The following is a 56,500-nucleotide window of genomic DNA, read 5'->3' as shown; positions in this document are numbered from 1 at the left end:
CACGGCAAGCCCATCTCGTACCCGGAGTGGGGACTGTTCCGGCGCGGGGACAACCCCGAGTACGTACGGCGCATGCTCAAGTGGATCGAGCAGCACAAGCCGCTCTACCACACGATCACGGACTACTGCCCGCACGGCGTCTGGCAGTGCAAGGCGAACCCGCAGTCGGCCAAGGCGTTCCGCGCCGCACTGACCCCGCACGAGCCGGACCCGGCCACCCCGACGCCGGTCGTCCCCACGCCACCCGTGGTCCCGACGCCGCCGGCCGTCCCCACGCCACCCGTGGTCCCGACGCCGCCGGCCGTCCCCACGCCACCCGTGGTCCCGACGCCGCCGGTCGTCCCCACGCCACCCGTGGTCCCGACGCCCGACGCGACCACGCCGAAGCCGCCGAGCCCACAGGTGCCCTCGCCGACCCCCACGCCCACACCCACCCCGACGCCCACACCCACACCCAGTCCCGTCGTCCCCGCTCCGGAGGTCACTCCGGTGGTCCCGGCACCCGAGCCGTCGGCGTCCGAGACCCCGGCCCCACTGCCGAGCACACCGGATCCCACCCCGGCGAACCCCTCGGTCCCGCCGGTCGTCCCGTCCGACCCCGTCCCCGTCCCCTCTCCCACGCCCTCGCCCACGCCCTCCGGCGTCGTGCCGAGCCCGGCGGCCCCCGTGGTGCCGGTCGTTCCCGTGGCGCCCAACCCGAATCCGCCCGCCACCAACACCACCCAGTGGTGCGTGCCGATCAACTTCGGCGAGTGGCTCTCCAAACTGGTCGGCAACCAGGCCGTCTGTATCAAGATCGACTGGAGCAAGTACTCGCTCTGGCCGTTCTAGCCGCCCGCCCCGGCCCCGGCCGGGGCGCCGCCGGTACGGGCACGGGGGCGTACCTCCTGTCATCGCACCCGCAGTTCGTTCAGTCGCGCCCGCCAGTCCCTGGCGGCCGGCAGCGCCTCGCGCAACGCGTCCACCGCCCGCTCGCGCCCCGTCACCTGCGACTCGTGCAGCCGCAGCAGGGGCGCGAGCGCGTTGGTGGACAGCAGGAGCCGCTGGTTGACGACCGTCTCGGGCCGCCAGTGGTTCTTGTACGGCTCGTTTCCGCGCAGGAAGCTGACCACCGGACGGCCCTCGGCCAGGGCGCGGCCCGTCTCGTAACGCAACAGCAGGGTGGCGATGTCCACCTTCCGATCACGCAGGTCGGGGTCGGCCCCGTACAGGTAGCCGCCGCTCAGCGCCGCGGACAGCAGCGTGACGTTGGCGGCGACCACCTGCCCGTCCAGCCGGAACTCGGTCAGCCGGCCCTCGCCCGACCGGACCATCCGCCGGGTCGCCCGCGTGAGGTGCTCGGCGAAGCGCGGCTTGAGGTGTTCGGGGGTGACCCCGCGCCCGCGCCACTGCTTCTCGTGCAGCCGCAGCAGCGTCCGTACGGCCCCCGGGACCTCCTGTTCGGTGACCTCGTGCTCCTCGATCCCGGCGGCGTCGGTCTTGCGGAGCTTGGCCCGGACCCGCTGGGCACCGGACGCGGGCATGCGCTTGACGAGCTCGTCGAAGGGCAGCGTCGGCAACTCCATGCAGGTGGAGTCGGTCAGCTTGGCGCGGGCCCCGGTCCACGCCTCGAAGACGGCCTCGGCCGAAGCGCCGGGCCTGACCTCGCGCAGGTCCACCACGGCGCCGCGCGCGGCCCGGTGGAGGCCGTGGGCGAGCGCCGGGACGACCTGATCGGCGTGGTCCGGGTGCACGAGCACGTCGAAGTAGTCGGTGATCCCGCCGCCGAGCGGCACCAGCAGCGGCAGCGGCCGGTGTACGAGGGTCAGCGCGGCCGCCCCGACCAGCTCCTCGCCGCGTCGTACGAGGAGCAGCCGCAGTCGCCCCTCGCGGCCGTACGAGAGCCACCAGGAGTGCAGCCAGGCGTGGCTCTGGAAGGGGGTGGCGGTGGGGCAGGCGCGCAGGAGCCGGTTCCACTGCTCCTCCAGCGCGGCGAACTGCCGGGGATCGCGGCACAGCGTCACCGCCAGGGCCCCGGTGGAGCCCGAGGTCATCGCACGGACTCCTTCTCCTTGACCGGGGCGGGCTCGCCCTGCGCGGGCAGCGAGGCGTACTCCTCGACGACGGTCTCGGTGGTGGTCCCGGCAGCCTCGGCGGTGGTCTCTGCGGCGGCCTGGACGGCGGGCGTCACGCGGCGCCGCCGCGCGGGCTTGGCCAGCAGCCACAGCCCGCCGAGCAGCCCGCCGGCGCACAGACCGACGGCGCCGCTGACGGGCGCGGACGGCGAGGCGGGGTCGGCCGGGGCGACGGCCTGGTTGAACAGGATCAGTTGGACGCCGGTGTTCTTGGCAGCCTGATTGCTGCTCAGGGAGAGGGCGTCGGCGACGGCGTTGGCGATGTCGGCCGCCTCGGCGGGGCTCTTGGAGGTGCCGGTGATGGCGATCATCGGCGAGTCGGGCGAGGTCTCCGCGCGCACCTGCGTGCGCAGCTGCCGGGCGCCGATGCCGGCGCGGGGCTGGGCGTAGGCGAGGGTGGAGCTGCTGGTCGCGATGCGGCCGTACGCCTGCGCGAAGCCGAGTGCGGTGGCGGGCTCGGTGGTCTCGTTGGGCACGGCCACGACGTAACTGGTGGCGGCGTACTCGGGTGCCTTCAGCACCCCGTACGCCCCGCCCGCGGCCAGCCCCAGCAGCGCGCAGGCGGGCAACGGCCACCACGCGGGCGGGCGCGGGACCCGGACCCGGCGGCGGTGGTCGGACTTCTTCTGGTCGGCGGTGTCGGCCATGTGCGTGCTCGCTTCCTGAGTGGTGGGGACTTCCTTCGGCCCCCGGACGGGGACCCTTGCGGGAGGGCTGTTCACCCGACGTGACCGCCGGCCCGGTTGCCCTGGCCGGGCGCGGGACGGGATGCGGGTCCGCTGCCCTGGCCGGTAGCGCGGTCGGGCGCGGCTCCACCGCCCTGACCCGGGCTGGTGCGGCTGCTTACAGGTCCCAGGGCAGGACCACCGGTCCCGCCCGGGCCCGCCACAGCCCCGCTGCCCCGGCCGGGGCCGGTGCGGTTGCCCCGAGCGGGCGCGGAAACCGGGAGCTGTCCCGGCCCGACGCCACTGCCCTGGCCGGGCGGGGGAACCGGCGGCTGCCCCACACCGGGGCCGCCGCCCTGGCCGGGCGCGGGAAGTGGGGGCCGGGTGGGGTCCGCTCCGCTGCCCGGGCCCCCGGCAGCCTGGGGACCGGGCAGCCCCGGCGCACCCACGGTGTCCGTCGCCGCCCGCGGCATCGCCGGCCCGGCCGGCGACTCCGGCGCCGTGGGGGTCCCCGGATGGAGGACCGGGGCGGGGCCGCGGGGGGACAGGGCCGTCGCGTAGACGGCCAGGAGTTGCTCGGCGCTGCGCGCGATGTCGTAGCGCCGCACCACCGGTGGTACCGGCAGGCGGCGCGCCCCCGCCTCCATGTGCCCCCGCAGCGCCGCGACCAGTTCCTCCGTGCCCGTCCCGATCCGCCGCGCCCCCGGCGCCTGCCGGGCCGGGAGGTCGTCGATCGCCGGGCAGGTGACGTGCAGCACCGGCAGCCCCGCCGCCAGCGCCTCGACCACGGCCAGCCCGAACGCCTCCTCCCGCGACGGGGACACGAACACGTCCATCGCCGCCAGCAGCGCCGCGACCCCCGGGGTGCGCCCGTCCGAGCCGTCCCCCAGCGGATCCCGCTCGCCCAGCAGGTGGATCCGGCCCTGCGCCCCTAGTTCCCCGGCCAGCCGCCGCAGCGCGGGCCGCTCCGGGCCGTCCCCGGCCAGTACCAGGTGCGCCCCGGGCAGCGCGGCCACGGCCCGCACCAGTACGTCGAACCGCTTCCCCGGCACCAGCCGCCCGACCCCGCCCACCACGAACGCCCGCTCCGGCAGCCCGGTCCGGGCCCGCGTGGAGCGCCGTACGCCCTCGTCGAAGCGGAACCGGGCGGCCTCGATCCCGTTCGGTACGACGTGCACCCGCGCGGCGGGCACCCCCCAGCTCTCCAGCCGGGCCGCCACCGTCTCCGAGACGGCCACCGTCGCCGCGCCGAGCCGTTCACCGGCCAGGTACAGCGCCCGCACGCCGCCCGACAGCGGCCGGCCCTCGATCTCGGCCGCGCCCAGGGAGTGTTCGGTGGCCACGATCGCCCTGACGCCCGCGAGCCGGGCCGCGAGCCGCCCGTACAGGCAGGCCCGGTACAGGTGCGTGTGCACGAGGTCGTACCGGCCGCGCCGGATGAACCGGACCAGCTTCGGCAGCGCGGCCAGGTCCCGGTTGCCCTTCATGGCGAGGTGCACGACCCGTACCCCGTCGGCCCGCAGCCCCTCGGCCACCGAACCCGGGTTGGTCAGCGTCAGCACGTCGCACCGCATCGGCAGGTGCCGCAGCAGCAGCCGCAGTTGCTGCTCGGCGCCGCCCACGCCCAGTCCCGTGATGATGTGCAGCGCCTTCACCAGCGCACCCCGCGGACCAGTTGCCGGCCCTGGTGGCGCAGTTGCTTCACGCGCAGCCGGGCCCCGCCGTCGGCCTGGCTGACGTGGGTGCGCGGCATGGCGTGCCGGCCCGCGAGCCGGCCGGGGTCGATGGCGCACGCGTACCCGTACCCGGCGGCCTCCGTCGCCTCCACGACCCGGGCGTCGAGGTGCCCGTACGGGTAGCAGAACCCCTCGGGCAGGGTCCCGGTCAGCTCGCGGATCAGCTCCCGGCTGCCGCGCAGTTCCTGCTGGAGCACATCGTCGGACGCGACGGTGAGGTCCTGGTGCAGCAGTCCGTGGGAGCCGATCTCCTGGCCGGACGCGGCGACTTCGCGGATGCCTTCGGCGGTGAGCAGCGGCTTGCGCGGTCCGAGCGGGTCCCACACGTTTTCGACGCCGAGCCGCCCGGGGAGCACGAACAGGGTGGAGGTGCAGTCGTGGCGGCGCAACAGGGGCAGCGCCCGGGTGAGGAAGTCGGTGTACCCGTCGTCGAAGGTGAGCCCGACGAGCCCGGCGTCGCGCCCGGCGGCGCGGGCCCGGAGCAGTTCGCCGACGGACACCCCGCGCAGGCCGCGGGAGCGCAGCCAGCGCAGTTGGGCCTCCAGGGCGCGCGGCGTGACGGTGATCCCGTACGGGTCCTCGGCGGGGTCGGTGAACTCGGCGACGGAGTGGTACATGAGGACCCACGGCGACGCGGTCCGGCGGGTGGGTACCACCGAGGCGAGGGGCGCGGTGTCGGTGTCGGTGTCAGCGGGCATGACGGAACCTCTGGGTGAGCTGGGAGGTGAGCTGGCTGATCTGTTCGGGCAGGGCGGTGATCTCCACGGCTCGCATGGCCATCCCGGTGGCCCCGAACATGGCGGGGACGAGCAGGCAGCCGAGCGCGGCGCTGAGCAGCGGGTCGGGGATCATCGGTCCGGCGATCCACCCGGTGCCGCAGGCCGCGAAGGCGGCGACGGCGAGCCGGCCGATGCTGACGGCGACCCGGCGGACCTGGATGGGGACGATCCGGGAGCCGAGTCCGGTGAGGAGGAGTACGGCGGTGGCGGTGATGCCGGCGGCGTTGGCGGCGGCGATGCCGTAGGTGCCCCACCAGCCGACGGCGAAGGCACCGGCCACGATGTTGACGAGGAGCCCGGCGCCCATCGCGAGGGCGGGGAACCAGGTGGGCCGGTCGGTCGAGAAGAAGGGCCTGCTCAGCGCCCCGACGAGGCAGTGGCCCAGCAACCCGAGGCCGTAGACGCGCATCACGGAGGCGGTGGCCTGGGTGTCGTGGTGGGTGAACGCCCCGCGCTCGAAGAGGACCTGGATGATCTGGGGCGCGTACCCGATGACGAGGGCGGTGCCCATGAGGACGGCGAGCGAGGCGAGCGCCAGGTCCTGTTCCACGCGCCGGCGGGCCTTCTCACGCTCGCCGCCGGCCATGGCCTGGGCGACGACGGGGAAGGTGACGGTACAGATCATCAGGGAGAGCACCATCGGCGTCTGCGCGACCTTCTGCGCGTAGTTGAGGTGCGAGATGGCGCCGGGCGGCAGGGAGGCGGCGAGGAAGCGTTCGACGAGCACCTGGGACTGGCGGAACACGGCGAAGAAGATGACCGGGGCGATCAGCCCGAAGGCGATCAGCGTCGGCCGGTCCCGGTCGCGTTGGTCGCGGGTGGCCGCCTTGGCGCGGGCCGTCGCTCTGACGCGGACGGCCGCTTTGACGCGGTGGGGGCCGAAGCCCACGTTACGGATGAACGCGGGCAGTTGGACCAGGACCATCAGCGCACCGCCGACGGCGACTCCGGCTGCCGCCGCGCGCACCCCCCAGACGGCGTGCAGCACCACCATCGTGCCGATGATGCCGACGTTGTACGAGACGTAGATCGCGGCGGGTGGCAGGAACGAGCGGTGCGCGCGCAGCGCGGCGCTGAAGTACCCGGCGACACCGAAGGTGAGCACCGTGAGGGCGGTCATCCGGGTGCACTGGACGGCGAGTTCGGGGTCCGGCAGACCGGGTGCGAGTACGCCCACGACGAGCGGCGCGGCGAGGACGAGTACGGAGGCCACGGCGGCCAGGAACACGGCGAGGCGGGGCAGGGTGGCTCCGACGAGCAGCCGTACGGGGTCCTGGCTGCGGGCCTCCTTGCGGGTGAGCCCGGCCCGGCTGGCGGCGCGCCGGGCCAGTGCGTGGCTGAACGCGGGCACCATCAGCAGCGCCATGGCGTCCTCGATGAGCAGCGTGGAGGCCATCTCGGGGACGGTCCAGGCGATGAGGAAGGCGTCGCTGTCGTGGCCGGCGCCGAAGAGGTGCGCGATGGTCTGGTCACGTACGAGGCCGAAGACCGCGCCCGCCGCGGTGAGCCCGGCGGTGACGGCGGCCGCCTTGGCGAGGAACCGCCCCAGCGGGGCCGGTCCGTTCCGGCCGCGCCGCGCTTCGCGGTCATCGGCCCCCACGCCCGCCGGTCCCATCGGACCGTTCCGGTCCGCGCCGGCCACCGCCGCGCCGGGCCCCTCCGCACCCGGTGCCGCCCTGTCCGGGCCGGGCCCCGCCGCCGGCCCGGCAGCCGACCCGGCAGCCCGCTCGTCGGGCGCCGTCCGCTCGGAAGCCGTCGGTTCGGGGCTGCCGGAGCGGGGCAGCCGGACGCGCTCCCCGGGCGGCCCGGCGGAGGACGGGGCCGCCGGGGGCGTCGGCTTCGGCGGACGGCCCGCGGCCGCGGCGAGGTCGGTCGCCGCGGCCACGGGCCGCCACGGCGTCGTGTCGGTCACCGGCCGGCCGGCCCCTCGGGGCCGGGCCGGGCCGGGGGCACGGCGGCGACACCTCCGGTCGCGGACGGCAGGGCCCACCACGCGGCGAGCCCGATGATCACTCCGGTCAGCACGGTCGACGGCCCCCCGATGTCGGCGTAGAGGAAGTCGGTCAGCTGCCACACGAGCAGCCCGACCGCGATCAGCCCGCAGTCGCGCAGGTCGCGTTCGCCGCCGGCCGCGTACCGGCGCAGGCCCGCGACCAGCAGCACGGCCCAGCCGCCCGCCAGCGCGGTCAGCCCGATCAGTCCCTGCTCGCTCAACACCAGCAGGTACATGTTGTGCGGGGAGAGCAACGGCTGCTTGACGAACGCCTGGCCGGCGCCCGCCGTGTCACTGCCCGAGGACAGCGCCAGCGAGGAGTGGCCGTCCCGGTTGGCGGGGAAGCCCTTCAGGCCCACCCCGGCGGCCGGCCGTTCCCGCCACATCGACTCGGCGGCGGCCCACATCGTGTACCGGTCGGTGACCGACTGGTCGGGGGCGTCGGAGACCTGGGTGATCGAGGTCAGCCGCTCGGTGACCATCTGGGAGCCGACCCCGAACCCGCCCACCAACACCACGCCGACCGCCGCAAGCGCCACGACGACCTTGAGCGCCCGCCGGATCCCGGCCGCCACCATCACCAGGACCGCCGCGCCGACCGTCGCGATCCAGGCGCCCCGGCTGAACGACAGCACCAGCGGCAGCGTCAGGGCCGCCGCGCAGCCGGCCGCGATCCGCCGGACCCGGACCGGCAGCCCGGGCGCGAGGGCGGCGGCGGTCGCCACGACCAGCCCGTACGCGACGACCGTGGCCATGCCCATGACGTCGCCCGGCCCGAAGGTGCCCACCGCCCGGATGTCCGCGCCCTGGTAGGAGGCGCCGGTGTGGGTGACGAACTGGACGACGCCCAAGGCGCCTTGGACCAGCGCCAGGACCACGAAGCACCCGGCGGCCAGCCGGAACTCCCCCGCGTCCCGCACCAGCAGCACGATCGCCGCCGGCACCAGCACGAAGACCTGGAGGTAGCGCACGAAGCCGGGCAGCGCCGCGTACGGGTCCCCGGCCGTCACCGTCGCCACCGCGAGCCCCACCGCGGGTACCCCGAGGACGAAGGCGCCCAACGGGCTCAGCGGCCGCACCCGGCCCTGGAGGGCCCGCAGCGCGCAGACGGCCACCAGCAACAGCGAGGCGGCGTCGGCCGGCCCGACCTTGCCGGAGGTGCTCGCGTCGCCGGCGGGCAGCGGGGCGAGCAGCAGCAGGACGGTCGCGGCGAGCGGCAGCAGCGGCCAGTGCCGGCGCAACAGCCGGCGGCCGTACGGGTGGCCGGGGTACGGGCGGCCCCGGGGACGGGAGTTCGATAGGGCGAGGGTCATGCTCAGCTGCCTCCCAGCCGGAAACGGAAGAAGGAGGCCGCGGTCCGGGCCAGGATCCACAGGTCCTGCCACAGCGACCAGGTGTCGATGTAGTGGTTGTCGAAGCGGGCCCGGTCCTCGATGGAGGTGTCCCCCCGCAGGCCGTTGATCTGCGCGAGCCCCGTGATCCCGACCGGCATCCGATGGCGGGCCTCGTATCCGGGGTGCAGGGTGCTGAACTTCGCGACGAAGAAGGGCCGCTCGGGACGGGGCCCGACCAGGCTCATGTCGCCCCGGACGACGTTCCACAGTTGTGGCAGCTCGTCCAGCGAGGACTTGCGCAGGAAGGAGCCGATCGGGCTCATCCGGCGGTCCCCGGCGACGGTCCACCGGGTGGCGGACTCGTGTGCGTCGGCGCTCAGGGTGCGGAACTTCAGCAGGGTGAAGGGTCGCCCGTACAGGCCGACGCGTTCCTGGCGGAAGATCACCCCGGGCCCGTCGGAGAGCCGTACGGCCAGCGCGCAGGCGCCCATCACGGGCGCGGCGGCCAGCAGCGCGACCGCGGCGAGGGAAGAGTCGATGACTCGCTTCGCGTACCGCTCCAGCGGCCGGGCGGGGCGCGGGAGCAGCGGCTGTACGGCGTGTCCCCAGAGCTGGTCGGCGGGCTCCGGCACGCGCATGCCGGTGACCTTCGCGGTCCCGGCGGGATCGGCGAGCCAGAGTCGGCAGCCGTGGTCGTGGAAGAGCCGGACCAGCGAGGCGGTGCGCTCGTCGGCCTCGGGCGGCCGGGTGAACACCGCGTGTCGCACGGAGTTCTGGATGACGGCGCGCCGGACGTCCTCGTGCGTGGACAGGATCGGCAGCGGGCCGCTCTCGGCGTCGGGCGCGGATCCGGTGTCGGCGATCCCGACCGGCCGCAGCCCGTATTCGCGCCGCCCGTGCAGGGCGGCGGCGACGGCGCTCGCGCCCTCGCCGCGCCCGACGACCAGCGCGGAGCAGGGTCTGCGGACGGCTGCCCGGCGGCGGAGCTGGTTGACCAGCCCCCGGCCCGCGCAGGCCAGTACGGTCTGCACGCACAGGGCGCTCAGCAGCGCCTCCCAGCCGAGCGCCTGCCCCGGCCGGACGGCGGCCAGGACGGCGGCGGCGCCGCACCACAGCACCGCGGCCCGCCCGGCCAGTGCGGGCAGTTCGCGCAGCGCGGACGGCGCGAGCCGGGGCCGGTAGAGCCCGGCCTGCGCGTGCAGCGCGGTGACCAGGACGGCGAGGGGGACCGCGAGTCCACCGGTGGTTCCCAGACCGGGTACGGACGTCGCGGTGAGTACGGCGGCCAGCGCGTCGGCGGTCAGCAGCGGGAGGTTGCCGTCGCGGCGCCGGGCCCGCTGCGGCCGGACGGCGGGCCGGGCCTGCTCGGCCTTGGGCCGGCGCGGGGGGTGGATGGCGGTCACGGTACGGCGGACGGCGGTGGTGCCGCCGGCGGGCCCCGTGCCGCTCTGCCCGGTGTGCCGGGCGGGTGCGCTGTCCATCGTCATCGGCTGATGCGCTCCATGTTCGAGGGCTTGGGGGTCCCCCCGGTCGAGCCGGGGGGCGAGTCCCCCCGGCGGGGCGAGGGGGCGGGCCTGCCCAGCAGTTCGTGGTAAAGACCGGTGACCGCGTCCGTGGTCCGCCGCACGTCGAACTCGGTCCGGGCGTGTTGCCTGGCCTGCTCCCCCAGTTCGGTGAGCAGCCTCGGTTCGGCGAGCAGCCGTCCCAGGGCCTTGGCCAGCGCCGTCGGGTCCTCCGGAGGCACCAGGCACAGCCGTCCCTGGCCGGGCGGCAGACTTTCCCGGGCACCGCTGACGTCGGAAACCAGGACCGGGCGGCCACAGGCCATGGCTTCGAGCGGGGCGAGCGCCATTCCTTCCCACCGCGACGGCAGTACAACGATGTCGGCGGCCCGAAGCCACGGTCGGATGTCGGCGGCGGCTCCCGCGAGGTGCACGCCGGACGGCGCGGCGCGGCGCAGTGCCTCGCCGTCGGGGCCGTCGCCGACCAGGACCAGCCGGGCGTCCGGGACTGTTCCCAGCACCTCCGGCCAGGCGCGGAGCAGGATGTCCTGTCCCTTCTGCGGGCAGAGCCGTCCGACGCAGACGGCCAGCGGCCCGTCGCCCCGGAAGGCGGCGGGCAGCGGCAGTTCGGCGCGCGCGCCGGCCCGGTCCTCGTCGCGGACGCCGCGGCCGGGGTGGAAGTGGGACAGGTCCACGCCGTTGCGGATCACCGACCAGTGGGCGGTGACGCCCTCCGACTCCCCTGCCCGGCGTTCCGATTCGCTGACGCAGAGCACCCGGTCGGCCCAGCGTGCCCCGAACCGCTCCCAGCGCAGCGCGAGCGCGGCGGTGGCGCCGCCGACGGCGTCGAAGGACCAGGCGTGGGGCTGGAAGACGGTGGGCAGGGAGCCGCGTACGGCGAGCCGACCGGCGAGGCCGGCCTTGGCGCTGTGGGCGTGCAGCAGGTCGGGGCGGACGCCGCGGACGAGCCGTAGGGCGCCGAGGACTTCGGCGGGCAGGGCCGGTCCGGGGGAGCGTCCCGCGTGCCAGGTGTGGACCTCGGCCCCGGCGTCGCGGGCCGCCTCGCCGAGCCGTCCGCCGTCGGGGCAGCCGACGACGACGCGCAGCCCGGCGGCGGACTGGGCCCGGACGAGGTCGGTGACGACCCGGGCTACCCCGCCGTCGACGGGCTGGACCAGGTGGAGGACGGTGAACGGCCCGGTGACCGTCTCGGAGGGTGGGTGCGGGGACTGTGCTGTCGGACGATGTGTCGGCACGTGGAGTGGTCTCCTGCGTTCAGCGGCGCGCGTCTGTCTGAACGAAGAGCACACCGAGGAATTGACCCTGGCTTTCGCCCGTGAACGTGAAGTTCAGACTGCGGGCGCCACCGGACAGGGCGGGGCTCAGATCGAACACGTCCGCGTCGTATCCGAGATTATTCATATATTCGGGCTGCCGCACGAACGATTGCCCGAATTCGGTGATGGTGGAATTCATGACGTCGTTGAAAGGGTTTTCCGAGTCGCTGATGCTGACCCGGCGGCCACTGTCGGCGGTCACCGTGAGCGAGTCCCCGAGGTTGCCCCGGTCGCCGTCGTACGCGACCACCCCGATCCGGCCCGCGGACCCCGCCGGCGCGTTCAGCCCGGCCAGCTCCACCGTCTGCGCGGCCGCCTGGCCCGCCCCGGCCGCCAGCCCCTCGAAGCCGTCCCACAGCGAGACCCGCCGCAGTGGTTCCTGTGGTTGTTCGTACGCGGCGACGAGGGTCCAGCCGCCCCAGGCACCCGCTTCCGAGCGGCCCATGGCGATGTTCAGCTGGGCGACCGTCCACATCCCGGTACCGCCCTTGCGCACCAGCGGGGTGACGTCGGCCGACGCCTGGTAGGCGTCGCTCGCCGCGTCGGTGCGGTGCCCGACCACGGTGTCGGCCAGCACCTCCTTGTAGGCGCCGCCCGGCTCGGCGACCAGCACCCGACCGCTGTCCTCCGGCGGCTTCTGCTCGCCCACGCGCAGGTTCCCGCCCCAGTACAGCCGCGCGTACGAGACCTTCGCCCCCTGCGGGATCTTGAGCTCCGCACGGGTCGAGTTGTAGGTGTCGGGGTCCTTGTCGACCTCCGTGTAGAACATGTCGTAGTCGCCGTTGACCCCGCTCGCGCCGCGCCTCACCTCGGGGCACGGCTCGGCCTGCGGAGCTTCCTCCTTGCGACAGGTGATCGAGGAGTTGGAGGCCCGGACGAGACCGCCGTGCTGCACGGCCTGGTAGCGCTGGACGAACGGGACGCGGGGCAGCTCCCTGAACGCGGACGCCGTCGCCGGGGCGGTCGCGGCGATCGCGCCGGCCGCGGGAACGTACGTCGAAAAGACGAGGCAGGACAGAAGACCGAGTGCGCCGAGGATTCTTCGGGGGGAACCCATGACCCTGCCTCCTATTTTCGACCAAGGGAGCAAAACAGGAGTGAATTTTGTCAGAACCCAGGACTGAAATCACGCGGGACTCGCTCGTACGGCCTTTTGGGCGATAACACGCACCCTCGGTGCCGGCGGGTCGTTATGCGGGTGCACCATTGTTCGAACCCGAAGAGGAAACGGGCGCACACGTGCCGCCCCGGCATCCACCGCGGCGCCGCCCCCGACCCCCTGGTTCGACACCCCCGCGTCAACGTCCGACGTCAACCGTGATGTCCGAAACTTCGGCATCCGGGTGAAGACACGCAACCCGAGCCGGGACCGCGCCGTTGATCCGGGTGCTCCAAGTAACGGGCAATCCTGCAAAAAAGGGACGACAATGATCAAGAAGTTTGCGGCCGGCGCAGCGGTTGCCGCCTCCGTCGTGGGTCTTGGTGCCGCCATGGCGCCGCAGGCGATGGCCATCGGCAACGACAACGGCATCAACACCGTCAACGGCAACGGCGCCTCGCAGATTTACGGCAACCAGGCGACCTACGGCACCATGAGCCCGCAGATGGCGCTGATCCAGGGCTCCTTCAACAAGCCCTGCATCGCCCTGCCGGCCAAGGCCAACGTGCAGTCGATCCTCGCCCTGCTCAACGTGGGCATCCAGGACATCAACGTCCTGTCCAACCCGCAGAACCAGCAGTGCACCGAGAACTCCACCCAGGCCAAGGGCGACGAGGCGCTCTCGCACATCCTGGACAACATCCCGATCCTCTCCGGCAACGCCTCCGCCGGCAGCTGATCGCACCCCGCGTCGGGGACGGGGCCGCCGCACCTTCGGGTCGCGGCGGCCCCGCCGCATATGGGGCCCGATATCGCACGGGCCCGGTCCTGGGCTCCCGACTCATCCGTCCTGATAATTCGGGAGACGGACGGCGGGCACCGGGCGGCGGCGCATCGGGGTGAAATAAACACTCCCTCCGAAAAATCCCCGGTTTCTTTTTACGAAGCCACTCGTTATTGGTATCGCAGTGGATACGCCTCTGCAGGAAGGATCGAAAACAAATGACGTACAAGAAGGCAGTGGTGCTGGCCGCCGGCGTTCTGATGGCCGCCGGTGCCGCCGCTCCCGCCATGGCCGACGCGAGTGCCGAAGGCGCGGCCGTGGGGTCCCCCGGCGTCCTGTCGGGCAACCTGGTCCAGGTCCCCGTGCACATCCCGGTCAACGTCTGCGGCAACACCGTCAACATCATCGCGCTGCTGAACCCCACGTTCGGCAACGTCTGCGTCAACGACTGACGGAGTGCGCGCGCCCGCAAGGGCACACCTCCTCGCCAGTGGCCTCGGAGTGCACGGCGGTGCACTCCGAGGCCGCTTCGATACAGCACCGGCGCGAACGCCGGTAGACAGGGAAGGACCCATGCGACAGGTACTGAGCCGACAAGTACTGGGCAAGGGGATGCTCACGGCGGCGGCCGCTTCCAGCCTGCTGTCGATCGCTACCGGCGCGGCCTACGCGTACCCCGGGGCGATGGCCGAAGCCGCGCACTCGCCGGGTGTGGCGTCCGGCAACAGCGTCTCGGTACCGATCACGTTCAGCCCCAACGTCTGCGGCAACAGCGTGGACGGGGGTGCGGCGCTCAACCCGGCGTTCGGCAACACCTGCGCCACGACCACCGGTTCCGACACCGACTTCGACTACGAGCGCTACCTGAGCCCCGAGCACGCCCGGGCGTTCGAGCACTACCTCGACGAGCGGCAGGGGCGCCACGCGCTGCCCCGCCCGACGCACGAGGAAGAGCGGGAGCAGGACGCCCCCCGCGGCCGGGCGCCCCGCCACGCGGCCCCGCAGCAGGAAGCCCCGCAGCACGCGGCGCCCCGGCAGGAAGCCCCTCGGCACGCGGTGCCCGAGCGGCCGGCCCCCGAACACACGGCGCCCCGGCACGACGTCCCGCCGCAGGCCCGCCCCCGGCACGAGGTCTCGCACGAGGACGGGTACGGCGGGAGCCGCGACCAGGAGGAGTGCGACGAGCACCCCCGGTCCGCGCACCCCGCCCCGCACCCGTCGCCGCCCGCGCCCGCCGAGGAGGCCCCGCACACCCTCCCGGCGCCGGTCGAGGAGGCCCCGCACACGCTTCCCGCACCGGTGGAGGAGGGTTCCGCGCCGCCGCACGGCAGCCAGGTCGTGGAGCGACCGGCCCCGGCGCCCGTACCGGAGGCGGCACGTCCCGCCGACCAGCCGCCGGCCGCCCCCGCCGGTGACGTCCCGGTCCACGTGCCCCCCGCACCCGCACCCGCACCCGCACCGGCTCCGGCACCCGCTCCCGTCGCGGCCCACCCCCAGGTCAACGCTCCGGAGCTGGCGGCCACCGGAGCCGGGCAGCCCGGGGCCGCGGCGGCGCTCGCCGCGGCGTTGGTCCTGGGCGGCGCCATTCTCTACCGGCGGTCCCGCGCCGCCTGACCGGCAATACCGGTAATCAGAAGAAATATCGGCCGGAGAATCCATTGTTCGGATTCTCCGGCCGTCGCCTTGCCCGCTCGCGCGTTTCCGTATCCGCCGGGAATCGTTAACCAGGTCGAAAGCGGCGCGACGGTCGCCGCTGGATAAGGATTTCGAAAAAATGAAGTTCACGAAGGTCGCCGCTGTCGTCGCCGGCTCCGTCGCCGCACTCGCCGCCACCGCCCCCGCGTTCGCGGCCGAGACGCCCGCCGCGCTGCCCCCCATGAGCCTGACGGGCGGGGTGACCGAGACCTTGAACGCGGTCAACCCCGTCTCCGAGGCGCTCCCCCAGACGGCGGGCAACGCCCTCGCCGAGCAGGGCGACTCCGTGGGCAAGGTGGTCGGCACCGTGCAGAGCGTCAACAAGGTCCGCAACGACGCGCCCGGCGAGGTGATGAAGCTCGCGGACGGTGCCACCCAGGCGACCCCGATGCTCGGCGGCGTCCACCTGAACGGCGGGGCCAACTGAGCAGATCGGACCGATCCGGTCCCGACATGACTGTGGGCGCCACCGGCGAAGCCGGGGCGCCCACAGTCTGTTGTGCCGACGTCAGTCGTTGACGCAGACGTTGCCGAACGCCGGGTTCAGCGCACCGATGATGTTGACGGAGTTACCGCAGACGTTGATCGGAACGTGGACCGGGACCTGGGCCAGGTTGCCCGAGAGGACACCGGGCGAACCCACGGCCGCGCCCTCGGCCGTGGCGTCGGCGGAAGCGGCGCCCGCGGCACCGGCCACAGCGAGACCAGCGGAGGCCAGGGCCACGGCGGCCTTCTTGGCAGCAGAGTTCATGGGAAGTGCACCTTCTCTTCGACGTCCTGCCCCGATCCCGGGGCTCACATCGAGCGAAACGGTTCTGGCTCCCCGACGACACGGGGACGGACGAGATCAGACCTGTTCGGCTCAATGGTCGTAACCTCGCGGCCCGTCCCGGCCGCACTCCGCCGCCCGGCGGACGGCCCTTCGTGCCCTCAGGGAAGGTCGGGCACGTCGGGGATCTCGGGGACCAGGTTGGTCGGCGGCTTGAGCGGACTCGCCGCCGGCGGCACCGCCGGGTCGGCGGGGACCGAGACGGACGGCGTCTTCTTGGGCGTCGCGACCGGCAGCGTCGGCAGCCCGGGGATGTCCGGCAGCGTAGGGAGCTTCGGCAGCTCGATCGGCGGCAGTGTCACCCCGGCCGGCAGCAGGCCCGTCAACGACTTGAGCAGGTCCTGCAGCGTCTTCAGGAGGCTCGCGAGGAGGTCGTCGACCGGACCGGCCGCCGCGGCCCGGGCCTCGACTCCCCGGATCTGCTGCTGTACGGCCGCCACTCGACGCGTCAGCGCGGCGGAACTGTCACCGCCCGCGGCGCCCGCAGGGGCTGCCGCGCCGGCGAGTATGACGGCGGCGAGGGCCGACGGGACAAGGACGCGGGTGCGGAACGGCTTCGTGCGCATGGGTCTTCCTCACAGTGGTCGCACAGAAATGGACCCCAACGATCCACTTCCTTACCCACCGTGCGAACACCTTGCACGGAGCGCAACCGGAGGGCCACGGACGGCCCCCTCCGTCCGCGTCGCGTACGGACTTCGCGCACACGTCCGGAGCGCCCTCACCCGGGCCGGGTAAACACGCTCGCCCGAACGGGCCGTTTGAGTGAAGCAGCGGAACCAACCCCTCCGGGAGGCCGTTGATCAGGGCGCTCCACTAGCGGGCACTCGTGCGACAAAAGGACCAATGATGCTCAAGAAGATCATGACTGCTGCCGCGGTCACCGCCGCCGCCATCGGCGCGGGCGCTGCTGTCGCGGCCCCGGCCATGGCCATCGGCAACGACAACGGGATCAACACCGTCAACGGCAACGGGGCCACCCAGATCTACGGCAACCAGAAGACCGAGGGCCCCATGAGCCCGCAGCTCGGCCTGGTCCAGGGCACGCTGAACAAGCCCTGCATCGCCCTGCCCGCCAAGGTCAACGTCCAGTCGCTGGTCGCCCTGGTCAACGTCGGCGTCCAGGACATCAACGTCCTGTCCAACCCGCAGAACCAGCAGTGCACCGAGAACTCCACCCAGGCCAAGGGCGACGAGCCGCTCTCGCACATCCTGGACAACATCCCGGTCCTGTCCGGCAACCTGTCCAACGGCAGCTGACCGTCGTTCCCCCGGCGGCCTGACCGGCCGTCCGGTCCGGCCCCGGCGCCCGTGGAGCGACGTGGTGAAGCGGTCGAAGCGATGCGGTGTGATGTGACGAGGGCCCCGGCAGCCTCCAGCTGCCGGGGCCCTCGCGCGTGGCCGGGCGGCCCTCAACTCGTCCAGAACTCCCACCACCGGGTGAGGATGAGCATCCCGATGATCCCCAGGTGCAGGGCGGGCGGGGCCCAGCCGAACTCGGTGAAGAACTGTCGCAGCGGGCCGGGGGCCGCGCTCGTACGGAGGTTGTGCGCGGTGACCGCCCAGAACATCAGCAGCGTCGCCGTCCAGGTCAGACAGCACCACAGGCAGAGCGCGTTGATCTCGTACAGGGACTGGACCATCAACCAGGTGCAGAAGCCGGTGCCGAAGAGCGTTCCGGCGTTCAGTCCGAGCCAGAACCAACCCCGGTAGTGGGCCCCGGCGAGCAGGCCGACGCCGACGCAGACGACGACACCGTAGGCCACCAGCCCCAGCATCGGGTTGGGGAAGCCGAAGGCGTGCGCCTGTTCGCTCTTCATGACGCTGCCGCAGGAGACCACTGGGTTGAGGCTGCACGCGGGCTTGAAGGACGGGTCTTCCAGCAGGAGGAACTTGTCGAGGGTGATCACCCACGAGGCCAGCACGCCGGCGGCGCCGGTGAGGATCAGCAACCACGCCAATACCCGTGTGGCGCGCGCGGGTTCGTCCCCGGTGCGTCTGGAGCGGTCCTGTTGGCGCGGGAGGCCCGCCGGGGCGGTGATGGTGCTGTCGGGTGCCATGCCGTTCGTTGCCATGCGGCCCATAGTCCCGCGCTCCGTCGCAGACCGGGGCCAACCGTACGTATGTGTACGCAAGTTGACCTGAAGGGGTGGCGGGAACCCCTGATACTTCCCGGACGTTTTAACGAATCCCGGACGTGATGTCAGCGCCAGGGGCTACGTTGTGCTTCCGCGAAGTGACAAGCTGCGACGGCCTGGAGACCCACCTTGAGCGATCCGTACGAGACAACCGAGGCCCACCTCGATCGACTCCTGGGCCGCGCCCTGAACTCCTTCGACCTGCCGGACGGGCTGGTCGGGCGCCTGCGCACGGCGCTCGCCCACAGCTCTTCGCTGCACACCACCCACCACAGCCCGTCCGCGGGGCTGTGGCGGGAGACCCACCGACACACCTACCTCCTGGCCGACGGCGGGGCGCGATCGCTCTGGGAACTGGTCTACCGGCGCAAGGGCGACACGGTCGTGCGCCACGAGCTGTTCGCCGGCCGGTCCGAGCTCTGCCTGGCGGTGGGCCGCCTGTTCGGTGAGGTCCCCTCCCAAGTGGCGCGGGAGCCGGCGCCGACGGGGGCGGAGCCGGAGGACGGGGAGGCCGCGTTGAGCGCCCTGTTCGCGGACCCGGCCCCGGCCCCGCACCGGGAGTACGCGGTGGAGCAGTCCGCCGACCACGCCCGTCGGGTGCTGCGGCGCGCGGAGAACGCGGACCGGCCCGGCGAGGGCGTGGCGCTGCGCCTGCGCTCCGCGTACGCGCACCAGATCACGCAGGCGTTCGGCGGTCGGCAGTGGCGGGGGGACGGGCGGGGCGTGGGGTTCACCCTGTACGAGCACGCGTTCGTGCTGGTGGACGGCAGCGAGGTGAGCCTGTGGGAAGTCGAGCACACGGCCACGCCGGACGGCCGCCACATGTGCGAGGTGTACGAGAGCGAGGCCGCGGCGCGCGAGGCGATGGAGCTGCGCGCCCGGGTCGGCTGACGTACCGGTGCGGGCGCGCGAACGGGCGCGCCCGCCCGGAGGCGGACGCGCCCGTCGACCCCGTCGCTCAGGCGACCTTCGCTGCCTCGGCGACCTCGACCCCTTCGGCACCTTCGCGCTCGGCCATCGGGACCTGCTTGCGCGGCAGCATGAACATCACCGCGAAGATCACGACCAGGACCGCCACCACCCACCACAGGGCGCTGCGGAACGCCTCGACGTACGGGGCCCCGTAGACCGTGTCGTCGTCGATCACCCCGAAGAAGACGACGGACGTCAGACCCAGGCCCAGGGCGTTGCCCATCTGGCCGGTGGTGTTGATCAGGCCGGAGGCCGAGCCGGCGTGCTCGCGCGGGACCTGGGAGAGCACGGTGTCCGTGAGCGGGGCCACGATCAGGCCCATGCCGATGCCCATCACGACGAGGGGGGCGGCCATCTGCCAGGAGGCGATCCCCATGCCGTAGTGGGCGGACTCCCAGATGTAGAGGAGCAGACCCGCGGCCATGGTCAGCGCGCCCGCCTGGAGTACCTTGCGGCCGAAGCGCGGTACGAGCTTCTGGACGGACATGCCCGCGGCCGCCGAGACGGCGATCGAGAAGGGGATGCCGGTGGTGCCGGCGCGCAGCGGGGTCCAGCCGAGACCCATCTGCATGTAGAGCGTCCAGACCAGGAAGAAGATGCCGGTCGCGATCCCGAAGGTCAGCTGGACGGCGATGCCGCCCGCGAAGCTCTTGATGGAGAAGAGGGAGAGCTCCACCAGCGGCGAGCCGTCCTTGCGGATCTTGTACTTCTCGTACGCGATGAAGCCGGCGAACAGGAGCGGCGCGGCGGCCATGCAGACGAAGCCCCACAGCGGCCAGTCGTTCTCCCGGCCGTGGGTCAGCGGGAAGATCAGCATGACGAGGGCGAGGGTGGCGAGCACGACACCGATCAGGTCGAGCCGCAGGGCCTTGGGTGCCTTGGACTCGGTGATGAACTTGGCGCCCAGGATCACGCCCGCGATGCCGACGGGCAGGTTGATCAGGAAGATCGGGCGCCATTCGAGACCGAGGAGGTTCCACTCGGTGAGCAGTGCGCCGAGCATCGGGCCCGAGACGGCGCCGAGGCCGACGATCGCGCCGAACATGCCGAAGACCTTGCCCCGCTCCTGGGGCGGGAAGGTGACGTGGATGATCGCCAGCACCTGCGGCACCATCATCGCCGCCATACCGCCCTGGAGGATGCGGGAGGCGACGAGCACGGAGGGGTTGGCGGCGATGCCGCAGAGCGCCGAGGCGGCGGTGAACCCGGCGATGCCGATGAGGAAGAGCCGCTTGCGGCCGTAGATGTCACCGAGACGGCCGCCCGTGATCAGACCGGCGGCGAAGGCGAGGGCGTACCCGGCGGTGATCCACTGGATCGCGCTGGTGGAGGCGCCGAAGTCCGCGCGCATGCTGGGTATCGCGATGTTGACGATCGTGACGTCCACCAGGTCCATGAAGGCCGCGGTCATCACGATGGCGAGCGCCAGCCAGCGGCGGCGGTCGGCGGGTGAGCTGCTGCTCGTGTCGTCGTCGAGGGTGTCGTTCCGCTCTTCTTGTACGGGCCCGTTCTCTCTTTCGGGCGATGTCTGGGCTGTCTCGGTGCTCATGGGATGAACCTAGACGCCATATAGGTCAGATGGTGTCCTATTTCCCTGGCAGCCTGTTGTCATGAACGACACTCCCGCCCGGCTGCTGACTCTGCTCTCCCTGCTCCAGACTCCGCGCGAGTGGCCGGGCAGCGAGCTGGCCGAGCGGCTGCGGGTGAGCGCCCGGACCATCCGGCGGGATATCGAGCGGCTGCGCGAGCTGGGGTACCCGGTGGAGGCCACACTGGGGTCGGAGGGCGGGTACCGGCTGGTGGCGGGCGCGGCGATGCCGCCGCTGCTGCTGGACGACGAGGAGGCGGTGGCGATCGCGGTGGGCCTGCGGGCGGGGGCCGGGCACGCCATCGAGGGGGTGGACGAGGCGTCCGTACGGGCCCTCGCGAAGCTGGAGCAGGTGCTGCCGGCGCGGCTGCGGCGGCGGGTGGGCGCGTTGCAGTCGGCCACGGTGGCGGTGACCCGCGGCGACGGGGCGAGCGTCGACCCGCGGACCCTGACGACGATGGCGGGGGCGGTGGCGGGCCCGGAGCGGCTGCGGTTCGCCTACCGGGCGCGGGACGGGGCGGAGTCCCGGCGACTGGTGGAGCCGTACCGGCTGGTGAGCGCGGGCAGCCGGTGGTACCTCGTGGCGTACGACCTGGAGCGGGACGACTGGCGCACCTTCCGGGTGGACCGGGTCGGCGATCCGTTCGCGACGGGCGCGCGCTTCACGCCGCGGGAGCTGCCCATGGACGCGGCGGAGTTCGTGCGGCGGGGGCTGCGGGGGGCGCAGACGTACGTGGTGGAGGTGACCTTCGCGGCACCGGCGGAGGCGCTGCCGGACTGGCTGCTGGGGAACGAGGTGCCGGTGGAGGGCGGCTGCCGGGTGCGGTTCGAGAGCGGGGACGCGCCGGAGTGGCTGGTGACCCGGCTCGCCCTGACGGGAGCGGAGTTCACGGTCCACGCCCCGCCGGCCCTCGCGGAGGCCGCCCGCGTCCTGGGTGCGCGGCTGACGAGGTCGAGTCCCGTCGGGGCGTGAGGCGCACGGGCCGCGACCGGGGGGCGGGGCCGCGGACGGCGGGCCCGGGCAACGGGGAGCCCCCGGCGCCTGGGGGGGATAGGCACCGGGGGCTCGTTCGGGGGGCTTCGCCTCGCCGTGGGCCGATCAGGCCACGGCGTCGAAGCCGGTGTCGCGCGCCATCCGCTTCAGTTCCAGCAGCGCGTGCTTCTCGATCTGCCGGATCCGCTCGCGGGTCAGGCCGTGCTGCTTGCCGACCTCGGTCAGCGTGCGCTCGCGCCCGTCCTCGATCCCGTACCGCATCTTGATGATGGACGCGGTGCGCTGGTCGAGCTTGCCGAGCAGGTCCTCCAGCTCCTCGCTGCGCAGCAGGGAGAGCACGGACTGCTCGGGGGAGATCGCGGAGGTGTCCTCCAGCAGGTCGCCGAACTGGGTGTCGCCCTCGTCGTCCACGGACATGTTGAGGCTGACCGGGTCACGCGCCCAGTCCAGTACGTCACCGACGCGCTTCTCCGTCGAGTCCAGCTCGGCGGCGATCTCGGCGTGCTCCGGGTCGCGCCCGTTCTCACGGTTGAACTCGCGCTGGACCCGGCGGATCCGGCCGAGTTCCTCGACCAGGTGGACGGGGAGGCGGATGGTGCGGGACTGGTCGGCGATGGAGCGGGTGATGGCCTGGCGGATCCACCACGTGGCGTACGTGGAGAACTTGAAGCCCTTGGTGTAGTCGAACTTCTCGACCGCGCGGACCAGGCCGGCGTTGCCCTCCTGGATCAGGTCGAGCAGCGGGAGGCCGCTGCGCGGGTAGCGGCGGGCGACGGCGACGACCAGGCGGAGGTTGGAGCGGATGAAGACTTCCTTGGCGCGCTCTCCCTCGGCCGCCAGGGCTTCCAGCTCCTCACGCGCGGGGGTCTCCCCGGCGGGCTCTATCGCGCCGTCGAGGATCTGCCGGGCGTAGACGCCCGCCTCGATGATTTGCGACAGCTCCACTTCCTTGGCCGCGTCGAGCAGGGGGGTGCGCGCGATCTCGTCCAGGTACATGCCGACCAGGTCGCGGTCGGCGATCTCACCGCCCGCGGCGCGGGCACTGCCCGTGGACTGACTGCGGGCGACGGCGCGGGTTGCCATGCGTGCTCCCTTGCGATGCGATGGATTTCGGTCGCGGTGCGGCTGCCGGACGCCTCGGCTGCGAGAGGTGCGGCACGGTCGACGCGTCCTTCGGACACTCTCCCGAGTGCCCGCTTCCGAAGGAAACAACGACTGGAATCGGGACAGAATTCCCACGCGGTCCCCTCTTTTTCCAGATCTTGCAGTATCCTGCGCCGCCATCCCCTTGGCGATCGAGGAGACGCGATGCCGCAAGAGCTCGAAGAGGTGCAGGTCAGACCCGGGGTCGAGGCCGACTTGGCAGCCCTGACGGAGGTCTACAACCACTACGTCCGTGAGACGCCCGTCACCTTCGACACGGTCGCCTTCACCCCGGAGCAGCGCCGCCCGTGGCTGCACTCCCACCCTGAAGACGGCCCCCACCGGCTCCTGGTTGCCTGGACTGCCGAGCGAATGGCGGGATACGCGACAAGCAGCATGTTCCGCCCGAAACCGGCGTATGCCGGTTCGGTGGAGGTCAGCGTCTACCTCGCCCCCCACGCGGTCGGCCGCGGCATCGGCGCACGGCTCTACGACGCGCTCTTCGCGGCGCTCGCCGACGAGCCGGTCCACCGGGCCTTCGCGGGCATAGCGCTGCCGAACGACGCCTCGGTCCGCCTCCACGAGCGCTTCGGCTTCCGGCACATCGGCGACTTCACGGAGGCCGGCCACAAGTTCGGCCGCTTCTGGGACGTCGGCTGGTACGAGAAGGCGCTGGCCGGCAGCGGGGCGAGCAGCGGTGGGGCGCGGGGAGCCTAGCCGAACTGGAGGGAGCGCTTGGACAGGCCCATCCAGAAGCCGTCCACGGGGGTGGAGGGGGCGGTGAGGTCACCGGACGCCTCGGCCGCGCCCAGGGTGACGAAGAGCGGCGCGAAGTGCTCGGTACGGGGGTGGGCCAGACGGCCCGCCGGCGACTTGACCTCGAAGTCGAGCAGGGCGTCCACATCGACGGCGGCCAGCGCCTCGCGGCCCCAGGCATCGAACTCCGTCGACCATCCGGGTACGCCCCCGTGCCGCAGCGCGGCGAGGTTGTGCGTGAAGAAGCCGCTGCCCACGATCAGCACGCCCTCGTCGCGCAAGGGGGCGAGGGTGCGGCCGATCTCCATGAGCCGGACCGGGTCGAGCGTGGGCATGGATATCTGGAGCACCGGGATGTCGGCCTCGGGGAACATTTCCACGAGGGGAACGTACGCGCCGTGGTCGAGTCCCCGGTCCGGGATGTCCTGGACGGGGGTGCCGGGCGCCCGGAGCAGTGCGCGTACGGAGGCGGCCGGCCCCGGGGCGCCGGGGGCGTCGTAGCGCACCCGGTAGTAGTGCTCGGGGAAGCCCCAGAAGTCGTACACGAGCGGGGTCCGCTCGGTGGCCCCGAGGGCCAGCGGGGCCTCCTCCCAGTGCGCGGAGACCATGAGGATCGCGCGCGGGCGGGGCAGGCCGGCCGACCAGGCGGCCAGTTCGCCCGGCCAGATCGGGTCGTCGGCCAGCGGCGGGGCGCCGTGGCTGAGGTACAGCGCGGGCATGCGGCCCGTCGTGGGGGTGGTGTTCGTCGGCACAGCGCGCTCCTCGTGGACGGTCGCGGGGCTCCCGTAGGTCCTCGTAGGTCGTCGTAGGTCCTCTTACGGCGTCCCCTGAAAAGACTAACCCCGCCTCGTTCAAATTTGAACGAAGCGGGGTCATCCGTCATTCCCGTACGGCGCGCGGGCCCGTCAGTGGGCGAGCACCGGGATCTTCACCTCGTCCGCCACGCCGTCGCCCGAGGCCACCGGGCCACCGGAACCGGGCCGGCCCGTGTTGATCAGAGTGAACGCGATGAAGGAGCTGGTCACCAGGATGCCGACGGCCCACCAGATGGCGGAGGAGTAGCCCTCGACCATGGCCTGCGCCTGAATCAGCTTCGCCGCCGCACCGCCCGCGGCCGCCTGCGCGGCGTGGTCGGTCAGGTACGCGGTCGTAGCCGAGGCGGCGATGGTGTTCAGCAGCGCCGTACCGATGGCGCCGCCCACCTGCTGCGAGGTGTTCACCATGGCGGAGGCGACACCGGCGTCGGCGGGGTTCACCCCGTGCGTGGCCAGGGACATCGCCGGCATGAACGCCGAGCCCATGCCGAGGCCGAGCAGCACCTGCGCCGGGAGGATCAGCGCCGGGTAGGAGGAGCCGACCTCCAACTGGGTCAGCAGCAGCATGCCGGTGGCCGCGAGCAGGAAGCCGGGGCCCATCAGGAACCGCGGCGGGACGCGGGTCATCAGGCGGGCGCCGATCTGGGTGGAGCCCGTGATCATGCCCGCGATCATCGGCAGGAAGGCGAAACCGGTCTTGACGGGCGAGAAGCCCTTGACGACCTGGAGGTAGTAGGTGAGGAAGAGGAACAGGCCGAACATCGCGATGACGGCCAGACCGAGGGAGAGGTAGACACCGCCGCGGTTGCGGTCCAGTACGACGCGCATCGGCAGCAGCGGGGACTTCACCACGCGCTCGGTGCGGACGAAGGCGCCGAGCAGCACCGCGGAGGAGACGAACATGGTCACGGTGAGCGCGTCCGACCAGCCGGCGGACTCGGCGCGCGTGAATCCGTAGACCAGGGCGATGAGGCCCAGGGTCGACAGGATCACGCCGGGGACGTCCAGCCGGGCGCGGTTGCGGCCGCCGGCGGGTTCGCGGATGACGAGCCAGGCACCCGCGGCCGCGATGATCGCGAACGGGATGTTGACGAAGAACGTCCAGCGCCAGTTGAGGTACTCGGTGAGGAAGCCGCCGAGGATCAGGCCGACGGCGCCGCCGCCGCCCGCGATCGCGCCGTAGATGCCGAACGCCTTCGCCCGCTCCTTGGCGTCGGTGAACATGACGGCCAGCAGGGACAGGGCGGCGGGCGCCAGCAGCGCGCCGAAGGCGCCTTGGAGGGCGCGGGCGCCGAGCATCATGGCCTCACCGCCGGCGGCGCCGCCGAGCGCGGAGGCCAGGGCGAAGCCGGTGAGGCCGGTGATGAAGGTCTTCTTGCGGCCCCACTTGTCGGCGATGCGACCACCGAAGAGGAGGAGCCCGCCGAAGGCCAGCGCGTAAGCGGTGATGACCCATTGGCGGTTGCCGTCCGAGATGCCGAGGTCGGTCTGCGCGGACGGGAGGGCGATGTTCACGATGGTCGCGTCGAGGACGACCATGAGCTGCGCCAGGGCTATGAAGACGAGGGCCTTCCAGCGGCTGGGATCCGCAGCCGACGGTGGTGTCGCGGCTGTTTTCGACATGGGGGTACCCACTTCACTGTACGGAACGACGGAATGTCGGAATGGCGGAAGATCGGAATGGCGGAACGGTTACCGAAGGTCGGGAGGGAGTGGTCGCCGGGGCGTCACATGGCGGCCCGCCTCAGGTCTTCCAGGGTGGTCGCGGCGCCCGGCAGCTCGGATCGGGCCGGGGCCCGCAGCCCGTCGAGGAACACCTGGAGATGACGGTGGACGAAGCGGTCCGCGTCCGGGCAGCCGGTGCCCGGCAGGGGGCGGCCGAGTTGGGAGAGGGCCACCATCAGGTCGCCCGCGCCGATGTCGGTGCGGACGAGCCCGCGGTCCTGACCGGTGGCCAGCAGGTTCTCGATGGCTTCCGCCAACGCTCCGCGGGCCGCGATGAGTTCCGGGTGGTCGTGGTCGAAGTCGGCGGAGAGCACGGGGCACAGGGCGCCGAACCGCTCGTCCGCCGCCGCGTGCGTGAACCGGCACAGCGCGGCGAAGGCGTCGGGCTCCTGGGCGAGGGACTCCTCGGCATGGAGGACGACCCGGTCCATGACGTACAGGACGACGTGGTGGACCAGTGCGGCCCGGTCGGGGAAGTGCCGGTAGAGCGTGGCGTTGCCGACGCCCGCCCTGCGGGCGACCTCGTCGAAGGGGGCGGCCGAGCCGAACTCGACGAAGAGCTCGCGGGCGGCGGCCAGGATGCGCTCCCGGTTGCGGACGGCGTCGGCGCGCGGGCGCGGCAGCCGACCGGAGCCGGTGGTGGTGCCGGTGGTGCCGCAGGCGGGCCGAGTGGGGCTCGGCGCCGCCGGGTCCGTGAGGTCCACCGACGCCCGGAGGGCGGTCGGGGCCGCCGCGGCGGTGGTGGAGCGCTTCATTCCGGTGCCTCCTCGGCGCAGGACTCGTAGAAACGGGGATCGAAGCGTGGGTCGAAACGGGGACGTCGTCCCCGTTTGGCGGGGCCTCTGTGCAAACGGGGATCGACTCCCCGGTTATTTCACCCGCGCGTGTGACCTGGCCCACACCGCCCACGGACTCGTGCTCCCATTTGGCCGATCTCGACGCGCGGGCGCGCCGCAACCGTCGGAGGGTGAGCGCACAGAGCAGACCGGGCCCGGCCGGCTGCCGCGGCCCGAAGGCGATCTCCATGACGCAGACCCGCCACCGGATACGCAGTCCACGCCGCACCTGCGCGTATGTCGGCATCGCCGTGCTGGCCATCGGGGTCTCGGCGACCGCCAGTACCGGGATATCCAGCCCCACCCACTCGACCGCCGGCCCCGTGGCCACGAGCGTCGATTCCGTGCTCGCGCCCTGCCGGATCGCGAGCACGATGGGCGTACAGATGTCCGAGGGGATTCCGACGCCACCCGGATACTCTCGGTCGACCGGCGAGGTCAGGGCCCTGAACCTCATGATCGACTTCCCCGACGCCAAGGGCGAGGGCTCGGCGATGGACCGCCTCGCGGAGTTCTTCCCCCAGACCTCGGACTGGTTCCGGACCAGCTCGTACGGCCGGCTCACCTACCGGGCCGAGGCCCCGATCCGAAACTGGCTGAGGATGCCGATGCCGTTCGCGGCGTACGGGATCGGGCGCGGGTCCGCGTACGAACCCGGCTACCGGCAGCTCGTCGAGCACATCGCGCAGGCCGCCGACTCCGAGGTGGACTTCAGCCGCTACGACCTGATCAACGTCCTGGTCACCCCGAACGCGGGGCCGTCGGCCCTGGACACCGTCCTGTCGGTGACGTTCTCCGGCAACGGCGAGGCGCCGATGGCCGACGGGGTCCCGCTCGCCAACACGTCCTTCGTCTTCAGCCGGCAGGACGACGGCTCGGGCTCCTACCGCGAGACCGGTTACCGGGTGCTCCCCCACGAGAACGGCCACGTCTTCGGCCTGCCGGACCTCTACACCGCAGACGGGGGCGGCGCGGTCGGGCACTGGGACATCATGAGCGAGGACTGGGGCTCCAACAACGACCTGCTGGGCTGGCACAAGTGGAAGCTGGGCTGGCTGGACAGCGACCAGATCGGCTGCGCGTCGAAGCCCGGGGTCACGGATCAGGTACTGACACCGCTGGCGGTGGAGGGCGGCATGAAGCTGGGCTTCGTACCGCTCACGGAGAACAGCGGGTACGCGGTGGAGGTGCGGACCCGGGCGGGGAACGACGAGGCCGTGTGCAAGCCGGGCGTACTGATCTACAAGGTCGACTCGCAGGTGGACACCGGGCGCGGCCCGGTGACGGTCTCCGACAGCGCGAGCGGCAGCGGGGGCTGCACGCGGAGCCCGAACGTCCACTCGGAGCTGTCGGACGCGCCGTACCGGCCGGGCGAGACCTTCACCGATGGCAAGGCCGGCGTCACCATCGCGGTGGTGGGCGAACTCCGCAACGGCAGCTTCCAGGTCCGCGTCACCCGCCGATAGCCCGTGTTGCGGCGGCGAACCGGCCGTCCAATGCGCGCAGGGCCCGGTCGAGCGGCTCGGCTGCGACGGCCGGCAGTCGGGCACCGATGGCCGCGAGCGCGTCGCGGGACTCCAGTCGCTCTCGGTAGAGGTCCGCCGGATACCCCCCCCAGGGCGCCCATCCGGATTCGAGTTGCCGGACGACCCGCTCCCATACGGTCAGGTCCCCCTCGACGACCCGGACGGGGCTTCCGGGGCCGTCGTCGAGGGCCGGCCGCGCCCCGCCCGAGGCGGCTCGCCGCGTCCGATCCACCGATGCCGCGAACGCGTCGGTCACGGGGGTGCCCGGCCTTTGCTCCCGCACGATCTCGGCGAACCTCGGGGCCCCTTGTCGATCGCTCTGCCGGAGGGGCTGTCCGTCGGTTCGGCCGCCCCTCTCGCGCCAGGTTGTGAGCGGGCCGCGAATCGGTCGTCCAAGGGGGCGGCCGGGACGAAGTTCCGGTTCCGAGCGGAATAAGCGGTGTTCGCGTTCCACGCCCCAACCACCCACCAACACGGCCGAATTCCGTTTCGCCTCTTGGCCGAGAAGCGTCGGGTCTGGAGTATCGACCAGGGACGCCATCCGGCGCCGATCCGTTCTTGTAGAAATCCACGAAGTGCCGGTCTCGGCCCGCAGCCATCTTCATGTCTTCCACCCCTAGCTGACTCCACTCCACCGACTGTGTACTCATCCTCAAGTGACAAACGCAGCAAGGGATTTCCGTCGCACGACAAGGAGTTCTCATGGCGAACAAGCAGAAGCGCACGATGCACCACTCGACGATCGTCGACGCCGATCCGGACACCGTCTGGTCCGTCGTCCGCGACCCCATGCAGCTCGTGCGGATCGTGTCCGGGGACGCCGTGAAGAACGTGGGTTGGGCCGAAGGCGGATCGGTCGAACGGGTGCCTTCGCGTTACGACTTCACGCTCGTTTTCAATGACGGTCTGGTCCAGCAGGAGATCGCCGGGCGCAACGAGGTGAAGCGGGCCTCCACCTACCGCGCCACCGCTCCGACCATGGGCATCCACAGCTACGCGGCCACCATCCGCATCCGCCCGATCACCAATGACCCGAACCGCAGCTTCTTCGAGTGGACGCGCGAGTTGGGGATTTCCGACGATGCCGAGACCGAAGTCGTCGACGCGGTCATCGCCATGATGGAAAAGCAGACCGATTCCGTGCGGGACCACTTCGCGGCGTCGAAGTAACAGCCGCCGCACCACCCGGGCCGGCGCCGTTTTCCACCGCCCCGCCGACCCGACACGACTTCCGCTCAACAATCCCGAGCAAAAGGAAATACCGTGACTAAGACGTTAATCGGTCGCAATGTCGAGATCGCCTGGCCCGATCTGGGTATCACCGTTACCGCGGAACTCGACGATCGCAATCCCGCGCTGGCCGACGCGCTGTGGGAGTCGTTGCCCTACCAGAGCCTTCAGGGACACGCGCTGGTGGCCGGAAGCCACCTCTACCACATGGCCCCGATCCACTCGCTGCTGCACACCCACGCGTCCCACCGCATCCCCGACCGCCGCGACGCGCCCGACGGAACGGTGTTCTGTTCGGCGCTGCAGCACCTCGGCATCAAGTACGGCACGCTGACCGAACCCATGCCGGCCTCCCCGGTCGGCCAGGTCCGGCCGGAGGACTTGCCCGCGCTGCGCGAGGCCGGCCAGGCCGTGTGGGACGCGGTCTACTCGACGAAAAAGCCGATCATGGTCGAGGTCCGCAGGGCGGGCACGGCGGGCGGCCACCGGATACCCCGCCTGGCCGCCACCGACGCCGACGCCGACCAGCTGATCCGGGACATCCACGCGGAGACCGACCGGATCTGGCTGACCCCGCCGCCGGAGCTCGCCGACCTGCACCAGGGCTGGATACCCTCCGGAGCGGGCAGCTTCGAGACGGTCCTGCCGACCCTCCTGTTCGTCAACGGCGAGACCCGCCCGCTCGGCTACGCCACCTACGGCGGCCTGATCCGCGGCGCGGTCTCCGACATGCCGATCGACGCCCTGCGCCACATGGCCCGCCTGCTGGTCGGCATCCCCGCCGAGTTCCTCGGCTACTGCGGCCTGGAAAAGCTGTGGGCCTTCACCCAGCGCTTCCTGGCCTGCGTCGACCGGCTCGACCGCGAGGACTTCCTCGCCCTCTCCTGCCAGATGGCCCTTTACATCAACTGCCTCGGCGGCTGGAACCTCCACCTGTTCCCCTGGGACGCCGGAGACCACCTCCGCCGGCAGCGCCCGGTCGAGGTGAGCGCACCCGCATGAGCGAGCTGCCCACCCACACGAACACCGTCGTCATCGGCGGCGGCGTCATCGGCACCTCGATAGCCGCCCATCTCACCGAGGCGGGTGTCGACACCGTCCTGCTGGAGCGCGGCACGCTCGGATCGGGCGCCTCCGCGGCCACCGCCGGCGTCGTACGGACGTACTTCCCCGGCGACCCCGACACCGGCGGTCTCGCCGTCCGCAGCCTGGCGGCGTACCACTCCTTCGCCGAGCGGACCGGGACCCCTCTGGGCCTGGAGCGCGTCGGCTTCCTGGTGCTGTTCACCGAAGAGCACGAGGTGGACGAGTTCCGACGCACCGAAGCGGCCCAGCGGGCCGCGGGGGTGGACGTCGAACTCGTGACCGCGTCCGAAGCGGTGAAGCTCAACCCGCTGCTCGACGAGCGCGGCATACTCGCGGCGGCCTGGTCGCCGGAGGCGTACGCCTGCGACCCCGCGTCGATCGTCCGCGGCTATGCGGCGGCCGCCCAGGAGGGCGGCGCCGTCCTGCGCACGGAGACGCCCGTCACCGGAATCGACCCGGACGGGCGGGTCCACACCCCCGGCGGCAGCATCCTCGCCGAGAACATCGTCTGCGCGGCCGGCCCCTGGTCCGGGGCGGTCGCCTCGATGGCCGGTGTCGACCTTCCGCTGACGACGTACCCCATCGAGCTGCTGCTCACCGACGCGCCGGACGCCCCGCTCGACACCCTGCCGATGACCCTGCACGCCTCCACCGGCCTGCGGATCCGAGCCTGGAAGGACCGCGTCCTGATCGGGATGGGCCGCCCCGGCCCGGACGAGGACCGCGACGCGTGGCTCGGCCGGCTGTCGCGCCGGCTCGGCGCCACCTACCCGGCCCTCGACGGCATCCGCCTGCACCGCGGGTGGAGCGGGTCCTTCGACGGCAGCCCGAGCGGGAGCGCCCTCATCGGCCGGCATCCCTCCCGCCCCTTCTTCCACGCGGCCGGGTTCTCCGGACAGGGGCTGTGCCAAGCCCCGGCGGCCGGAGAGATCATCCGCGACCTCGTGGTCGAGAAGTAGCCCCGGGCCCAGACGGCCGACGTCTCTGCCGACCGCCGTCCGGCGGTCGGCAGAGACGCCATGCCTTCGGTGACCTCCCTCGCATCCCCGCCGCCCCGCCGCCGCCGCCGTGCGCGGCCGGCAGCGGCTGCGGCGGCGCGGGCCGGAGTCCGTGCAACAGAGAAGGAAACAGTCATGATCGTCCTAGGGTGCAACGGTTTCACCCGCGTCTCGGAGGTCTTCGCCGAGCACTTCGGCGCGGTCGGCACCGAGAAGCACTACCTCCTCGGCCACGACGCCGGCGCCTCGCTGCTGGTGGACGGCGAGCTGGTGGCCGCCGTGGAGGAAGAGCGGCTGAACCGGGAGAAGAAGACCACCGACTTCCCCTTCAACTCGGTGAAGTGGTGCCTTGAGCAGGCGGGCCTGCGGTTCTCCGACATCGACCTCATCGCCATTCCGTGGGACTTCTCCACCGAGGTCTTCGACCGGATGCTGGCCGGCATCACCTCCGCGCCGATGGCGCCGTCGGCGAAGCTGGAGCTCGTCGGCAACATCGGCAAGCTCTTCACCGACGTCGTGAGCCACGACGCGATCCTCGCCGACTTCGCCGCGCGCACCGGCTTCACCCCCGACCCGGCCAAGGTGGTGTTCGTCCCGCACCACCTCGCGCACGCGATGACCGGGTACTACATGGCCGGCATGAAGGACACCGCGTTCCTCGTCAGCGACGGCCGCGCCGAGGTGTTCTCGTCGCTGATGGGCGAGATCCGCGACGGCCGCATCCGTGTCTTCGACGAGTCGACCATCGGCGCGGAGTATTCGATCGGGCTGCTGTTCGGCGCGATCACCAGGTTCCTCGGTTTCGTGCCCAACAACGACGAATACAAGATCATGGGTTTGTCCGGGTTCGCCGAGCCGCCGGCGCCGAACCCGTTCCTGGAACACCTCGTCGAACTGCGCGAGGACGGTCGGTACACGTTCCGCAGGCCCCTCGAGACGGACAACCCACGGGGCCTGGAACCTTTGTTCGAACAACTTTTTGGTCCTGTGCAGGAGACCCGGGAGTACAAGGCCCGGGTGGCCGCCGCCGCCCAGGAGATGCTGACCGTCGTCACGAGCCACCAGGTGCGCGCCCTGGAGGCCAAGACGGATCTGAACCACCTGCTCTTCGAAGGCGGCGTGGCGTTGAACTGCCTCAACAACACCCCGCTCTTCGAGGGGTCGCGGTTCGACGACATGGAGGTGAGCTTCGGTGCCAGCGATACCGGCATCGTCATCGGCGCCGCCGTCCACGCCTGGCTCAACCACCCGGACAACGCCGGCGAGGTGAAGTCCGCGCCGCCGGTCACCCCCTACCTCGGGCCCGAGTACGACGACGCGACCATCGAGCGGACCCTGCGGGAGTTCGACGGTCGGGTGACGTGGAGCAGGCTGAACGACGACGAGGTCGTCGACCGGGTGGCGAAGCTGCTCACCGAGAAGGTCGTCATCGGGTGGTTCGAGGGCCGGATCGAGCACGGTCCCCGGGCGCTGGGCCACCGCAGCATCATCGCGAACCCGAACTTCCCGGACATCAAGGACGTGATCAACACCCGGGTCAAGCACCGCGAACCGTTCCGCCCGTTCGCACCGCTCGTGCTGGAGTCGGAAGCGCCGAGGATCTTCGAGATGGGGCGCAAGGCCCGCTCGCCGTACATGACCTTCGTCTTCCCGGTGCGGCCGGAGTTCCGGGACGTGATTCCGGGCGCGACCCATGTCGACGGCACCTCCCGGGTGCAGACGATCACCGATGAGGGCACCCCTCGGCTGGCGGCCCTGTTGCGCCGGTTCACCGCCCTGACCGACGTCCCCTGCCTGATCAACACCTCGTTCAACGTGGCGGGCGAGCCGATCGTGTGCAGCCCTGCCGACGCGCTGAACTGCTTCCTGGGCACGGAGATCGATCACGTCGTGCTCGGCAACTACCTCGTCTCCAAGACCGACACCTCCGCATGACCGACGTACCCGTCGACCAGGGCGCGCCCACCACCCTCCTCCTGCTGCGGCACGGCGAGACGGCGCTGACCCCGGGAAAACGCCTCTCCGGCAGCGGCGGCTCCGACCCGTCGCTGTCGGCGGCCGGGCGGCGCCAGGCCGAGGCGACCGCGGCGGCGCTCGCCGTGCGCGGGACGGTACAGGCGGTCGTGACCTCTCCGCTGCGGCGCTGCCGGGAGACCGCCGAGGCGGCGGCCGCACGGCTGGGGCTCGACGTACGGGCCGACGCGCGACTGCGGGAGGCCGACTTCGGGGCCTGGGAGGGGCTCACCTTCGCCGAGGTGCGGCAGCGGTACCCCGAGGAGTGGGCGGCGTGGCTGCGCTCGCCCGACGCCACGCCGCCGGGCGGCGAGTCCCTCGGGGAGGTGGCCCGCCGGGCGGCGCTCGCCCGGGACGAGCTGCTGGGGCGGTACGCGGGCAAGACGGTGCTCGTCGTCTCGCACGTGGTGCCGGTACGGCAGCTGGTCCGGTTGGCGCTCGGCGCGCCGCCGGAGTCGTTCTTCCGGATGGAGATCGCGGCGGCCTCGCTGTCGGAGGTCGCCTACGACCCGGAGGTGAACACCACGGTGCGCTCGTTCAACGACACGTCGCACCTGCGGTAAACCCCGACCGGCCCAGCCCGCCCCCGCCGGTCCTCGACCCGGCGGGGGCGGGCTGGGGCCTTCCTACCAGGGTGGACGGCGGCACCGGGGCCGGGATCGTCCTCTCGGACGGCCGGTTCTCGTCGTTCTCGTCAAGGCGCCGCCGACGCGGGGCGAGGCCGATCGACGGACGGCCTCATTCCGCTCGGGTGACGCCCCGGCCGGGGTCGGCGCGGAACCGCTCCGCCGGCTCGATCACGCACCGCGTCTGGAGCATCGACCAGGGGTGACATCGCGAGGGAACCGGCTCTCGTAGAAGTCTACGAAGAGCCGGTTTCAGCCGGCGGAGTTTTCATACCTTCCACCCCTACCTGACTCCCCCCCGTTGCCTGTGTACTCATCACAAGTCGCAACCAAGCGGGGGATTGTGCTCGCTGTGTCCGCCTCGCCCCACATCCGTGGGGCGTTCGCGTGATGCCGGATTACCGGCCAGGATCTCGGCCCTCCTGACATCTTGCCGAAGGAAGGGGAAAGCCGTGACGGCAACGTGGTCCGGTCGGACTGTCGAAAGCCTTTGGCCAAATCTGTGCACCACCGTCACCGCGGAACCCCGTCATCGCGCCCCCGCACAGGCCGACCCGCCGTGGGGGCAACCCGCGACCGGCCCGAGCCTGCCCCACGCCCCCGTCGCACCGGAGCACATCATCGGCGCCCAGCCGAGATGACCTCCCGCGGGTACCGCCGACAGCGCTGATCGCCAGGCGGCACCCGTGGGGCCACTTGTTGTCCCGGGTGCCGTGACCCGCACAGGCAGGCATCCGGGGAACCCCCACCGTCTCCAAAAGGAGTGAACGTGACCGCGCACATTCAAGAAGCGAGCATCCAGGACCTCGAAAAGGGCTGGATCGAAGAGGCGATCAGATTGGCCACCAACAGCGTGGCGAACGGCGGCGGTCCGTTCGGTGCCCTGGTGGCCAAGGGCAGCGAGATCGTCGCGCTGGGGAACAACCAGGTCACCTCCACCCTGGACCCGACGGCCCACGCCGAGGTGAGCGCGATGCGCGCGGCCTGCAAGGAGCTGGACACGTTCTCCCTCCAGGGCTGCGTCCTGGTCACCTCCTGCGAGCCGTGTCCGATGTGTCTGTCCTCGGCGCTGTGGGCGCGGGTCGACCGGATCGTCTTCGCCGCCGACCGGGACGACGCCGCGGTGGCCGGCTTCGACGACCGCAAGTTCTACGACCTGTTCGAGAAGACGCCCGCGGCGATGTGGCCCATGTCGGTCGAGCAACTGCTCCTGCCGAACCGCACGGCGCCGTTCGAGGCGTGGCTGGCCAAGACCGACCGCATCGACTACTGACACGCGCCGCGCGCGACGGACGACCGGGCCTCGGCCTGTATCCGCAGCCGACGGGTACAGGCCGCCCCGAGACCACCCGCGAAGACCACTCCCGAAGATCACCCCCGCCCTCGCGGCCCGCTCTGGTACGCGGGTATCTCCGCTTACGGACCAGACACCACCCGCTACACTGACCGCGGTGACCACGCCCTCCCGGGCCGTCACCACACGCCTTCGTAGCTCAGGGGATAGAGCACGGCTCTCCTAAAGCCGGTGTCGCAGGTTCGAATCCTGCCGAGGGCACGTGAACCAGAGAAGGCCCCCCGCCGGTGACGGCGGGGGGCCTTCGGGGTTCTTCGGGGCCTTGGGGGGCGGGGCGGCCGAAGGGCCTCAGCTCAGACCTTTGCTGCGTTCGCCGATGCGGTCGCCCTGGGGGGAGCCGGAACGCTTGAGGGCCGCCTTCGTGTGCGCTCCGCCCTTGACCTTGCTGGGGACCGGACCTTCGAAGCCGTGGCCCGGCGTGCGGGGCAGGTGGGTCTGGTCCGCGGCCTTCGTGATCGCCGTCCGCACGTCCTGCTTGTGCTGTTTGCTCATCCCGTTCGTCACTCCCTCGGGAAGCACCCCATAGGTCTGCCAATCGGTCTAACGGGATCGTATGCAGCTATGGGGGGCGGCGCACGCCGATCAAGGGCCGTGCAGGAGTTCCTCCGGGCACGGCGTGCCCCGGGGCAGCTGGTACTTCGCCGCCACCCGGTACTGCCCCGCCGCCGGGGCGAGCAGTTCCGTCCACACGTCCCCGTCGGCGTCCAGGGGGGCCTTGAAGAGGCAGCCGGCCGTGTTCGCGAACTGCTTCGGCGCTGCGGCCGCCGCCTTCGAGGCGAAGGTCTCCTGTGGCGGCGGCACCGCCTTGCCCGCCCCGTCGACCAGCCCCAGCCAGGGCGAGTGCGGGATCCGCACCAGGACCCGCCCCGCCTGTCGCACTTCGATCACCAGCTGGTCGGCGCTCGCCCGCACCACCGTGGCGGGACCGGCCACCAGGTCCGTCGGGGCGAGCACCTTGAAGAGCTGCCAGTTCGCGTCGCCCCACACCTGCTGGAGGTACGGCAGACCCTCCCGCACCAGCTTCGCCTCGTCCGTCCCGCCCGAGTCGGGTTTGTCGGCGGGCAGCACCACGTAGTGCACGGCCCAGCGCTCCAGCCAGGACCGGTAGCTGTCGGCGGTGAGGGTGTCGTCGTAGAAGAGCGGGTTGCGCTCCAGATCGGCCTGCCGGTTCCAGCCGCGCGCGAGGTTCACGTACGAGGGGAAGGCCGACGACTCGCGGTGGCTGCTGGCCGGGACCACCTCCACCCGCCCCCGATCGGCGCCGACTTTCTGGAGCTGGTCGACCAGCGGGGCCAGCTCCCGGTTCCAGGCGGCCAACGGGGTGGTGCGGATGATGTCGGTGATGCTGTTGGCGGTGATCCAGGCCGTCAGCCCCGCGAAGGCGACGACCACCGCGTACCAGCGCCGCGAGCGCGGGAGCGCGTACGGGAGCGCCGCGAGCAGCACCGCCCCGCCGAACAGCATCACGAGGCGGGTGACGTTGGACCCCACCTGGGAGTCGATCGCCCAGGTCAGGAACACGCCCACGGTGTAGACGGCCGAGGCGATCCGGACCGTCTTCCAGCCCTTCGGCACCAGGAACAGGATCGCCAGCCCGAACACGAACGGCAGCCAGGCCGACCCCAGCTTCATCGGCTGCGTGCCCGAGAAGGGGAACAGCCACGCCGACAGCCCGACCACGGCCACCGGCGCCAGCCCCAGCGCGTACGCCCCCGGCCGCCGCCCGCTCAGGAACAGCCCGGCCGCGACCACCCCGAGGAAGAGGCCGGCCACCGGGCTGGAGGCGGTGGCCAGCCCGGCGAGCGGGGCGGCGACGGCGGCCTTGGCCCAGCGCCGCTCGGCCCACTTGCGCGGCCAGCAGAACACGGCGGCGACGGCGGCCAGCGCGAACATCGCGCCGAGCCCGAAGGTGACCCGGCCGGACAGGGCGTTGCACAGCAGCCCGAAGACCCCGGCCAGGGCCGGCCACAGCGGACGCCGCACGGCGCCGCGGCACCGGGTCAGGATCAGCGCGAGCAGCCCGGCCGAGACCGTACCGGCGAGCATCATCGTGGTCCGGACACCCAGCACGTGCATGAGGTACGGCGAGACGACGCTGTACGAGACGGGGTGCATGCCCCCGTACCAGGCGAGGTTGTACGCGGTGTCGGGGTGGCGGCCGACGAACTCCGCCCACGCGTCCTGCGCGGCGAGGTCGCCGCCGCTGTTGGCGAAGCTGAAGAACCAGACGACGTGCAAGACCGCGGCGAGGGCGGTGGCGACGAACACCGGGTGCCGGTGCGCCCAGCCCCAGCCGACGCCGACGCCTCCCGGATCGGTGTCGCGGGCGGGCTCCGATCGCCTGTACTGCTCAGCGGTGGTCACTGCCGACGCTCTCTTCCGTCGCGTTCACACATTCACGCGTCCCGTGCCTTCCGGCCCCGTCCGGGTCCATGCGGGTCCAGCCGGGTCCGTCCGGGTTCCCCGATGCACAGACGCGTTCAGGCGCCCCGGGGTTGTCCGGGGCGCCTGGGCGGGGTCGTGCGTCGTGGATCGCGGACCTCCCGGAGGGGATCAGCCGACGCGAGTCAGTTTGCTGCCGATGCCGGGCGCGACGAGATCGCGCTGCAACGCCACCGGCACCTTCACCTGACTGGCGCCCTCACCGACGGTCAGCACCCCGACCTCGGTCCCCTCCTTCGCCGTCTCCGGCAGCTTGGCGCCGCCGTCGCCCAGCTTGACGGTGACCGTGAGCGAGGGCCAGCCGACCGCCTCCACGTCGGCGGTGGCGATCACGGGGGTGTGACCGCCGAGACCGTCGTCCACGTACCCGACGACATCGCCCTTCTTCACCAGGGTCGCGTTCGTCAACGCGTTCTGCGTGGCGATCATGACCTGCTTGCTGGCGGCGATGGAGTTATCGAGGGGCGTGGGGCCGTACTGGCCGAGCACCGCGCCGACGATCAGCTGCTTGGTCTTGCCGACCTTCTTCTCGGCGGCGAAGAGCAGGTTGCCGCCGGCCTTGGTGGTGGAGCCGGTCTTGATGCCGAGGGCGCCGTTGCCCGGGATGAGGTCGTTCCAGTTCCGCCACGACTTGCCGTAGGGGTCGGTCCAGCTCGGGAGCTTGGTGATCGCGATCAGCTCCGGCATCTCGACGACCTTGAGACCGAGCTTGACCTGGTCCTCGGCGGTGCTGACGGTCGTCGGGTCCAGGCCGGACGGGTCCGTGTAGGTGGTGTTGGTCATGCCCAGCTCCCGGGCGGCGTCGTTCATCTTCTTGACGAACGCCGCCTGGTCACCGGCGGTGTCCCAGCGTGCGAGCAAGCGCGCGACGTTGTTGGCGGACGGGATCATGATCGCGGCGAGGGCGTCGTGCTCGGAGATCTTGTCGCCCTCCTTCAACGTGTTGACCGTCGACTCGTTCTCGGAGACCTTGCGACCGTCGTCGACCGCCGTCTTGTCGACGTCGATCGCCGGGCCCTGCTCCTTGGGCTTCATCGGGTGGTTCTTGAGGATCACGTACGCCGTCATGGTCTTCGCGACGCTGCCGATGGGGATCGGCTTCTGCTCGCCGAAGGTACCGACGGTGCCGAGGCCGGCCGCGGCCATGAAGCCCTGGCCCTCCTTCGGCCACGGGAGGGTGGGGGCGCCGCCGTCGAAGGTGTACGAGGACTTCGCGCTCAGGGCGAGGCGCGGCGCGGGCAGCGGGCGTACGAGCTGTACGACGGCCAGGACGACCGCGAGGAGCACGACGATCGGGGCGTAGATCTTGACCCGCCGGAGCGCGGTGCGCAGCGGGGTCGGCGGCGGGGGCGGGTTGTTGGTGAGGTCCGCCAGCATGTCGAGCGGCGGCTTGGGGGGCAGCGGCTGCTGCGTGGTCCGCTCGGCGTCGGGCGAAGGCTGCGGCCGGGTCGGCTGCGGGGTGGGCCGCGGGGCCGAGGCCGGGGCGGGGGGCTTGGGCCCGTTGCCGCCCAGCGGTACGAAGGTGCTTCCCCGGCCCTGCGGCCCGGGCGCGGCCGACTTCTTCTCCGGCGCGGCCGTGTCCGCCTTCACGGCACGGAAGACGGCGGTCCGCTCACTGTCCACGCCGGAATCGGCCGCCGCGGGCTTACCGGGGGCGTTACGAGGATCCCCGGAAGGCTTCTTCTCCGAAGCGGCGGAAGCAGGCTTCTCGGGGACGGCCGGCTTCTTCTCCGGCGCGGCCGTGTCCGGCTTCACCGTACGGAAGACGGCGGTCCGCTCGCTGTCCTCGGGGGCGGTCGGCTTCTTCTCCGGCGCGGCGGTGTCCGGCTTCACGGCACGGAAGACAGCGGTCCGCTCACTGTCCACGCCGGAATCGGCCGCCGCGGGCTTACCGGAGGCGTTACGAGGATCCCCGGAAGGCTTCTTCTCCGAAGCGGCGGAAGCAGGCTTCTCGGGGACGGCCGGCTTCTTCTCCGGCGCGGCCGTGTCCGGCTTGACCGCACGGAAGACGGCGGTCCGCTCGCTGTCGGCTGCCGCCGACTTGGTCGGGGCGGCGGTACGCGGCTCCTCGGCCGGGGCCTTGGAAGCGGCGCCCTTCGGCTTCTCGTCCTCCGACGCGGCCGACCGCCGATCCGTCGACCCGGCACCCGCAGCGGCGCCCGACTTCACCACACCGAACGCCGTCTTCTCCGGCTCCGCCGGGCGGGACACCTTGGCCGAATCCCGCTCCTCGGCGTCCGCAGCGCGCTCCGGCTTCACCGTACGGAAAACGGCGGTCCGCTCGCTGTCGGCGCCCGCAGGCTTCTCGGGGACGGCCGGCTTCTTCTCCGGCGCGGCGGTGTCCGGCTTGACCGCACGGAAGACGGCGGTGCGCTCGCTGTCGGCTGCCGCCGACTTGGTCGGGGCGGCGGTACGCGGCTCCTCGGCCGGGGCCTTGGAAGCGTCGCCCTTCGGCTTCTCGTCCTCCGACGCGGCCGACCGCCGATCCGCCGACCCGGCACCCGAAGCGGCGCCCGACTTCACCACACCGAACGCCGCCTTCTCCTGCTCCGCCGGGCGGGACACCTTGGCCGAATCCCGCTCCTCGGCGTCTGCGGCACACTCCGGCTGGTCCTCCGCCGAAGCGGAACCCGGCTTCGCGTCCTCGGCTTCGGCCGGCCGCCGGTCGGCCGGAGCCTCGGCGTCGGCCCCGGCACCCACATCCGGCTCCGCGTCCCCCGAACCGCCGGAGGCACTCGTGGCGACCCAGGCCGCCACCGCTTCCTTCAACGCGTCCCGGTCCCCGGATCCCGCCTCGCGCGGACGCAGGACCGACAGCCTCGGGTCCCGCTCCGCGGACGGCGCGGCGGACTCCGCCGTCCCCGACGCACCTTCATCTACCGACTTGTCGGGGGACTCGCCCGCCACCAGTTCCTCCTCGTTCGCCGTCCGGCCGCTGTCCGAACCGTCTAACAGTGTCCCGTCTCGGGGGCATCGCCCACCCGCTAGACGAGAACGACATAGCTGCCGGTTCCCCCACAAAGCGTCCAGGCGCTCTCGACAGATGAATGTGAGAGGCGTCACCCTGTCACTCATCCACGCGGGGAGGCATGGATGGGCAGGAGCCGCAGAACAATTCCGGAGGAGCTTCTGCTGCTCGCCTTGGACCCGACCACGGGAACCACGGCGCAGCCGCAGTCGCTCGACCTCGGCCTGGCCGGGGCACAGCTAGTAGAGCTGGCTCTGGCAGGACGGATAGCCCCTGACGGGGATCGTATCGCCGTGGTGATGCCACGGCCGACAGGAGATCCGACTCTGGACTCCGCACTGGAACTGCTGCGCAGGCGCGGCAGCCCGGTCCGGGCCGTTCATTGGATCGGCGGACCCCGACTGGGGCTCCGTCAGATTTACCTCGCTCACCTGGAGCGCTGCGGCATGGTGCATGCCGTCGCGGGACAGATGTGCGGGGTGCTGCCGACGACTCGCTACCAGGCGACGGACACGTCGATCAGCCGGGAGATCCGTGCCCGGCTCGACAGCGCGATCCGCACCGGCGTACCGCCGGACCCGCGGACCGCGGCGCTCGCCGCACTGGCCCACGCGGTCGGACTCGGCAAGCACCTGTACCCCGGCAACGAGGGGCGGTCGTCCAGGTCCCGGCTGCGGGACCTGATCAGGCACGACCCCATGGGCGGTCTCGTGGCGCACGCCGTCATGGACGTCCAGAACGGGGTGGCGGCCCAGCCGAGGCGCGACCGTGCCCCGGCCACCGCGACGGCATCGGCATCGGCATCCGCATCGGCCACGGCTTCGGCGGCACCCACCGCCCGAGCCGCCGGCGTGCCGATGCAGCCGCGCCGTACGGGTGCGATGGCCCGGGTGGCCGCGCACTGAGCAGCAACACACGCAGCACATGCATCACACGCACCACCCGCACCGCAGCCCGCGACACCCCTTGACCCACCGGCGGGCACGCACCGCACGCACACACGCATCACACGCACCACCGCGCCACCACGCAACCGGTCGTCCCCCAAAGACCCGGTTCGGGAGCCGCCAGTGCGCGGGGTGACGGGCCGGGCCACCGGTCCCGTCACCCCGCGCGTCTGTCTTTCGGTCCGTTCCCCAGCGCCGCCGCACCCTTCGGTGGCAGTCTGCTGAACATCAGACACGCAGAGAGACAGAACCAGAAGAAGGCGGAGGTGCCGTCCCCGTGGCGTCCAATGTCAATCCCACCGTCCGACGCCGCCGACTGGGCATGGAGTTGCGCAAGTTGCGCGAGGACAAGGGCATGACGGCCGAGCAGGTCGCCGAACGTCTGCTCGTTTCCCAGTCCAAGATCAGCCGGCTGGAGAACGGCCGTCGCTCCATCAGCCAGCGCGACGTCCGCGACCTGTGCGACGTGTACGAGGTCGAGGACCGCCGGCTCGTCGACTCCCTCATGCAGATGGCCAAGGACTCGCGCCAGCAGGGCTGGTGGCACGCCTTCGGCGACATCCCGTACAGCGTCTACATCGGTCTGGAGACCGACGCGGCCAGCCTGCGCACGTACGAGCCCCAGATGGTCCCCGGCCTGCTCCAGACTCCCGAGTACGCCCAGGCCCTGATCCGCGGTGCGCTTCCGGAGACGGCGCCGGCCGATGTGGACAAGCGCGTCCAGGTCCGGATGCACCGCCAGAAACGGCTCTCCGAGACCGACAACAACAACCCGGAGGTCGGGCCGCTGCGCCTGTGGGCGGTGATCGACGAGGCCGCCCTGCGTCGACACGTGGGCGACGCGCAGTTGATGATCCGGCAGCTCGAATACTTGATAGAGCAGTCGGAACAGCCCTACATCACCGTGCAGGTGATGCCGTTCTCGATGGGCGCGCATCCGGGCGTCAACGGGCAGTACGCGATCCTGGAATTCCCGGACGCCTCCGACTCGACGGTGGTCTACATCGAAGGCGTGACGAGTGATTTGTACCTGGAGAAGGCCAACGACGTTCAGAAGTACAGCGTGATGTACGAGCACCTGCGCGCCCAGGCGCTCAATGTCGACCAGACCCGTCAGTTCATCGCCGAGATCATCGAGCATTATGCGGGCAAGGGGAAGTAAAACGGGAGGCAGCGGGCACGCCACGAGCGGGCGGCCGGCGAAGGGCCCGGTACGGTACACCGTCACTCCCCGGCCGCAGAAGCTCTGAATGGAATATGCCACCCGGTCGAGTGAACGCCCACTTCAGCCGTCGGGCGGTGCGGGTAGCGTCGATCACGTCAGCCGGAGTAATGGCTGGCGCGACCCGGAACTACTCGCTGAACCGGAGAGAAACATGGCTATTCGTCAGGGCGCTACGGAAAACTGGACCAAGTCCTCCTACTCCGGCGGAAACGGCGCCTGCGTGGAAGTCAAGTCCCCCGTCATGGACGCCATCGCGGTCCGCGACTCGAAGGTGCAGGACGGTCCGTCCCTCACCTTCGCGCCCGGGTCCTGGAACTCCTTCGTCACCGATGTCACCGAGGGCCGGCTGGGACGCCTCGTCTGAACGTGACGACGACGTCCGCCCCGACCGTCCGCACCACGATGACGGCCGCAGATTGAAACCCTCTCGACCGGTCGCCGTCCTGGCCGAGGGGGCTCGGCCGTGCCCGCAGCGGGCGCGCCCCGCCCCGGACCCGCCCCGTCCTCAGCGCAGCCGGTCCACGTAACGGTCCGTCCCCGGCACCGTCGGGATGAACGGGGCCACGAGCTCCACCCGCCCCAGACCCTCTTCAGTGACCTCCGTGTCCAGCCCCTCGAACCGGTGCCAGCAGGTCCGGGGATCGGCTTCCAGGAACCACAGCAGCGTCAACCGGGTGTTGACGCCCTCGACCTGCTTGACGTAGGTCATCCGGTCACCCGGCAGGGGCGTCGGCCGGAAGACCGTCACGATCGCCGCGGGCCCGCCTGCCAGCCGCTTCGGGAGGGCCCGTGAGCGCAGCCACTCCAGCAGTGACGCCCGCTGCTCGGGGCCGTCGGCGTCGATGACCTGGAGCACCAGACCGGCGTACGGGTGGTCGAGGGCGTGGAAGTCCCGCGGTCCGGCGGCGCCGTCGCGGTAGACGGTGGCCTCGTGGTCCTGGAAGGCCGTGAAGACGTGCGTACGGTCCTGGTAGACGCGGCCGTCGCGGTTCAGTCGCTTGTTGATGCCGACGGTCCACTTCATGTGCTCGTCGTAGCGGCCTTCGGTCACCCAGTAGGTCGACAGGTAGCAGCCGGCCGTGACGGGCCGGGCGACGACCGATTTCTCCGGATAGCGCAGCTCCTGGAGGTCCCTGGTGGCAACCCAGCGGCGGCCGGCGTACATCCAGGGCATGGCCATGGCGCCGGCGTAGTAGTGGTCGTCCTCGTACCAGCGGTTGTACGCGAACTCGTGGCCCGGATGCGGTTCGACCATGGTGATCAGCGCGTGGCCGGGGCGGACGCCGTACGGGCCCACGGCGGCGAGCGCCGCGTAATCGTCGGCCCGGGTGTCGCCGTGGCGGTCGCCGTCCGGCAGGTGCGTCTCGTCTGTCGTCATGGGACCGGTGTATCTGATGAAGCGTCAGTTGGGGAGGGTGTCGACGCCGCCGTCCTCGCGTCCTGTTCACGTGGCGGACAGGTAGGTGCCCTCTGCACCTTTCGTGGTTAGGCTGCGCGCACCCGCCTCCCCGAAGGAGCCACCGTGCCCGGTCCAGTCACCACCCTGTCCCTGCCCGCCTTGGCCACCAGGACGACCACGGTGGCGGGTTCGCCCATCCGCGACATCCTCTCCGTCACCGACCGCCCCGAGGTGGTCTCCTTCGCGGGCGGCTACCCGGCCCCCGAACTCTTCGACACCGCCGGTCTGCGGGCGGCCTACGACGCGGCCCTCTCCGCCCCCGCCTCCGCCGCCCGGGCCCTGCAGTACTCGACCACCGAGGGCGTGCCGGAGCTCCGCCGGGCGATCGCCGCGCGCGCCACCGCCCGGGGCCTGCCGACCGCCGCCGACCAGGTGGTCGTCACCACCGGCTCCCAGCAGGCGCTCTCGCTGCTCGCCGGCGCCCTGCTCGAACCGGGCGACGTCGTCCTCGTCGAGAACCCGACCTACCTGGCGGCGCTCCAGGGCTTCGCGCTGGCCGGGGCCCGGGTCATGGCCGTCCCCTGCGACGAGGACGGCATCCTCCCGGACGCCCTGGAGGAGATCGTCCGTCGCGAGCGCCCGAAACTGCTCTACACCATCCCCACCTTCCAGAACCCGACCGGCCGCACCCTCCCCGGAGCCCGCCGCGCGGCGGTCGCGGACATCGCCGGGCGGCTCGGCCTGTGGCTGGTGGAGGACGACCCGTACGGGGACCTCCGCTACGAGGGGACCCCCGTGCCGTGGCTCGCCGCGCACCCCGGGGCGCGGGACCGTACCGCCCTGCTCGGCAGCTTCTCCAAGGTCATGGCGCCCGGCCTGCGGCTGGGCTGGCTCCGCGCCCCGGCGGCCCTGCTGCGGGCCGCCGTCGTCGCCAAGCAGGCCGCCGACCTGCACACCTCGACGGTGAACCAGTTGGCGGCGGCCCACTACCTGGCCGCGGTGGACCTGGACTCCCACGTCGCCACGGTCCGCGATGCCTACCGCGTCCGCCGGGACGCGTTGCTGGCCGGCCTGCCCGAGGCGCTCCCGGCGGGCTCCGAGTGGAACCGGCCGGAGGGCGGCATGTTCGTCTGGGCGCGCCTGCCGGCCGGGTACGACGCGACGGCCCTGCTGAAGTCCGCCGTCGCCCACGACGTGGCCTACGTTCCCGGCGCGCCCTTCTTCACCGGCACCCCGGACCACCGCACCCTGCGGCTGACCTTCGTCACGCACACCCCGGCCGAGATCGCGGAGGGGCTGCGCCGGTTGGGCCGCGCCCTGCGGTAGCCGCGACTCCGCAAGCCGCCCCCGGCCCTACGGGTCAGCCGTACAGCTTCTCGATCTCGACGGCGTACCGCTCGGCCACCACCGCCCGCCGGAGCTTCAGGGTCGGCGTCAGGGTGCCCGCCTCGACCGAGAAGTCCTCCGCGAGCAGGTGGAAGGCCCGGACGCGGGCCGGGCGGGAGACGGTGGCGTTGGCCTCCTCGACGGCCCGCGCCACCAGCGCCCGCACCGCCGGGTGTTCCTCCGGCCGGCCCAGGGCGTCCGGGGCGATCCCCTCCCGGGCCGCCCAGGCGGCGATCTCGTCCGCGTCCAGGGTGATCAGGGCCACCGGGTGGGGGCGGTGGTCGCCGATCAGCACCGCCCGCGAGACGTACCGGGAGGACTGGAGGGCGAACTCGACCTCGGTCGGGGTGATGTTCTTCCCCGCCGAGGTGATGATCAGTTCCTTCTTCCGGCCGGTGATCGACAGGAAGCCGTCCGCGTCGAGCGAGCCGAGGTCCCCCGTGTGCAGCCAGCCGTCGGCGTCGACGGTCTGGGCCGTCGCCGCCTCGTTGCCGTGGTAGCCGGGGAAGACCATCGGGCCCCGGGCGAGCACCTCGCCGTCCCGCGCGATCCGGACCTCGCAGCCCGCGACCGGCCGGCCGACCGTCCCCGGGCGGACCGACCCGGGGTGGTTGATGCTGATCACCCCGGCGGACTCCGTCATCCCGTAGCCCTCGTAGACCGGGATGCCGCAGGCGCGCAGGAAGTCCAAGGTGGCGGGCGCGATCGGGGCGCCGCCGGTCAGCGCCCAGGTGAGCCGGCCCCCGAAGGCGGCGCGGACGGGGGCGTACAGCGTCTCGCGCGCCGCCTCGTACGCCTCCCGCGCCTCCTCGGGCAGCCGGCCCTCCGCGGCCAGTACGCCCAGCCGCACCGCCTCCTCGAAGCGCTCCCGGCCGCCCTCCACCGAGTCCGCCACCGACAGCACCACCGCGTGCAGCTTCTCGAACAGCCGCGGTACGGACGGCAGGTGGGTCGGCGCCACCTCGGCGACCTCGGCCAGGACGTCCTCGATCCGGCCGCCGAAGTAGCAGAGCTCGCCGCCCTGGAGCAGCGTCGTGAACTGGATCAACTGCGCCAGCAGGTGCGCGAGCGGCAGGTACAGGTACGTCGTGTCCCCAGGCCCGCCGCGCACCACCGGCAGGGTGGCGTCCTGGACCGCGCCGAGGTTGCCGTGCGTGAGCCGGCAGCCCTTCGGCGGCCCGGTCGTCCCCGAGGTGTAGACGATGGCGGCGTCGGTTTCCGGGCCCACCGCCCGCGCGCGGGCGAGCAGTTCCGCCTCCGGGGCCGAGGGCAGCTCCGGCAGGGCGTCCAGCAGGACCACCGCCCGCAGCGCCGGGAGCCGCCCGCGCAGGGCTTCGACCCGGGCCGCCTGGGCCGCGTCGTCGCAGACCGCCACCACCGCCGCGGAGTCGGACAGCACCCAGGCCAACTCCTCCTCCCCCGCCGTCGGGTACACCGGCACCAGGACCGCGCCCGCCGCCAGCACCCCGAAATGCGTGTACGTCCACTGCGGGCGGGTCTCGGCGAGGAGCACCACCCGCTCGCCGGCGCCGACGCCGAGGCCGAGCAGGGCCCGCCCGGTACGCCGGACGCGGGCGCGCAGCCCCACGTAGGAGAGCGTGCTCCAGCCGTCCTGGGGTCCGCTGCCCGACCGGAAACGGAGCGCGCTGTGGTGCGCGTACCGTTCCCCGGTTCACTCGGTGAAGAGGGCCGGTGTCCGCGGTCGCGCCAAGTCCTGTGCGGCGTCCATCGTCTTCGCCTCCTGGGGTGGGTACGTCGACGCTAGGCACCGCGGCCACTCCTGCGGCATGACCGGAAGCGTCAGCACCGCTGACCTCAGCGCTCATCGGGGTTACCGTCGGTCCCATGGGGAGGCGGACGATCACCGTGCACCAGGTGCGCGCGCTGCTCGCGGGGGCGCGGCGCGCCGGCATCGACACCGTGCCACTGCTGCAAGAGGCGCAGATCCCACCGCTGTTGCCCGGGGACGACCGCGCGCGGATCACGCCGGCGCAGTTCGCCCGGCTGTTCCGCGCGCTGTACCGCACGACGCAGGACGAGTTCCTCGGACTCGGTACGGTGCCGAGCCGGCCCGGCACCTTCGCGATGATGTGCTACGCCTCGCTGGGCTGCCGGGACCTGGGGACGGCCGTCGAACGGGCCGTCGCCTTCTACGGGTTGTTCCCCGGCGGCCCCCGACTGGCCTTGGAGGTCGACGACGGCGAGGCCCGGTTCACCGTGCACGGCCACGTCGGCGGGGGCGCGGAAGGGGACACCGCGGGGGACCGCGCCGGTGGCCTGGACGGGGAGCGGTTCCTCTCCGAGTGCGTGCTGGCGATCTGGCACCGGCTGAGCAGTTGGCTGATCGGGCGCCGCATTCCGCTGCTGTACGCGGCCTTCGCCTATCCCCCGCCGCCGTACGGGGACGAGTACGAGGTGCTCTTCGACTGTCCCGTCCGCTTCGGCGCCGACCGGACGACCGCCGCGTTCGCCGCCCAGTGGCTGACCGCGCCGCTCGTACGGGAGGAGCCCGCGCTCGACGCGATGCTCCGCCGGGCCCCCTTCGACCTGCTGTCGCGGCCGGAGTACGGGACCACGGTCGCGGAGCAGGTGCGCCGGACCCTGACGCGGCGACTGCGCACCTCCCCGCGACTCCCGGAGCTGGGCGAGGTGGCGGCGCGGCTCGCGGTGTCCCCGGCGACGCTCCGGCGCCGGCTCCACCGGGAGGGCACGTCCTTCCAGCAGTTGAAGGACCACGTGCGGCGGGACGCGGCGATCGCGGGGCTGGCCGAGAGCAGCGAGCCCATCGCGGACATCGCCGCCCGCCTGGGCTTCTCGGAGGACACCGCCTTCCACCGCGCGTTCCGCCGCTGGACGGGCACGACCCCGGGTGCCTACCGCATCGCGTCGGGCGGCTGAGGGGCCCGCCGGGGACAGGGGGTGAGGCGGGGGACGAGGCGGATGGCCACTCGGGTCAGCAAAGGTGAGCTGCGCAGTCAACGACATGCCGACCGGTCGGTCACTACCTTCTCCTCACCTGCCCCCACACGCACCCTCGGGAGAGCCGCCCATGCGTTTCCGCAGCACCGCCCTCGCCGCCGTGGCCGCCCTCGCCCTCACGGCCTGGATTCCCGCCACCGCGAGCGCCACCGCGAGCGCCACCGCCGGCGCCCGCCCCGGTGACCTCGTCTCCAGTGCGCCCTCCGCCTTCCATCCGCTGCCCGGCCTGCCCACCGACACCAAGGCGTGGAAGGTCACCTACCGCTCCACCACCGCCGACGGCGCGCCGAACGTCGTCTCCGGCACGGTCATCGTCCCGCAGGACGGCCGCACCGGCCCCCGCCCCCTGATCACCTACGCGGTGGGCACCGTCGGCATGGGCGACTCCTGTGCTCCGAGCAACAACCTGCCCAACGGCACCGCCATGGAGGCCAACCTCATCCAGCAGCTCACGCTGCGCGGCTGGGCGGTGGTCGTCACCGACTACGAGGGCCTCGGGACCCCCGGCGTGCACACCTACACCGTCGGCCCCTCCGCCGGTCACGCCATGCTCGACGCCGCACGCGCCGCCCTCCGCCTCCCCGAGGCCGGCCTGCCGACGAACACCCCGATCGGCATCATGGGCTACTCCCAGGGCGGCCAGGCCAGTAGCTGGGCCGCCGAGCTCCAGGGCTCGTACGCCCCGGAGTTGCAGGTGAAGGGCACGGCCACCGGCGGTGTCCCGGCCGACCTGATGAAGGTCGCCGACTTCAACAACGGCTCCTACGGCTCCGGCCTGATCTTCATGGCCGCCGCCGGACAGGACGCCGCCTTCCCCGAGCTGAAGCTCGACTCCTACCTCAACCCGGCGGGCAAGGCGCTGGTCGACGGCCTGCGCGAGGGCTGCGTCGCCATCGACGCCATCGCGGGCTCCTTCAAGCGGATCTCCGACCTCACCACCCGCGACCCGCTCGCCCAGCCCGATTGGCAGGCCCGGCTCCGTCAGAGCAGGCTCGGCGGAACCGCACCGGCCGCGCCGGTGTACCAGTACCACGCGCTCGGCGACGAACTGATCCCGTACGCCGTCGGCCGCGAGCTGCGCTCGGAGTGGTGCGCGCGGGGTGCGAACGTCGAGTTCGACACCATCTGGGTCGGTGAGCACGTCAGCGGCGTCATCACCCACTCCCTGGAGGCCGGCGACTGGCTGGCGGACCGCTTCGCCGGCCGCCCCACTCACCCCGACTGCTGACCGCACCCCCACCGGCTCTTTTCAGCCTCGCCGGCGTTTCAGCCTCGCCGGCGGGGCAAACCTGGCTCGTCGGGGCCCCTTTTCCGGCCCCGGCGCAGCCGTTTCCAGCCCCGGGGGCACATCCAGCCTCGTCGGCGTTTGAGGCACGAGGTCCGGGGCGGAGCCCCGAAAGCCCGGCCCCGCCCGACCGGTCACCCCCGGAGGGTCACCGCCCCCGGTACATCGCGTCGATCTCCCGCGCGAACTCCCGCCCGATTACCCCCCGCCGCAGCTTCAACGACGGCGTCAGATGTCCCCGCGCCTCCGTGAACTCCCCCTCCAACAGCACGAACCGCCGTATCGACTCCGCCCGCGACACCAACGCGTTCGCCTCGTCCACCCCCCTCTGCACGTCCGCCCGCAGCTCCTCGTCCCGTACCAGCTCCCCCACCGGCACGCCGACCTTCTTGCGCATCTGCCTCCAGTGCGCCAGCCCCTCCTCGTCCAGGGTGATCAGCGCGGCGACGTACGGCCGGTTGTCGCCGACCACCAGGCACTGGCCCACCAGCGGGTGCGCCCGCAGCGCGTCCTCCAGGACCGCCGGGGCGACGTTCTTGCCGCCGGAGGTGATGATCATGTCCTTCTTGCGGCCGGTGATCGTCAGGTACCCGTCCGCGTCCAGCTCACCGATGTCGCCGGTCGGGAACCATCCGCCGGGTTCCGCCGCCCCACCGTTCCAGTACCCCGCGAAGACGTGCGGCCCGCGCAGCAGCACCTCCCCGTCGTCCGCGATCCGCACCGCCGTCCCGGGCAACGGCCACCCCACCGTGCCGAGCCGCGGCTTGAGCGGGGGCGTGACCGTCGCCGCGGCCGTCGTCTCCGTCAGCCCGTAGCCCTCGAAGACCTCCACGCCCGCGCCCGTGTAGAACGCCGCCAGCCGCTCCCCCAGCGGCGAGCCGCCGCTCAGGACGTAGCGCACGCGCCCGCCCAGCGCCGCCCGGATGCGCCGGTACACGAGCGGGTCGTACAGCGCCCGCGCCGCCCGCAGCCCCCACCCGGACCCGCCGCTCTCCCCGTACCGGCGGGCGATCCTGGCCGCCCGGTCGAAGGACGCGGCCCGGCCCATCCGCTCGGCCGTCGCCCGTGCGGTGTTGTAGACCTTCTCCAGGACGTACGGGATGGCCAGCAGGAACGTGGGCCGGAACCCGGCCAGGTCCGCCAGCAGGTCTTCCGTACGGATGCTCGGCGCGTGTCCCACTTTCACCCGCGCCCGCATGCACCCCACGGCCACCATCCGCCCGAAAACGTGCGACAGCGGGAGGAACAGCAGGGTGGAGGCCGGCTCGCTGGTCACCGACCGGAACACCGGATGCAGCAGCTCCACCGCGTTGTCGACCTCGGCGAAGAAGTTCCCGTGCGTCAGCACGCACCCCTTCGGCTGCCCGGTGGTCCCGGAGGTGTAGACGAGCGTCGCCACGTCCTGCGGGGTACGGACCCGCCGGCGCTCGTGCACCAGCGCCTCCGGGATGCGCTCGCCGGCCTTGACGAGCCGGGCGACGGCGCCCGTGTCGAATTCCCACAGGTGCACGAGGCCGGGCAGGTTCACGCGTTCGGCGCTGATGATGCGGGCCTGCGTGGTGTCCTCGACGGCGCAGGCCGCCGCCCCCGAGTCCTGGATGATCCACCGCGCCTGGGCCGCCGAGGAGGTCGGATAGATCGGCACCGTCACCAGTCCGGCCGCCCAGCCCGCGAAGTCCAGCAGGGTCCACTCGTAGGTGGTGCGGGCCATGATGGCGAGCCGGTCGCCGGCCCGAAGCCCCTCGGCGATCAGCCCCTTGGCGACGGCCAGCACCTCCGCCGCGAACTCGGCGGCGCTCACGTCGCGCCAGCTACCGTCCGGCTCCTTGCGCGCGAGTACGGCCTCGCCGGGCGCCTGGGCCGCGTTGTCGAACGGGATGTTCCCGAGCGATCCCCGTACCGGCGGCCCGACGAGCGCGGGCACCGCGACCTCCCGTACCACCCCGTCGATCAGGGTCTTGACGGGCTCGACCAGCTGCGGCTCGGCTTGCACGGGCGCTCTCCTCGGCTCGACTCCGGAGTTACCGCCGGTAATCTACGCACGGGTAACCGCCGCCGGCCAGCCCCTGAACAGGCCCCGACCATCGCGAGCACGACTCCTCCACGGGGCGCGCACGCCGTCACGCCCGGGCACCCACGTGCACGGACGGCCAGGATGCGGGGCCGGCTACGCGGCCGCGCCGGTGACCCTGCAGTCGCGGCAGCGGCCCGGTTCCTGTGCGCGGAAGGCGCGTTCGCAGCCGTCGCAGGTCTGCAACGGGTCACGGAGGGGCGCTTTCTCCTCTCCGGGCGGGGCAGCCGGCAGCGGCGGCGGCAGCATCGCGGTGAGCCGGTAGGCGAGGACGGAGGCGGGGTGCCGGATGTGGTCCGGGAGGCCCGCGACCAGTTTCCGCGCGATGGCGTCGAGGGAGATCCCGCGTTCCAGCCAGGTGGAAGCGCCAGGTGCGAGGCGGAGGATGTCCCGCTCGGACAGGAGCAGTCGGGGGTCGAGCGCACGCAGGCCGGCCAGCAGGTCGAGGGCGGCCGGGTGGAGCGGGGCGGCGGTTTCCGGCTCCTCGGCCTCCGGGACGGGCTCTTCCCCCTCGGGGTCCGGCACGTCGGGTTCCCATACGGGCTCGGGCTCGGGTTCCCGTACCGGCACGGGCTCGGCTTCCCGTACGGGGCGGGGCTCGGGCTCGGGTTCCCGCACGGGCCGGGACTCGGGCTCCATCGCCCGGGTGGGCCGTACCCGCATCGGACGGGGTTCCGCGGCATCGTCCGGCTCGGCGCCCGGCTGCTCGTAGTAGTACGTCTGGGTGACCATGCGCCCGCTGTCGAGCCGTACGACACGCCGCTCGACGTAGCCGAACTTCTCCAACTCCCGCAGCGCCGCGTCCAGTCGGATCTCCCCTTCGGGGAAGCGCGCGGCCAGCACCTTGATGCCTCTGCGCCACCCCCGCGCCACTATCACAGCGCCGGGATGGTCAGCCGTGCGGGGCCTCGGCCACCTCAACCGCCTCGGCGCCTTCCCCGACGCACCCGCTCGGCCCCCCAGACGCCGAGCGGCCTCCTCAACCTCACCGACTACCAGGCGATGTACGACGTCCTCGCCGGCGCCCATCGCAGCGCTCGCCGGCCGGACGCCGGTCAACCTCGGCTCCGACGCCCTCGACCGCACGCGCGAGGCGGCGAGAACCGGACCCGCGTCATCGACGGCATCCGCGAGCCGCGCTGACCGGCCCCGGCGCGAGGGGTGTCAGGCTTCGTCGGCTGCCAGGAGATCGACGACGATTTCCGCGCCCAGGGCGTACGCCGGGACGCCCGAGGTGATGAGGGCGGTCTCGGCGACGCCGATGAGGTCGGCGACGGTGGCGCCGGCGTGGAGGGCGCCCCGGGCGTGGATCCGGGCGGGGTGCTCGCGGCCCAGGGACAGGAGCTGACCGAAGTGGACGAGTTGCTGTACGCGCGCGCCCAGCGGGTTGTCGGTCAGCACGATGTGCCGCAGCGCCGCGAGCGCCTCTTCGGTGGGGAGCCGGTCGAAGTCCCGTGCCAGGCGCAGCCGGTCCTGCACGCCGCCCGGGACGCCCCCGAGGGTGGAGCGGTAGCGGGCGCGGACGGCCTCGGTGCGTGCGTCGGGCGTCGGTGCGTCGGGCGTCGGTGCGTCCCCGGTCATGACGCGACCCGGGCGATCGAGGCGCGTACGGCGGCCAGCGCGCCCTCGGGGAAGTCCACGGCCCCGCCGATCGCCGCCGCGGCGATCTCCGCCTCGGCGCTCTCCTCGATGGCCACCACCAGGTGGGCGGTCGCCGCCGAGTCCGGGCCGAACACCAGCAGCCCGTGGTTGGCCAGCAGGGCCGCGGAGGTCGTCGGGTACCGCTCCAGCACGTCGGCGATCCCGCGGACCGATACGTCGGACCCGCGCGGCCCCCACGGAACCACCGGTACCTCCTCGGGCTGCCCGAAGCGCAGCATCGGCTCGGTCCGGCACGGCAGCGGCCGGTGGGCGACGGCGAAGGCCGTCGCGGAGGGCGAGTGCGTGTGGATGATGGCCCCCACCTGCGGGCGGGCGCGGTAAACGGCGCTGTGCATGGCGATGATCTCGGCGCTGACGGACCGCAGTTCGCCCGCCAAGACCTCGCCGTCGAGACTGACGGCCGCCAGGTCCCCGGGCCGCAGCCCGCGGACGAACCCCGGCGTCAGCAGGAAGCTGTCGGCGTCGAGCCGCGCGCTGAGGTTGGCGTGCCCCGAATGCGACATCACCCCCGCCGTGAAGAGTGCCTCCGCCGCTTCGACCAGCTCCCGCGACCGCTCGGTTCCCACCTGTGTGCTTGCCATTCCGGCACCTCCGAAGTCCGCTGCCGGCGGCTCTTCCGCCGCCGCCGTGCTCGCACACCCCACTCTTCAACTTGAACTAAGGTTCAAGTCAAGCGGCCGACGGCCGGACCGGGCGGAAACGGCAGGGGCCTCTACGTGCGCATCACCATCGGACAGCTCGCGGAGGTCACCGGGGTACCGGCGTCGGCCATCCGGTTCTGGGAACGCCACGGCCTGCTGCCCGCGCCCGAGCGCCAGGGCGGCCAGCGCCGCTACCCCCCGGAGGCCGCGCAACGGATCGTCGTGCTGCGCACGTGCCAGCAGGCCGGGCTGACCCTGGCGGAGATCGGCGAGCTCCAGGAGGACCAGCCGCGCCGGCAGGCGATGATCCGCGCCAAGATCACGGAGGTCGAGCAGCGCATGATCGACCTCGAACACGCCCATCAACTCCTGGTCCACGCCCTCCAGTGCGGCGAGGAGGACATCACCGGCTGCCCCAAGTTCCGCGAGCAGATGGCCGCCTGGGGTACGTCGTCGCGTTAGCACCGGTCCAGGAGACCTCCGCCCACACCACCTTCCCAGGCGCGGGCCCTTCCCGTACGCCCCACCGGTCGGCGTACGCGTCGATCAGCACCAGCCCCGCCCGGAGCGCGCATCACGGGCAGCCGGTCACCGCGCGTATCGGCCACCTCGATCCGCAACAGGCCCGGCCGCGCGAGCAACTCCAGCCGGAACCCCCGCCCCGGCACCCGTCCGTGGGTAACGGCGTTGGCGGCGAGCTCGGCCACGATGACGCGCGGTGCGTCCAAGGGAAGGCCCCAGCCGCGCAGTTGCTCGATGGCGAGCAGCCGGGCGAGCCGGGCCGCGCGGGGCGTGGCGGACAGGAGGACGTCATAGTGCCGGGCATCGAGCGCGGGTCCGGCGAATTCACTGTTCACCTCACAGAGCGTGGCGGTGCGTGCGTAGCGTGAGAAGGCACGACGCCCTTGCGTGCGGGCTTTGTCCGGAGGTTGTCCCGTGCTGTCCGGTCCGTCCGGACCGTTGCCCCGGGTAGTGGGCGTTGAGGACATCGGCTCGTCGGAGGTAGCGCGCATGGGCATGGACAGTGACGGTACGGAAGACGCCGGCTGGGACGTCGATCCCGAGGACGAACAGGGGGTAGCGGTCCTGTCCGCGCTGGGCCGCCAGCTCCGGACCTGGCGGGAGCAGGCGGGGATGCGGGCCTCGGACCTGGGCGTGGCGATCGGGTACGGGGAGGACCTGGTCCGCAAGGTCGAGTCGTTGCCCGAACACCGGCGCCCGCGCTCAGTTTCGTCCACGAGGCATCAGCGCTGCGACGCCCCATCGGGGGCACAATGGTGTGGCACCGACAGCTCGAACGGCTTCTGGAGGTGAGTGCGTTGCGCAACGTGTCACTCCAGGTCATGCCGAACACCCGTGAAGCGCATGCCGGAGCCGGACGGCGGGATCGAACTCCTGAAGTTCGATGACGGTACTGGCGTGGGACGCTCAGAAGGGGCGTTCAACGGGCGTCCGGTCTCCGATCCGAAGCGGCTCCGAATCCTTGAACTGCGCTATGGCATCATCCGGGCTGAGGCTCTCACGCCCCGTGAGTCACGGGACTGCATCAAGGAACTGCTGGGAGAGACATGATCGGCAACCCCGAGCTGGACTGGTTCAAGAGCAGCCACAGCAGCGGCAGCGAGGGCGACTCCTGCGTCGAGGTGGCCACCACCCCCGCCGCCGTCCTCGTCCGGGACTCCAAGGACACCGACATCCCCCACCTCGCCTTCGGCCCCGCCGCCTGGGCCGGGTTCGTGGCCTCCGCCCGCTGAGCCGGGAAACACCACGGCCCCCGCCCGGAGTGGGGCTGGGGCCGCGGTGCGTGCGTACGGGGCGTCAGGCGGCG

At 72.2% G+C, this 56,500-nt stretch carries 49 protein-coding genes, 1 tRNA gene and 5 pseudogenes (2 of these 55 only partly in view); 26 read left to right on the top strand and 29 right to left on the bottom strand.

From position 1 onward, the window contains the following. Positions 1-831: the 3' portion of a glycosyl hydrolase gene (locus ABZ934_RS16510; RefSeq protein ID WP_361313130.1), read on the top strand. The gene continues 786 nt to the left of window position 1, outside the view; 831 of the gene's 1,617 nt are visible here — the last part of the coding sequence; its start codon lies beyond the left edge, outside the window; it ends in the stop codon at positions 829-831. Between the two features lie 59 nt (positions 832-890). Here the strand turns inward: ABZ934_RS16510 and ABZ934_RS16505 are convergent, their stop codons facing one another. The 9 genes and pseudogenes from ABZ934_RS16505 to ABZ934_RS16465 form a co-directional block, all read right to left on the bottom strand. Beyond that, positions 891-2,033 (bottom strand): GNAT family N-acetyltransferase, encoded by a 1,143-nt coding sequence (locus ABZ934_RS16505; protein WP_361313129.1) that lies wholly within the window; start codon positions 2,031-2,033, stop codon positions 891-893. Next, positions 2,030-2,761 (bottom strand): lipopolysaccharide biosynthesis protein, encoded by a 732-nt coding sequence (locus tag ABZ934_RS16500; protein WP_361313127.1) that lies wholly within the window; start codon positions 2,759-2,761, stop codon positions 2,030-2,032. The genes ABZ934_RS16505 and ABZ934_RS16500 overlap by 4 nt, the downstream gene beginning before the upstream one ends. 563 nt (positions 2,762-3,324) lie before the next feature. Next, positions 3,325-4,434, bottom strand: a pseudogene (locus ABZ934_RS16495) (glycosyltransferase); the annotation flags it as partial. After that, positions 4,431-5,213 carry a polysaccharide deacetylase family protein gene (locus tag ABZ934_RS16490; protein ID WP_361313126.1) on the bottom strand — a complete coding sequence of 261 codons (783 nt, stop codon included), beginning with the start codon at positions 5,211-5,213 and terminating at the stop codon, positions 4,431-4,433. The gene ABZ934_RS16490 and the pseudogene ABZ934_RS16495, both read right to left, overlap by 4 nt. Beyond that, positions 5,203-7,206: a lipid II flippase MurJ gene (locus ABZ934_RS16485; RefSeq protein ID WP_361313125.1), complete on the bottom strand. Its 2,004-nt coding sequence runs from the start codon at positions 7,204-7,206 to the stop codon at positions 5,203-5,205. The genes ABZ934_RS16490 and ABZ934_RS16485 overlap by 11 nt, the downstream gene beginning before the upstream one ends. Continuing rightward, positions 7,203-8,528, bottom strand: coding sequence for an O-antigen ligase family protein (locus ABZ934_RS16480; RefSeq protein WP_361313335.1), 1,326 nt, complete (start codon positions 8,526-8,528; stop codon positions 7,203-7,205). The genes ABZ934_RS16485 and ABZ934_RS16480 overlap by 4 nt, the downstream gene beginning before the upstream one ends. Before the next feature lie 74 nt (positions 8,529-8,602). Then, positions 8,603-10,102 (bottom strand): sugar transferase, encoded by a 1,500-nt coding sequence (locus ABZ934_RS16475; RefSeq protein WP_361313332.1) that lies wholly within the window; start codon positions 10,100-10,102, stop codon positions 8,603-8,605. Between the two features lie 2 nt (positions 10,103-10,104). After that, entirely contained in the window at positions 10,105-11,301 is a 1,197-nt protein-coding gene (locus ABZ934_RS16470; RefSeq protein WP_361313330.1) for a glycosyltransferase, read from the bottom strand. Positions 11,302-11,398: 97 nt separating this feature from the next. Beyond that, positions 11,399-12,517, bottom strand: a complete 1,119-nt coding sequence (locus tag ABZ934_RS16465) for a DUF3344 domain-containing protein (RefSeq protein WP_361313124.1) — start codon at positions 12,515-12,517, stop codon at positions 11,399-11,401. Between the two features lie 370 nt (positions 12,518-12,887). Here ABZ934_RS16465 and ABZ934_RS16460 point away from each other — a divergent pair, with 370 nt between their 5' ends. The 4 genes from ABZ934_RS16460 (at position 12,888) to ABZ934_RS16445 (ending at position 15,465) form a co-directional block, all read left to right on the top strand. Then, a complete protein-coding gene (locus tag ABZ934_RS16460; protein ID WP_361313122.1) occupies positions 12,888-13,298 on the top strand; it encodes a rodlin in 411 nt (136 codons plus the stop codon). A gap of 263 nt (positions 13,299-13,561) precedes the next feature. Then, entirely contained in the window at positions 13,562-13,795 is a 234-nt protein-coding gene (locus tag ABZ934_RS16455) for a chaplin (protein WP_361313120.1), read from the top strand. Between the two features lie 121 nt (positions 13,796-13,916). Continuing rightward, positions 13,917-14,957, top strand: a complete 1,041-nt coding sequence (locus tag ABZ934_RS16450) for a chaplin (protein ID WP_361313119.1) — start codon at positions 13,917-13,919, stop codon at positions 14,955-14,957. Between the two features lie 160 nt (positions 14,958-15,117). After that, positions 15,118-15,465, top strand: a complete 348-nt coding sequence (locus tag ABZ934_RS16445) for a hypothetical protein (protein WP_361313117.1) — start codon at positions 15,118-15,120, stop codon at positions 15,463-15,465. Between the two features lie 81 nt (positions 15,466-15,546). On the opposite strand, the gene ABZ934_RS16440 is transcribed toward ABZ934_RS16445, so the two are convergent. Both ABZ934_RS16440 and ABZ934_RS16435 read right to left on the bottom strand, forming a co-directional pair. Further along, positions 15,547-15,789 carry a chaplin gene (locus ABZ934_RS16440; protein WP_361313115.1) on the bottom strand — a complete coding sequence of 81 codons (243 nt, stop codon included), beginning with the start codon at positions 15,787-15,789 and terminating at the stop codon, positions 15,547-15,549. Positions 15,790-15,968: 179 nt separating this feature from the next. Next, complete coding sequence (locus tag ABZ934_RS16435; protein WP_361313113.1) at positions 15,969-16,433, bottom strand: hypothetical protein; 465 nt, start codon at positions 16,431-16,433, stop codon at positions 15,969-15,971. Between the two features lie 283 nt (positions 16,434-16,716). On the opposite strand from ABZ934_RS16435, the gene ABZ934_RS16430 reads away from it, so the two are divergent. After that, a complete protein-coding gene (locus tag ABZ934_RS16430; RefSeq protein WP_361313328.1) occupies positions 16,717-17,127 on the top strand; it encodes a rodlin in 411 nt (136 codons plus the stop codon). A gap of 152 nt (positions 17,128-17,279) precedes the next feature. Here the strand turns inward: ABZ934_RS16430 and ABZ934_RS16425 are convergent, their stop codons facing one another. Next, positions 17,280-17,942: a vitamin K epoxide reductase family protein gene (locus tag ABZ934_RS16425; RefSeq protein WP_361313112.1), complete on the bottom strand. Its 663-nt coding sequence runs from the start codon at positions 17,940-17,942 to the stop codon at positions 17,280-17,282. A 192-nt stretch (positions 17,943-18,134) separates the two neighbouring features. Here ABZ934_RS16425 and ABZ934_RS16420 point away from each other — a divergent pair, with 192 nt between their 5' ends. After that, positions 18,135-18,896 carry a DUF6227 family protein gene (locus ABZ934_RS16420; protein ID WP_361313110.1) on the top strand — a complete coding sequence of 254 codons (762 nt, stop codon included), beginning with the start codon at positions 18,135-18,137 and terminating at the stop codon, positions 18,894-18,896. Between the two features lie 67 nt (positions 18,897-18,963). Here ABZ934_RS16420 and ABZ934_RS16415 read toward each other — a convergent pair whose 3' ends face one another. Continuing rightward, positions 18,964-20,526, bottom strand: coding sequence for an MFS transporter (locus ABZ934_RS16415; RefSeq protein WP_361313109.1), 1,563 nt, complete (start codon positions 20,524-20,526; stop codon positions 18,964-18,966). A 61-nt stretch (positions 20,527-20,587) separates the two neighbouring features. On the opposite strand from ABZ934_RS16415, the gene ABZ934_RS16410 reads away from it, so the two are divergent. Then, entirely contained in the window at positions 20,588-21,538 is a 951-nt protein-coding gene (locus ABZ934_RS16410) for a YafY family protein (RefSeq protein WP_361313107.1), read from the top strand. Between the two features lie 126 nt (positions 21,539-21,664). Here the strand turns inward: ABZ934_RS16410 and ABZ934_RS16405 are convergent, their stop codons facing one another. After that, positions 21,665-22,642: a sigma-70 family RNA polymerase sigma factor gene (locus ABZ934_RS16405; protein ID WP_361313105.1), complete on the bottom strand. Its 978-nt coding sequence runs from the start codon at positions 22,640-22,642 to the stop codon at positions 21,665-21,667. A gap of 225 nt (positions 22,643-22,867) precedes the next feature. Here ABZ934_RS16405 and ABZ934_RS16400 point away from each other — a divergent pair, with 225 nt between their 5' ends. After that, positions 22,868-23,419, top strand: a complete 552-nt coding sequence (locus ABZ934_RS16400; RefSeq protein ID WP_361313104.1) for an N-acetyltransferase family protein — start codon at positions 22,868-22,870, stop codon at positions 23,417-23,419. On the opposite strand, the gene ABZ934_RS16395 is transcribed toward ABZ934_RS16400, so the two are convergent. The 3 genes from ABZ934_RS16395 to ABZ934_RS16385 all read right to left on the bottom strand — a co-directional run bounded on the left by ABZ934_RS16395 (position 23,416) and on the right by ABZ934_RS16385 (position 26,753). Then, positions 23,416-24,177, bottom strand: a complete 762-nt coding sequence (locus tag ABZ934_RS16395) for a class III extradiol ring-cleavage dioxygenase (protein WP_361313325.1) — start codon at positions 24,175-24,177, stop codon at positions 23,416-23,418. The two genes, ABZ934_RS16400 and ABZ934_RS16395, sit on opposite strands and share 4 nt — an antisense overlap. Before the next feature lie 186 nt (positions 24,178-24,363). Beyond that, positions 24,364-25,896, bottom strand: a complete 1,533-nt coding sequence (locus tag ABZ934_RS16390) for an MFS transporter (protein WP_361313102.1) — start codon at positions 25,894-25,896, stop codon at positions 24,364-24,366. Between the two features lie 104 nt (positions 25,897-26,000). Beyond that, positions 26,001-26,753 (bottom strand): TetR/AcrR family transcriptional regulator, encoded by a 753-nt coding sequence (locus ABZ934_RS16385; protein WP_361313100.1) that lies wholly within the window; start codon positions 26,751-26,753, stop codon positions 26,001-26,003. A 269-nt stretch (positions 26,754-27,022) separates the two neighbouring features. Here ABZ934_RS16385 and ABZ934_RS16380 point away from each other — a divergent pair, with 269 nt between their 5' ends. Beyond that, positions 27,023-28,300 carry a M6 family metalloprotease domain-containing protein gene (locus tag ABZ934_RS16380; protein ID WP_361313099.1) on the top strand — a complete coding sequence of 426 codons (1,278 nt, stop codon included), beginning with the start codon at positions 27,023-27,025 and terminating at the stop codon, positions 28,298-28,300. On the opposite strand, the gene ABZ934_RS16375 is transcribed toward ABZ934_RS16380, so the two are convergent. After that, entirely contained in the window at positions 28,287-28,616 is a 330-nt protein-coding gene (locus ABZ934_RS16375; RefSeq protein WP_361313098.1) for a hypothetical protein, read from the bottom strand. The two genes, ABZ934_RS16380 and ABZ934_RS16375, sit on opposite strands and share 14 nt — an antisense overlap. Positions 28,617-29,062: 446 nt before the next feature. Between ABZ934_RS16375 and ABZ934_RS16370 the strand changes: the two genes are divergently transcribed. The 7 genes and pseudogenes from ABZ934_RS16370 (at position 29,063) to ABZ934_RS16340 (ending at position 35,868) form a co-directional block, all read left to right on the top strand. Continuing rightward, positions 29,063-29,530, top strand: a complete 468-nt coding sequence (locus ABZ934_RS16370; RefSeq protein WP_361313096.1) for an SRPBCC family protein — start codon at positions 29,063-29,065, stop codon at positions 29,528-29,530. A gap of 93 nt (positions 29,531-29,623) precedes the next feature. After that, a complete protein-coding gene (locus ABZ934_RS16365; RefSeq protein WP_361313095.1) occupies positions 29,624-30,592 on the top strand; it encodes a hypothetical protein in 969 nt (322 codons plus the stop codon). Next, positions 30,589-31,635, top strand: a complete 1,047-nt coding sequence (locus ABZ934_RS16360; RefSeq protein WP_361313093.1) for an FAD-dependent oxidoreductase — start codon at positions 30,589-30,591, stop codon at positions 31,633-31,635. Before ABZ934_RS16365 ends, ABZ934_RS16360 begins: the two co-directional genes overlap by 4 nt. 174 nt (positions 31,636-31,809) lie before the next feature. Beyond that, complete coding sequence (locus ABZ934_RS16355; protein ID WP_361313092.1) at positions 31,810-33,609, top strand: carbamoyltransferase C-terminal domain-containing protein; 1,800 nt, start codon at positions 31,810-31,812, stop codon at positions 33,607-33,609. Between the two features lie 14 nt (positions 33,610-33,623). Continuing rightward, positions 33,624-34,250, top strand: a pseudogene (locus tag ABZ934_RS16350) (histidine phosphatase family protein); the annotation flags it as partial. Between the two features lie 832 nt (positions 34,251-35,082). Then, the gene (locus ABZ934_RS16345) at positions 35,083-35,586 is read left to right on the top strand and encodes a nucleoside deaminase (RefSeq protein ID WP_361313090.1); all 504 of its coding nucleotides are present in this window, start codon (positions 35,083-35,085) and stop codon (positions 35,584-35,586) included. Positions 35,587-35,795: 209 nt separating this feature from the next. After that, positions 35,796-35,868 (top strand) — tRNA-Arg (locus ABZ934_RS16340). A gap of 87 nt (positions 35,869-35,955) precedes the next feature. On the opposite strand, the gene ABZ934_RS16335 is transcribed toward ABZ934_RS16340, so the two are convergent. The 3 genes from ABZ934_RS16335 to ABZ934_RS16325 form a co-directional block, all read right to left on the bottom strand. Then, positions 35,956-36,159, bottom strand: a complete 204-nt coding sequence (locus ABZ934_RS16335) for a hypothetical protein (protein WP_361313088.1) — start codon at positions 36,157-36,159, stop codon at positions 35,956-35,958. Between the two features lie 90 nt (positions 36,160-36,249). Further along, positions 36,250-37,935: an MFS transporter gene (locus tag ABZ934_RS16330; RefSeq protein WP_361313323.1), complete on the bottom strand. Its 1,686-nt coding sequence runs from the start codon at positions 37,933-37,935 to the stop codon at positions 36,250-36,252. A gap of 285 nt (positions 37,936-38,220) precedes the next feature. Next, complete coding sequence (locus tag ABZ934_RS16325) at positions 38,221-41,016, bottom strand: hypothetical protein (RefSeq protein ID WP_361313086.1); 2,796 nt, start codon at positions 41,014-41,016, stop codon at positions 38,221-38,223. Between the two features lie 186 nt (positions 41,017-41,202). On the opposite strand from ABZ934_RS16325, the gene ABZ934_RS16320 reads away from it, so the two are divergent. The 3 genes from ABZ934_RS16320 (at position 41,203) to ABZ934_RS16310 (ending at position 43,613) form a co-directional block, all read left to right on the top strand. Next, positions 41,203-41,982: a GPP34 family phosphoprotein gene (locus tag ABZ934_RS16320; protein WP_361313085.1), complete on the top strand. Its 780-nt coding sequence runs from the start codon at positions 41,203-41,205 to the stop codon at positions 41,980-41,982. A gap of 319 nt (positions 41,983-42,301) precedes the next feature. Next, complete coding sequence (locus ABZ934_RS16315; protein WP_136216546.1) at positions 42,302-43,186, top strand: helix-turn-helix transcriptional regulator; 885 nt, start codon at positions 42,302-42,304, stop codon at positions 43,184-43,186. Positions 43,187-43,400: 214 nt separating this feature from the next. Beyond that, positions 43,401-43,613 (top strand): DUF397 domain-containing protein, encoded by a 213-nt coding sequence (locus tag ABZ934_RS16310; protein WP_136216547.1) that lies wholly within the window; start codon positions 43,401-43,403, stop codon positions 43,611-43,613. Positions 43,614-43,754: 141 nt separating this feature from the next. Here the strand turns inward: ABZ934_RS16310 and ABZ934_RS16305 are convergent, their stop codons facing one another. Next, positions 43,755-44,627, bottom strand: coding sequence for a hypothetical protein (locus ABZ934_RS16305; protein ID WP_361313083.1), 873 nt, complete (start codon positions 44,625-44,627; stop codon positions 43,755-43,757). Positions 44,628-44,771: 144 nt separating this feature from the next. Here ABZ934_RS16305 and ABZ934_RS16300 point away from each other — a divergent pair, with 144 nt between their 5' ends. Then, entirely contained in the window at positions 44,772-45,974 is a 1,203-nt protein-coding gene (locus tag ABZ934_RS16300) for a PLP-dependent aminotransferase family protein (RefSeq protein ID WP_361313081.1), read from the top strand. Between the two features lie 34 nt (positions 45,975-46,008). On the opposite strand, the pseudogene ABZ934_RS16295 reads toward ABZ934_RS16300, so the two are convergent. Further along, positions 46,009-47,685, bottom strand: a pseudogene (locus ABZ934_RS16295) (AMP-dependent synthetase/ligase); the annotation flags it as partial. A 194-nt stretch (positions 47,686-47,879) separates the two neighbouring features. On the opposite strand from ABZ934_RS16295, the gene ABZ934_RS16290 reads away from it, so the two are divergent. After that, positions 47,880-48,932: an AraC family transcriptional regulator gene (locus ABZ934_RS16290; protein WP_361313079.1), complete on the top strand. Its 1,053-nt coding sequence runs from the start codon at positions 47,880-47,882 to the stop codon at positions 48,930-48,932. A 151-nt stretch (positions 48,933-49,083) separates the two neighbouring features. Then, positions 49,084-50,241 carry a lipase family protein gene (locus ABZ934_RS16285; protein ID WP_361313078.1) on the top strand — a complete coding sequence of 386 codons (1,158 nt, stop codon included), beginning with the start codon at positions 49,084-49,086 and terminating at the stop codon, positions 50,239-50,241. Positions 50,242-50,446: 205 nt separating this feature from the next. On the opposite strand, the gene ABZ934_RS16280 is transcribed toward ABZ934_RS16285, so the two are convergent. The 4 genes from ABZ934_RS16280 to ABZ934_RS16265 all read right to left on the bottom strand — a co-directional run bounded on the left by ABZ934_RS16280 (position 50,447) and on the right by ABZ934_RS16265 (position 54,612). Then, entirely contained in the window at positions 50,447-52,291 is a 1,845-nt protein-coding gene (locus tag ABZ934_RS16280) for an AMP-dependent synthetase/ligase (protein ID WP_361313076.1), read from the bottom strand. A 174-nt stretch (positions 52,292-52,465) separates the two neighbouring features. Continuing rightward, entirely contained in the window at positions 52,466-53,248 is a 783-nt protein-coding gene (locus ABZ934_RS16275) for a helix-turn-helix domain-containing protein (RefSeq protein ID WP_361313074.1), read from the bottom strand. 285 nt (positions 53,249-53,533) lie between these two features. Beyond that, positions 53,534-53,950, bottom strand: coding sequence for a carboxymuconolactone decarboxylase family protein (locus ABZ934_RS16270; protein ID WP_361313072.1), 417 nt, complete (start codon positions 53,948-53,950; stop codon positions 53,534-53,536). Then, a complete protein-coding gene (locus ABZ934_RS16265; RefSeq protein ID WP_361313071.1) occupies positions 53,947-54,612 on the bottom strand; it encodes a class II aldolase/adducin family protein in 666 nt (221 codons plus the stop codon). The genes ABZ934_RS16270 and ABZ934_RS16265 overlap by 4 nt, the downstream gene beginning before the upstream one ends. A 135-nt stretch (positions 54,613-54,747) precedes the next feature. Here ABZ934_RS16265 and ABZ934_RS16260 point away from each other — a divergent pair, with 135 nt between their 5' ends. Then, complete coding sequence (locus tag ABZ934_RS16260) at positions 54,748-55,134, top strand: MerR family transcriptional regulator (protein WP_361313069.1); 387 nt, start codon at positions 54,748-54,750, stop codon at positions 55,132-55,134. Here ABZ934_RS16260 and ABZ934_RS16255 read toward each other — a convergent pair. Beyond that, positions 55,076-55,529: pseudogene (locus ABZ934_RS16255) on the bottom strand (ATP-binding protein). The gene ABZ934_RS16260 and the pseudogene ABZ934_RS16255 sit on opposite strands and share 59 nt — an antisense overlap. A gap of 160 nt (positions 55,530-55,689) precedes the next feature. Between ABZ934_RS16255 and ABZ934_RS16250 the strand changes: the two are divergent. After that, positions 55,690-56,244: pseudogene (locus tag ABZ934_RS16250) on the top strand (helix-turn-helix transcriptional regulator). Then, the gene (locus ABZ934_RS16245) at positions 56,241-56,426 is read left to right on the top strand and encodes a DUF397 domain-containing protein (RefSeq protein WP_361313067.1); all 186 of its coding nucleotides are present in this window, start codon (positions 56,241-56,243) and stop codon (positions 56,424-56,426) included. The pseudogene ABZ934_RS16250 and the gene ABZ934_RS16245 overlap by 4 nt, the downstream one beginning before the upstream one ends. Positions 56,427-56,490: 64 nt before the next feature. Here ABZ934_RS16245 and ABZ934_RS16240 read toward each other — a convergent pair whose 3' ends face one another. Then, on the bottom strand, positions 56,491-56,500 hold the 3' end of the coding sequence (locus ABZ934_RS16240) for a dicarboxylate/amino acid:cation symporter (RefSeq protein ID WP_361313065.1). It continues 1,322 nt past the right edge of the window; only the last 10 of its 1,332 coding nucleotides appear in the window; its start codon lies off the right edge, out of view — the gene reads right to left on this strand; its stop codon occupies positions 56,491-56,493.

The sequence above is a fragment of the Streptomyces sp. NPDC046557 genome (assembly GCF_040645975.1).
Lineage (GTDB): Bacteria > Actinomycetota > Actinomycetes > Streptomycetales > Streptomycetaceae > Streptomyces.
The sequence above is the reverse complement of the archived record's forward strand: the minus strand, read 5'-3'. Positions and strand labels throughout refer to the sequence as shown.

Excerpts from the sequence above, each read along its gene's own strand:
- ABZ934_RS16380 (WP_361313099.1), top strand. The coding sequence starts at position 27,023 with ATGACGCAGACCCGCCACCGGATACGCAGTCCACGCCGCACCTGCGCG.
- ABZ934_RS16475 (WP_361313332.1), bottom strand. The coding sequence starts at position 10,102 with ATGGACAGCGCACCCGCCCGGCACACCGGGCAGAGCGGCACGGGGCCC.
- ABZ934_RS16445 (WP_361313117.1), top strand. The coding sequence starts at position 15,118 with ATGAAGTTCACGAAGGTCGCCGCTGTCGTCGCCGGCTCCGTCGCCGCA.
- ABZ934_RS16425 (WP_361313112.1), bottom strand. The coding sequence starts at position 17,942 with ATGGCAACGAACGGCATGGCACCCGACAGCACCATCACCGCCCCGGCG.
- ABZ934_RS16285 (WP_361313078.1), top strand. The coding sequence starts at position 49,084 with ATGCGTTTCCGCAGCACCGCCCTCGCCGCCGTGGCCGCCCTCGCCCTC.
- ABZ934_RS16290 (WP_361313079.1), top strand. The coding sequence starts at position 47,880 with ATGGGGAGGCGGACGATCACCGTGCACCAGGTGCGCGCGCTGCTCGCG.
- ABZ934_RS16430 (WP_361313328.1), top strand. The coding sequence starts at position 16,717 with ATGCTCAAGAAGATCATGACTGCTGCCGCGGTCACCGCCGCCGCCATC.
- ABZ934_RS16335 (WP_361313088.1), bottom strand. The coding sequence starts at position 36,159 with ATGAGCAAACAGCACAAGCAGGACGTGCGGACGGCGATCACGAAGGCC.
- ABZ934_RS16390 (WP_361313102.1), bottom strand. The coding sequence starts at position 25,896 with ATGTCGAAAACAGCCGCGACACCACCGTCGGCTGCGGATCCCAGCCGC.
- ABZ934_RS16415 (WP_361313109.1), bottom strand. The coding sequence starts at position 20,526 with ATGAGCACCGAGACAGCCCAGACATCGCCCGAAAGAGAGAACGGGCCC.
- ABZ934_RS16505 (WP_361313129.1), bottom strand. The coding sequence starts at position 2,033 with ATGACCTCGGGCTCCACCGGGGCCCTGGCGGTGACGCTGTGCCGCGAT.
- ABZ934_RS16450 (WP_361313119.1), top strand. The coding sequence starts at position 13,917 with ATGCGACAGGTACTGAGCCGACAAGTACTGGGCAAGGGGATGCTCACG.
- ABZ934_RS16395 (WP_361313325.1), bottom strand. The coding sequence starts at position 24,177 with ATGCCCGCGCTGTACCTCAGCCACGGCGCCCCGCCGCTGGCCGACGAC.
- ABZ934_RS16400 (WP_361313104.1), top strand. The coding sequence starts at position 22,868 with ATGCCGCAAGAGCTCGAAGAGGTGCAGGTCAGACCCGGGGTCGAGGCC.
- ABZ934_RS16440 (WP_361313115.1), bottom strand. The coding sequence starts at position 15,789 with ATGAACTCTGCTGCCAAGAAGGCCGCCGTGGCCCTGGCCTCCGCTGGT.
- ABZ934_RS16465 (WP_361313124.1), bottom strand. The coding sequence starts at position 12,517 with ATGGGTTCCCCCCGAAGAATCCTCGGCGCACTCGGTCTTCTGTCCTGC.
- ABZ934_RS16370 (WP_361313096.1), top strand. The coding sequence starts at position 29,063 with ATGGCGAACAAGCAGAAGCGCACGATGCACCACTCGACGATCGTCGAC.
- ABZ934_RS16265 (WP_361313071.1), bottom strand. The coding sequence starts at position 54,612 with ATGGCAAGCACACAGGTGGGAACCGAGCGGTCGCGGGAGCTGGTCGAA.
- ABZ934_RS16435 (WP_361313113.1), bottom strand. The coding sequence starts at position 16,433 with ATGCGCACGAAGCCGTTCCGCACCCGCGTCCTTGTCCCGTCGGCCCTC.
- ABZ934_RS16490 (WP_361313126.1), bottom strand. The coding sequence starts at position 5,213 with ATGCCCGCTGACACCGACACCGACACCGCGCCCCTCGCCTCGGTGGTA.
- ABZ934_RS16405 (WP_361313105.1), bottom strand. The coding sequence starts at position 22,642 with ATGGCAACCCGCGCCGTCGCCCGCAGTCAGTCCACGGGCAGTGCCCGC.
- ABZ934_RS16455 (WP_361313120.1), top strand. The coding sequence starts at position 13,562 with ATGACGTACAAGAAGGCAGTGGTGCTGGCCGCCGGCGTTCTGATGGCC.
- ABZ934_RS16245 (WP_361313067.1), top strand. The coding sequence starts at position 56,241 with ATGATCGGCAACCCCGAGCTGGACTGGTTCAAGAGCAGCCACAGCAGC.
- ABZ934_RS16460 (WP_361313122.1), top strand. The coding sequence starts at position 12,888 with ATGATCAAGAAGTTTGCGGCCGGCGCAGCGGTTGCCGCCTCCGTCGTG.
- ABZ934_RS16310 (WP_136216547.1), top strand. The coding sequence starts at position 43,401 with ATGGCTATTCGTCAGGGCGCTACGGAAAACTGGACCAAGTCCTCCTAC.
- ABZ934_RS16305 (WP_361313083.1), bottom strand. The coding sequence starts at position 44,627 with ATGACGACAGACGAGACGCACCTGCCGGACGGCGACCGCCACGGCGAC.
- ABZ934_RS16360 (WP_361313093.1), top strand. The coding sequence starts at position 30,589 with ATGAGCGAGCTGCCCACCCACACGAACACCGTCGTCATCGGCGGCGGC.
- ABZ934_RS16410 (WP_361313107.1), top strand. The coding sequence starts at position 20,588 with ATGAACGACACTCCCGCCCGGCTGCTGACTCTGCTCTCCCTGCTCCAG.
- ABZ934_RS16320 (WP_361313085.1), top strand. The coding sequence starts at position 41,203 with ATGGGCAGGAGCCGCAGAACAATTCCGGAGGAGCTTCTGCTGCTCGCC.
- ABZ934_RS16385 (WP_361313100.1), bottom strand. The coding sequence starts at position 26,753 with ATGAAGCGCTCCACCACCGCCGCGGCGGCCCCGACCGCCCTCCGGGCG.
- ABZ934_RS16270 (WP_361313072.1), bottom strand. The coding sequence starts at position 53,950 with ATGACCGGGGACGCACCGACGCCCGACGCACCGACGCCCGACGCACGC.
- ABZ934_RS16500 (WP_361313127.1), bottom strand. The coding sequence starts at position 2,761 with ATGGCCGACACCGCCGACCAGAAGAAGTCCGACCACCGCCGCCGGGTC.
- ABZ934_RS16355 (WP_361313092.1), top strand. The coding sequence starts at position 31,810 with ATGATCGTCCTAGGGTGCAACGGTTTCACCCGCGTCTCGGAGGTCTTC.